This is a genomic window from Streptomyces sp. NPDC025793, assembly GCF_055558375.1.
This window is the reverse complement of record NZ_JBVHMR010000010.1, coordinates 80,253-136,911: the sequence shown is the minus strand read 5'-3', so window position 1 is coordinate 136,911 and position 56,659 is coordinate 80,253. Positions and strand designations below refer to the sequence as shown.

Annotated in this window: 49 protein-coding genes and 5 tRNA genes (1 of these 54 running past the window's edge); 15 read left to right on the top strand and 39 right to left on the bottom strand. The window is 71.6% G+C overall.

Going from position 1 to position 56,659, the window contains the following annotated elements; all coding sequences use genetic code 11:
- Positions 1–39 precede the first annotated feature (39 nt).
- Positions 40–960 carry an SAM-dependent methyltransferase gene (locus tag ACZ4MF_RS20810; RefSeq protein WP_467493425.1) on the top strand — a complete coding sequence of 307 codons (921 nt, stop codon included), beginning with the start codon at positions 40–42 and terminating at the stop codon, positions 958–960.
- A gap of 7 nt (positions 961–967) precedes the next feature.
- Here the strand turns inward: ACZ4MF_RS20810 and ftsH are convergent, their stop codons facing one another.
- The 6 genes from ftsH to nsdA form a co-directional block, all read right to left on the bottom strand.
- Positions 968–2,902, bottom strand: coding sequence for an ATP-dependent zinc metalloprotease FtsH (gene ftsH, locus ACZ4MF_RS20805; protein ID WP_467493424.1), 1,935 nt, complete (start codon positions 2,900–2,902; stop codon positions 968–970).
- A 60-nt stretch (positions 2,903–2,962) separates the two neighbouring features.
- On the bottom strand, positions 2,963–4,513 hold the full coding sequence (ffh, locus tag ACZ4MF_RS20800; RefSeq protein WP_467493423.1) for a signal recognition particle protein: 1,551 nt from the start codon (positions 4,511–4,513) through the stop codon (positions 2,963–2,965).
- Positions 4,514–4,609: 96 nt separating this feature from the next.
- Complete coding sequence (locus ACZ4MF_RS20795) at positions 4,610–7,057, bottom strand: [protein-PII] uridylyltransferase (protein ID WP_467493422.1); 2,448 nt, start codon at positions 7,055–7,057, stop codon at positions 4,610–4,612.
- Between the two features lie 29 nt (positions 7,058–7,086).
- Entirely contained in the window at positions 7,087–7,425 is a 339-nt protein-coding gene (locus ACZ4MF_RS20790) for a P-II family nitrogen regulator (RefSeq protein ID WP_467493421.1), read from the bottom strand.
- The gene (locus tag ACZ4MF_RS20785) at positions 7,422–8,768 is read right to left on the bottom strand and encodes an ammonium transporter (RefSeq protein WP_467493420.1); all 1,347 of its coding nucleotides are present in this window, start codon (positions 8,766–8,768) and stop codon (positions 7,422–7,424) included. Before ACZ4MF_RS20785 ends, ACZ4MF_RS20790 begins: the two co-directional genes overlap by 4 nt.
- 301 nt (positions 8,769–9,069) lie before the next feature.
- On the bottom strand, positions 9,070–10,548 hold the full coding sequence (nsdA, locus tag ACZ4MF_RS20780; protein WP_467493419.1) for a transcriptional repressor NsdA: 1,479 nt from the start codon (positions 10,546–10,548) through the stop codon (positions 9,070–9,072).
- 469 nt (positions 10,549–11,017) lie between these two features.
- Here nsdA and ACZ4MF_RS20775 point away from each other — a divergent pair, with 469 nt between their 5' ends.
- Entirely contained in the window at positions 11,018–11,680 is a 663-nt protein-coding gene (locus ACZ4MF_RS20775; RefSeq protein WP_356024570.1) for a bifunctional DNA primase/polymerase, read from the top strand.
- Between the two features lie 171 nt (positions 11,681–11,851).
- Here the strand turns inward: ACZ4MF_RS20775 and ftsY are convergent, their stop codons facing one another.
- A complete protein-coding gene (ftsY, locus tag ACZ4MF_RS20770) occupies positions 11,852–13,069 on the bottom strand; it encodes a signal recognition particle-docking protein FtsY (RefSeq protein WP_356024572.1) in 1,218 nt (405 codons plus the stop codon).
- Positions 13,070–13,238: 169 nt separating this feature from the next.
- Between ftsY and ACZ4MF_RS20765 the strand changes: the two genes are divergently transcribed.
- Together ACZ4MF_RS20765 and ACZ4MF_RS20760 are read left to right on the top strand one after the other, a co-directional pair.
- Positions 13,239–14,690, top strand: a complete 1,452-nt coding sequence (locus ACZ4MF_RS20765; RefSeq protein WP_467493418.1) for a cytosine permease — start codon at positions 13,239–13,241, stop codon at positions 14,688–14,690.
- A 299-nt stretch (positions 14,691–14,989) separates the two neighbouring features.
- Positions 14,990–15,961 carry an LLM class flavin-dependent oxidoreductase gene (locus tag ACZ4MF_RS20760; RefSeq protein ID WP_467493417.1) on the top strand — a complete coding sequence of 324 codons (972 nt, stop codon included), beginning with the start codon at positions 14,990–14,992 and terminating at the stop codon, positions 15,959–15,961.
- 337 nt (positions 15,962–16,298) lie between these two features.
- On the opposite strand, the gene ACZ4MF_RS20755 is transcribed toward ACZ4MF_RS20760, so the two are convergent.
- The 4 genes from ACZ4MF_RS20755 to ACZ4MF_RS20740 form a co-directional block, all read right to left on the bottom strand.
- Entirely contained in the window at positions 16,299–17,717 is a 1,419-nt protein-coding gene (locus tag ACZ4MF_RS20755) for a sugar porter family MFS transporter (protein WP_467493416.1), read from the bottom strand.
- Between the two features lie 203 nt (positions 17,718–17,920).
- Entirely contained in the window at positions 17,921–21,544 is a 3,624-nt protein-coding gene (smc, locus tag ACZ4MF_RS20750; RefSeq protein ID WP_467493415.1) for a chromosome segregation protein SMC, read from the bottom strand.
- A gap of 249 nt (positions 21,545–21,793) precedes the next feature.
- Entirely contained in the window at positions 21,794–21,997 is a 204-nt protein-coding gene (locus tag ACZ4MF_RS20745; protein WP_023546484.1) for a hypothetical protein, read from the bottom strand.
- Between the two features lie 382 nt (positions 21,998–22,379).
- Entirely contained in the window at positions 22,380–22,661 is a 282-nt protein-coding gene (locus tag ACZ4MF_RS20740; protein WP_356024586.1) for an acylphosphatase, read from the bottom strand.
- Between the two features lie 181 nt (positions 22,662–22,842).
- On the opposite strand from ACZ4MF_RS20740, the gene ACZ4MF_RS20735 reads away from it, so the two are divergent.
- A complete protein-coding gene (locus ACZ4MF_RS20735; protein ID WP_467493414.1) occupies positions 22,843–24,024 on the top strand; it encodes a CAP domain-containing protein in 1,182 nt (393 codons plus the stop codon).
- A 19-nt stretch (positions 24,025–24,043) separates the two neighbouring features.
- On the opposite strand, the gene ACZ4MF_RS20730 is transcribed toward ACZ4MF_RS20735, so the two are convergent.
- Both ACZ4MF_RS20730 and ACZ4MF_RS20725 read right to left on the bottom strand, forming a co-directional pair.
- A complete protein-coding gene (locus ACZ4MF_RS20730) occupies positions 24,044–24,529 on the bottom strand; it encodes a GNAT family N-acetyltransferase (RefSeq protein WP_467493413.1) in 486 nt (161 codons plus the stop codon).
- 65 nt (positions 24,530–24,594) lie between these two features.
- Positions 24,595–25,179, bottom strand: a complete 585-nt coding sequence (locus tag ACZ4MF_RS20725; RefSeq protein ID WP_467493412.1) for a flavodoxin family protein — start codon at positions 25,177–25,179, stop codon at positions 24,595–24,597.
- A 126-nt stretch (positions 25,180–25,305) separates the two neighbouring features.
- Between ACZ4MF_RS20725 and ACZ4MF_RS20720 the strand changes: the two genes are divergently transcribed.
- Positions 25,306–25,713 (top strand): winged helix-turn-helix transcriptional regulator, encoded by a 408-nt coding sequence (locus tag ACZ4MF_RS20720; RefSeq protein ID WP_356024596.1) that lies wholly within the window; start codon positions 25,306–25,308, stop codon positions 25,711–25,713.
- Here ACZ4MF_RS20720 and mutM read toward each other — a convergent pair.
- The 8 genes from mutM to ACZ4MF_RS20680 form a co-directional block, all read right to left on the bottom strand.
- On the bottom strand, positions 25,686–26,546 hold the full coding sequence (mutM, locus tag ACZ4MF_RS20715) for a bifunctional DNA-formamidopyrimidine glycosylase/DNA-(apurinic or apyrimidinic site) lyase (protein WP_376289283.1): 861 nt from the start codon (positions 26,544–26,546) through the stop codon (positions 25,686–25,688). The two genes, ACZ4MF_RS20720 and mutM, sit on opposite strands and share 28 nt — an antisense overlap.
- Before the next feature lie 94 nt (positions 26,547–26,640).
- On the bottom strand, positions 26,641–27,477 hold the full coding sequence (gene rnc, locus ACZ4MF_RS20710; RefSeq protein WP_376289285.1) for a ribonuclease III: 837 nt from the start codon (positions 27,475–27,477) through the stop codon (positions 26,641–26,643).
- An 8-nt stretch (positions 27,478–27,485) separates the two neighbouring features.
- Entirely contained in the window at positions 27,486–27,659 is a 174-nt protein-coding gene (gene rpmF, locus ACZ4MF_RS20705; RefSeq protein ID WP_003951102.1) for a 50S ribosomal protein L32, read from the bottom strand.
- 2 nt (positions 27,660–27,661) lie between these two features.
- The gene (locus tag ACZ4MF_RS20700) at positions 27,662–28,312 is read right to left on the bottom strand and encodes a YceD family protein (RefSeq protein WP_467493411.1); all 651 of its coding nucleotides are present in this window, start codon (positions 28,310–28,312) and stop codon (positions 27,662–27,664) included.
- Positions 28,313–28,442: 130 nt separating this feature from the next.
- Complete coding sequence (locus ACZ4MF_RS20695; protein ID WP_467493410.1) at positions 28,443–29,510, bottom strand: ATP synthase F0 subunit B; 1,068 nt, start codon at positions 29,508–29,510, stop codon at positions 28,443–28,445.
- A 66-nt stretch (positions 29,511–29,576) separates the two neighbouring features.
- Complete coding sequence (gene coaD, locus ACZ4MF_RS20690; protein WP_467493529.1) at positions 29,577–30,056, bottom strand: pantetheine-phosphate adenylyltransferase; 480 nt, start codon at positions 30,054–30,056, stop codon at positions 29,577–29,579.
- Between the two features lie 26 nt (positions 30,057–30,082).
- A complete protein-coding gene (rsmD, locus tag ACZ4MF_RS20685) occupies positions 30,083–30,670 on the bottom strand; it encodes a 16S rRNA (guanine(966)-N(2))-methyltransferase RsmD (protein ID WP_356024606.1) in 588 nt (195 codons plus the stop codon).
- Positions 30,671–30,719: 49 nt separating this feature from the next.
- The gene (locus tag ACZ4MF_RS20680; RefSeq protein ID WP_467493409.1) at positions 30,720–33,956 is read right to left on the bottom strand and encodes a helicase-related protein; all 3,237 of its coding nucleotides are present in this window, start codon (positions 33,954–33,956) and stop codon (positions 30,720–30,722) included.
- A gap of 224 nt (positions 33,957–34,180) precedes the next feature.
- On the opposite strand from ACZ4MF_RS20680, the gene ACZ4MF_RS20675 reads away from it, so the two are divergent.
- Together ACZ4MF_RS20675 and ACZ4MF_RS20670 are read left to right on the top strand one after the other, a co-directional pair.
- Positions 34,181–36,052, top strand: a complete 1,872-nt coding sequence (locus tag ACZ4MF_RS20675) for an HSP90 family protein (RefSeq protein WP_467493408.1) — start codon at positions 34,181–34,183, stop codon at positions 36,050–36,052.
- Positions 36,049–39,453, top strand: coding sequence for a tetratricopeptide repeat protein (locus tag ACZ4MF_RS20670; protein ID WP_467493407.1), 3,405 nt, complete (start codon positions 36,049–36,051; stop codon positions 39,451–39,453). Before ACZ4MF_RS20675 ends, ACZ4MF_RS20670 begins: the two co-directional genes overlap by 4 nt.
- Positions 39,454–39,457: 4 nt before the next feature.
- Here the strand turns inward: ACZ4MF_RS20670 and ACZ4MF_RS20665 are convergent, their stop codons facing one another.
- Complete coding sequence (locus ACZ4MF_RS20665; RefSeq protein ID WP_467493528.1) at positions 39,458–41,155, bottom strand: DAK2 domain-containing protein; 1,698 nt, start codon at positions 41,153–41,155, stop codon at positions 39,458–39,460.
- 257 nt (positions 41,156–41,412) lie between these two features.
- On the opposite strand from ACZ4MF_RS20665, the gene rpmB reads away from it, so the two are divergent.
- Positions 41,413–41,598 (top strand): 50S ribosomal protein L28, encoded by a 186-nt coding sequence (gene rpmB, locus ACZ4MF_RS20660; protein ID WP_361630678.1) that lies wholly within the window; start codon positions 41,413–41,415, stop codon positions 41,596–41,598.
- A gap of 103 nt (positions 41,599–41,701) precedes the next feature.
- Here the strand turns inward: rpmB and thiD are convergent, their stop codons facing one another.
- Positions 41,702–42,493 (bottom strand): bifunctional hydroxymethylpyrimidine kinase/phosphomethylpyrimidine kinase, encoded by a 792-nt coding sequence (gene thiD / locus ACZ4MF_RS20655; protein ID WP_467493406.1) that lies wholly within the window; start codon positions 42,491–42,493, stop codon positions 41,702–41,704.
- On the bottom strand, positions 42,490–43,455 hold the full coding sequence (locus ACZ4MF_RS20650; RefSeq protein WP_071370695.1) for a thiamine-phosphate kinase: 966 nt from the start codon (positions 43,453–43,455) through the stop codon (positions 42,490–42,492). Before ACZ4MF_RS20650 ends, thiD begins: the two co-directional genes overlap by 4 nt.
- A 233-nt stretch (positions 43,456–43,688) precedes the next feature.
- On the opposite strand from ACZ4MF_RS20650, the gene ACZ4MF_RS20645 reads away from it, so the two are divergent.
- Both ACZ4MF_RS20645 and ACZ4MF_RS20640 read left to right on the top strand, forming a co-directional pair.
- Positions 43,689–43,922: an Lrp/AsnC family transcriptional regulator gene (locus ACZ4MF_RS20645; protein WP_053137604.1), complete on the top strand. Its 234-nt coding sequence runs from the start codon at positions 43,689–43,691 to the stop codon at positions 43,920–43,922.
- Between the two features lie 20 nt (positions 43,923–43,942).
- Positions 43,943–44,464 (top strand): DUF3515 domain-containing protein, encoded by a 522-nt coding sequence (locus tag ACZ4MF_RS20640; protein ID WP_467493405.1) that lies wholly within the window; start codon positions 43,943–43,945, stop codon positions 44,462–44,464.
- A gap of 12 nt (positions 44,465–44,476) precedes the next feature.
- Here the strand turns inward: ACZ4MF_RS20640 and ACZ4MF_RS20635 are convergent, their stop codons facing one another.
- The 3 genes from ACZ4MF_RS20635 to ACZ4MF_RS20625 form a co-directional block, all read right to left on the bottom strand.
- On the bottom strand, positions 44,477–45,634 hold the full coding sequence (locus ACZ4MF_RS20635; RefSeq protein ID WP_362823229.1) for a D-alanine--D-alanine ligase family protein: 1,158 nt from the start codon (positions 45,632–45,634) through the stop codon (positions 44,477–44,479).
- A gap of 81 nt (positions 45,635–45,715) precedes the next feature.
- Entirely contained in the window at positions 45,716–46,726 is a 1,011-nt protein-coding gene (locus tag ACZ4MF_RS20630; protein ID WP_467493404.1) for an NAD(P)H-dependent glycerol-3-phosphate dehydrogenase, read from the bottom strand.
- On the bottom strand, positions 46,723–47,511 hold the full coding sequence (locus ACZ4MF_RS20625; RefSeq protein WP_467493403.1) for a lysophospholipid acyltransferase family protein: 789 nt from the start codon (positions 47,509–47,511) through the stop codon (positions 46,723–46,725). The genes ACZ4MF_RS20630 and ACZ4MF_RS20625 overlap by 4 nt, the downstream gene beginning before the upstream one ends.
- A gap of 153 nt (positions 47,512–47,664) precedes the next feature.
- Between ACZ4MF_RS20625 and cofC the strand changes: the two genes are divergently transcribed.
- Both cofC and ACZ4MF_RS20615 read left to right on the top strand, forming a co-directional pair.
- Positions 47,665–48,300: a 2-phospho-L-lactate guanylyltransferase gene (cofC, locus tag ACZ4MF_RS20620; protein ID WP_467493402.1), complete on the top strand. Its 636-nt coding sequence runs from the start codon at positions 47,665–47,667 to the stop codon at positions 48,298–48,300.
- 10 nt (positions 48,301–48,310) lie between these two features.
- On the top strand, positions 48,311–48,514 hold the full coding sequence (locus ACZ4MF_RS20615; protein ID WP_071379653.1) for a hypothetical protein: 204 nt from the start codon (positions 48,311–48,313) through the stop codon (positions 48,512–48,514).
- A 71-nt stretch (positions 48,515–48,585) separates the two neighbouring features.
- Here the strand turns inward: ACZ4MF_RS20615 and ACZ4MF_RS20610 are convergent, their stop codons facing one another.
- From ACZ4MF_RS20610 to leuC, 4 genes are all read right to left on the bottom strand, one after another.
- Positions 48,586–49,236, bottom strand: a complete 651-nt coding sequence (locus ACZ4MF_RS20610; protein ID WP_467493401.1) for an HU family DNA-binding protein — start codon at positions 49,234–49,236, stop codon at positions 48,586–48,588.
- A 136-nt stretch (positions 49,237–49,372) separates the two neighbouring features.
- A complete protein-coding gene (locus ACZ4MF_RS20605; protein ID WP_356024637.1) occupies positions 49,373–49,603 on the bottom strand; it encodes an SCO5555 family protein in 231 nt (76 codons plus the stop codon).
- Positions 49,604–49,870: 267 nt separating this feature from the next.
- Complete coding sequence (leuD, locus tag ACZ4MF_RS20600; RefSeq protein WP_467493400.1) at positions 49,871–50,464, bottom strand: 3-isopropylmalate dehydratase small subunit; 594 nt, start codon at positions 50,462–50,464, stop codon at positions 49,871–49,873.
- A 5-nt stretch (positions 50,465–50,469) separates the two neighbouring features.
- The gene (gene leuC / locus ACZ4MF_RS20595) at positions 50,470–51,897 is read right to left on the bottom strand and encodes a 3-isopropylmalate dehydratase large subunit (RefSeq protein ID WP_467493399.1); all 1,428 of its coding nucleotides are present in this window, start codon (positions 51,895–51,897) and stop codon (positions 50,470–50,472) included.
- Positions 51,898–52,106: 209 nt separating this feature from the next.
- On the opposite strand from leuC, the gene ndgR reads away from it, so the two are divergent.
- Positions 52,107–52,823, top strand: coding sequence for an IclR family transcriptional regulator NdgR (gene ndgR / locus ACZ4MF_RS20590; protein ID WP_009320373.1), 717 nt, complete (start codon positions 52,107–52,109; stop codon positions 52,821–52,823).
- Between the two features lie 91 nt (positions 52,824–52,914).
- Here ndgR and ACZ4MF_RS20585 read toward each other — a convergent pair whose 3' ends face one another.
- Positions 52,915–53,421 (bottom strand): DUF4188 domain-containing protein, encoded by a 507-nt coding sequence (locus tag ACZ4MF_RS20585; RefSeq protein WP_467493398.1) that lies wholly within the window; start codon positions 53,419–53,421, stop codon positions 52,915–52,917.
- Positions 53,422–53,507: 86 nt separating this feature from the next.
- Here ACZ4MF_RS20585 and ACZ4MF_RS20580 point away from each other — a divergent pair, with 86 nt between their 5' ends.
- The gene (locus ACZ4MF_RS20580) at positions 53,508–54,152 is read left to right on the top strand and encodes a MerR family transcriptional regulator (protein WP_467493397.1); all 645 of its coding nucleotides are present in this window, start codon (positions 53,508–53,510) and stop codon (positions 54,150–54,152) included.
- 52 nt (positions 54,153–54,204) lie between these two features.
- Here ACZ4MF_RS20580 and ACZ4MF_RS20575 read toward each other — a convergent pair.
- From ACZ4MF_RS20575 to gltX, 7 genes are all read right to left on the bottom strand, one after another.
- Positions 54,205–54,277 (bottom strand) — tRNA-Glu (locus ACZ4MF_RS20575).
- A 28-nt stretch (positions 54,278–54,305) separates the two neighbouring features.
- A tRNA-Gln gene (locus tag ACZ4MF_RS20570) sits at positions 54,306–54,377 on the bottom strand.
- A 21-nt stretch (positions 54,378–54,398) separates the two neighbouring features.
- Positions 54,399–54,471, bottom strand: a tRNA-Glu gene (locus ACZ4MF_RS20565).
- A gap of 29 nt (positions 54,472–54,500) precedes the next feature.
- Positions 54,501–54,573: transfer RNA gene (locus tag ACZ4MF_RS20560), tRNA-Glu, on the bottom strand.
- Positions 54,574–54,594: 21 nt separating this feature from the next.
- Positions 54,595–54,666 (bottom strand) — tRNA-Gln (locus ACZ4MF_RS20555).
- A gap of 90 nt (positions 54,667–54,756) precedes the next feature.
- The gene (locus ACZ4MF_RS20550) at positions 54,757–55,500 is read right to left on the bottom strand and encodes an HAD family hydrolase (RefSeq protein WP_467493396.1); all 744 of its coding nucleotides are present in this window, start codon (positions 55,498–55,500) and stop codon (positions 54,757–54,759) included.
- An 88-nt stretch (positions 55,501–55,588) separates the two neighbouring features.
- On the bottom strand, positions 55,589–56,659 hold the 3' portion of the coding sequence (gltX, locus tag ACZ4MF_RS20545; protein WP_467493395.1) for a glutamate--tRNA ligase. Its footprint extends 414 nt past the window's final position; 1,071 of the gene's 1,485 nt are visible here — the last part of the coding sequence; its start codon lies off the right edge, out of view; it ends in the stop codon at positions 55,589–55,591.

The following is a 56,659-nucleotide window of genomic DNA, read 5'->3' as shown; positions in this document are numbered from 1 at the left end:
GCGCAGCGGCGGACTGTCGGCGGATTGGGGCGCTTACCTATGACACCTGTGCTCGTGCCGCAGCACCTGGCTCACGCGGACTCCGAACCCCGCGTGGACCTGTGCGCACGCGCGCGTGACTGGTCCGAGATCCAGGAGCGGATGCTGGTGCCGCTCTACGAGGCCGTTCACGAACGGCTGGAAGTGGGCCCCGCCACCCGGCTGCTGGGCCTGCGCTGCGGCTCGGGACTCGCCCTGTTGCTGGCCGCCGGCAGAGGGGCCGAGGTCACCGGCTGCGAGGCCGCCTCCCCCGAACGCCTCGCCCTCGCCCGCGAACGCCTGCTGCCGCACGCCCCGCGCGGCGCGGACAGGGGCCTGCCGGGCGTCCTGGGCCACCGGGCGGGGTGGGGCGAAAGCGGCCGTACGCGTGCGCGTGCCGGTGTGCGGCTCATCGCCGGACCGCCCGCCGACGGGGACGACGCCGAGGCGGAGCCGTACAACCTGGTGACCGCCTTCGAGCCGGTCGGATGTCTCGCCGGGGACACCGATGGGCTCGGGGAATCGCTGGCGCAGGCGCTGCCGTTCGCCGCACGGGGGGCCGCCGTGGTGCTGACCGGGTGGGGGCCGCCCGAGCGGTGTGCCGCCTCCTCGGTGCTGCGGGTGGCGGCGAAGCTGGCCGATCCGCTGCGCGGCGCGGGCAGTTGGCGGCCCGCCGGGCGGGACGACCTGGAAGAGGTCGCGCAGCGCGCCGGACTCAGGCCGGACGGCTCCGGACGGGTCGCCTGCCCCTTCGGGTACGCCGGCCTCGACAGTGCCGTACGCGGCCTGCTGTCGACGGCGCTGTTCGACGCGGCGATCGCGGCGACGGACGCCAAGCAGGTCGACAAGGAGCTGACCGAGGCCCTGCATCCGTACCGGCGCCCGGACGGCACCGTGTGGATGCCGAACGTGTTCCGCTATCTCGTCGCGCGCGTGCCCTGAACGTCCGTCACGAGTCGACGTCCTTGGTCAGGCGGGTGATCCCGGCGACGCGGTACGCGTCCGCCTCCTCCAGTGTCTCGTTGACCAGCAGCGCCTGCGCGAGGGCGTCCAACTGGCCGCGGTGGTCGCGGAGTTTGCGGCAGGCCTCCTCGTAGCACTCGTCCACGATCCGGCGCATCTCGGCGTCGATGACGTCCAGCGTCTGCGGTGCGGCGGCGAGCCCGTAGGCCTGCTGGGCGTCGTTCGGGAGCGCGGAGAGCCGGCCGACCTCCTCGCTCATGCCCCAGCGGGACACCATTCCGCGCGCGATGTTGGTGACCTGCTCCAGGTCGCTCTCGGAGCCGGTGGTGACCACGTCGTAGACGACGTGCTCGGCCGCCATGCCGCCGAGCGCGCCGATGATCCGGCCGCGCAGGTACTCCTCGGTGTACGCGTACTTGTCGGCGTCCGGCGTGGAGAGCGTGACGCCGAGGGCGCGGCCGCGCGGCACGATGGTGATCTTGCGGACCGGGTCGGCGCCGGGCTGGAGCATGCCGAGCAGGGCGTGCCCGCTCTCGTGGTAGGCGGTGCGCCGGCGCTCCTCCTCGGGCATCACCAGCGGGCGTTCCGCGCCGAGCTGGACCTTCTCCAGCGCGTCGGACAGGTCGGACTGGGTCACGGCCTGCTGCTGGCGCTTCACCGCGAGCAGGGCGGCCTCGTTGGCGAGGTTGGCCAGATCGGCGCCGGTCATGCCCGGGGTCGTACGGGCCACCTGGGCGAGGTCGACGTTCTCGGCGAGCGGGATGTCGCGGGTGTGGATCTCCAGGATGGCCTCGCGGCCGCCGCGGTCCGGGGGCGAGACCTGGACGACCCGGTCGAAGCGGCCGGGGCGGGTCAGCGCCGGGTCGAGGATGTCGGCGCGGTTGGTGGCCGCGATGACGATGACCCCCTCCGAACCGGAGAATCCGTCCATCTCGGTGAGGATCTGGTTCAGCGTCTGCTCGCGCTCGTCGTGCCCGCCCATGGACGCGCCGCCGCCGCGGGCCCGGCCGATGGTGTCGATCTCGTCGATGAAGATGATCGACGGCGCGACCTTGCGGGCCTCCGCGAACAGCTCCCGCACGCGCGAGGCGCCGACGCCCACGATCATCTCGATGAACTCGGACGCGGACGCGGAGAAGAAGGGCACACCCGCCTCGCCGGCGACCGCGCGCGCGAGCAGTGTCTTTCCGGTGCCGGGCGGGCCCGCGAGCAGCACACCGCGGGGCATCTTGGCGCCCATGCGCCGGTAGGCGTCGGGGTTCTTCAGGAAGTCGACGACGTCGTTCAGCTCGCCCTCCACCTCGTCGATCCCGGCCACGTCGGCGAAGGTCGTGCGCTTCTCCCCCGGCACCAGCTCGACCGGCTTGGGCGGCGCCTTGCGGCCCAGCATGCCGCCCGCTCCGCCGAGGCCCGCGCTCATCCGCCGCGCGACGAAGATCCACAGAGCGACGATGACGATCATCGGCGCCAGGGAGATCAGCAGATTGGCGAGAAAGCTGCGGTGCTGGACGACGGGCTGGGCCGTGACGGTGACGTTGTGCTTGGTCAGATTCGACCAGAGGTTGTCGTTCGCGAAGGACGGCCGCTCGGTGTTGAACTTGGTGTACGTGCCGCCGCCGGGGTTCTTCTGCTCCTTCTTGAGCTGCCCCTGGATCGAGTCGCCCTTGGCGTAGATCTTGGCGACATTGCCGTCGTTGACCTGCTTGCTGAACTCGGTGTAGGAGATCGTCGGCTCGTTGGCCTGGTCGAAGTAGGACAGCACCAGGTTGGCGATCAGGTACACGACCAGCGCGGTGAGGATCAGCCGCCACCAGCCGCCGCGCATCCGGGGCCCGCCCGGCTGCTTCGGCGGCTCCTCCGGGGCACCTTCGGTACGCCAGGGCTGGTCGGGCGACTTGCGCGGCGGGGCGGGGTTGGTCATATCCGGACGGTACGACAATGACCAACCCCCGGCATGCCCAGTGAGGGCTCAGGGGCGAACTCAGCCCATGAACTTCTTGAACTCGTCCGGCAGCTCGAACTCCTGGCCGCCCTGCTGCGGCACCCCGAAGGCGCCGCCGCCCTGGGCCGCGGCCTCGCGGCGCTGGGCCTCCTCCAGCTCCTGCTGCTTGCGCTTCATCGGGTTGCCGGAGCGCTGCTTGCCCTTGGCCTTCTTCTGCTGCTTCTTCTGCCGGCCGGGGCCGCCGCCCATGCCCGGGATCCCCGGCATGCCCGGCATCCCGCCGCCCTGGGCCATGCGGGACATCATCTTGCGGGCCTCGAAGAACCGCTCGACCAGGTTCTTCACCGCGCTGACCTCGACACCGGAACCCTTGGCGATACGGGCGCGGCGCGAGCCGTTGATGATCGTCGGCTCCTGGCGCTCGGCCGGGGTCATCGACTTGATGATCGCGGCGGTGCGGTCGACGTCCCGCTCGTCGATGTTCTGGATCTGGTCCTTGATCTGGCCCATGCCCGGGAGCATGCCGAGCAGCTTGGAGATGGAGCCCATCTTCCTGACCTGCTCCATCTGGGCCAGGAAGTCGTCCAGGGTGAAGTCCTGGCCCTTCTTGGACGCCAGCTTCGAGGCCATCTTGGCGGCCTCTTCCTGGCTGAAGGTCTTCTCCGCCTGCTCGATCAGGGTGAGCAGGTCACCCATGTCGAGGATGCGGGAGGCCATCCGGTCCGGGTGGAACGCGTCGAAGTCGTCCAGCTTCTCGCCGTTCGACGCGAACATGATCGGCTTGCCGGTGATCTGCCGGATCGACAGGGCGGCACCACCGCGGGCGTCACCGTCGAGCTTGGAGAGCACCACGCCGTCGAAGCCGACGCCGTCGCGGAAGGCCTCGGCGGTGTTGACCGCGTCCTGGCCGATCATCGCGTCGACGACGAAGAGGATCTCGTCCGGGGAGACGGCGTCGCGGATGTCCGCGGCCTGCTGCATCATCTCCTGGTCGATGCCGAGGCGGCCGGCGGTGTCCACGATCACGATGTCGTGGACCTTGGACTTCGCGAACTCGATGGAGTCCTTCGCGACCCGAACCGGGTCGCCGACGCCGTTGCCCGGCTCGGGCGCGAAGACCGCCACGCCGGCGCGCTCGGCGACGACGCTCAGCTGGTTGACGGCGTTCGGGCGCTGGAGGTCGGCGGCGACCAGCAGCGGGGAGTGGCCCTGCTCCTTCAGCCAGCGGCCGAGCTTGCCCGCGAGGGTGGTCTTACCGGCGCCCTGGAGACCGGCCAGCATGATCACGGTGGGCGGCTGCTTGGCGAAGCGCAGCCGGCGGGTCTCGCCGCCGAGGATCGTGACCAGCTCGTCGTTGACGATCTTCAGGACCTGCTGGGCGGGGTTCAGCGCCTTGGAGACCTCGGCGCCGAGGGCCCGCTCCTTGACGTTCTTGATGAACGTCCGGACGACCGGCAGCGCCACGTCCGCTTCGAGGAGCGCGATGCGGATCTCGCGCGCGGTGGCGTCGATGTCCGCCTCGGAGAGCCGTCCCTTGCCGCGCAGGTTCTTGAAAGTCGCTGACAGGCGATCGGAGAGAGTGTCGAACACGGCGCTCGCGGTCCTCGGGGTCGGTGACGGTCTTGATGGGAATCGCCCTCCAGGGTATCCCGGCGTCGAAAGTACCGGGGCAGGTCGTCCCCCGGCTCATCCGCGCAGCGTCTCCTCCAGCACCCGCGCCAGCGATGCCGCGTCCTGCGCCGGGAGCTGTGCGCCCGTGCCCGTCGTGACGTAGAAGGCGTCGACGGCGTTGGAGCCCAGCGTGCTGACGTGCATGCTGCGTACCCGTACGGCCGCCTTCTCCAGGGCCATGCCGATGCGGTGCAGCAGGCCGGGGGCGTCCTGGGCGCGGACCTCGATCACCGTGGCGTGGTGCGAGGCGGCCGGAGCCACCGTGACGCGGGGCGGCGGGGCGGTCCAGCCGCGCCTGCGGGGGTAGGCCGCGTCCCGCTCGGCGAGGCGGCCGACGATGTCCAGCGAGCCGTCGAGGGCGCGCACGAGATCGGCGCGCAGCCGGGCGGCCTGGGGCAGGGAGCCGTACTCGGCGGCGACCCGCCAGTTGAGCAGCAGGACCGAGCCGTCGTCGACGTCGTCGGGCAGGCTCAGGGCGCGCAGCTCGGCGGTGCGGACGGTCAGCCGGTGCACGGCGAGGACCCCGGCGACGGCGGGGAGCACGGCGGGCTGGTCGGGTACGGCGATGAGCAGCTCGACGCCGAGGGGTTCCTGGACGGACTCCTCCCCGGTAGCCGGTTCCGTCTGGGCGCGCAGGGCGAGGACCGGGCCGCCCGTGCGGAACGCCTCGATCGCCAGCCGCTCCTGTTCGGCGGTGGGCGCGGCGGTCGGCTCGGGCTCGTCCGGGGTGTCCCCGGCGAGGACGGCGCAGACGCGACGGACGAGGTCGGCGACGAGGGAGCCGCGCCAGGAGGACCAGGCGGCCGGGCCGGTGGCGAGGGCGTCGGCCTCCGTCAGCGCGTGCAGCAGCTCCAGGGTGCTCTGGGTGCCGACCGCCTCGGCGACCGAGCGGACCGTGGCCGGGTCGTCCAGGTCGCGGCGCGTGGCCGTCTCGATCAGCAGGAGGTGGTGGCGGACCAGCGAGGACAGCACCGCCACGTCCGCGCGGTCGAAGCCGATCCGGACGGCCACGTCCTTGGCGATGATCTCGCCGGCCACCGAGTGGTCGCCGGGCCAGCCCTTGCCGATGTCGTGCAGCAGGGCGGCGACCAGGAGCAGGTCGGGGCGGCTGACGCGGCGGGTGAGCGCGGAGGCGCGGACGGCCGTCTCGATGAGGTGCCGGTCGACGGTCCAGAGGTGGACGGCATTGCGCTGAGGGCGGCAGCGGACCCGCTCCCAGTCCGGCAGCAGGCGGCTGACCAGGCCCTCCGCCTCCAGCGCCTCCCAGACCTCGACAGTCGGGCGGCCGGAGCCGAGCAGCGTGACCAGCTGCTCCCGGGCCTCGGCGGGCCACGGTGTGGGCAGGGGGCGCGTGGTCGCCGCCATCCGCCGGACGGCGTGCAGGGAGAGCGGGAGGCCGGCCTGCGCGGCGGCGGCCGCGGCGCGCAGCGGCAGCACGGGGTCGCGCTCGGGGCGCGCGGCGCGGGCGAGCACCACCTCGCCGTCCTGCTCCACCACGCCCTCGGCGAGCGGGGAACGCTCGGTGACCGGCTTGTTGCCGCCCAGCATGGCGCGCAGGCGCGGCCGCACGGCGCGCGAACGCAGCACGCGCCCCACCTCACGCCAGGTGACGTCACTGGCGTACGCGATCACGCGCGCGGCCTCGTACACCTGCCGCAGCAGGGTGTCCGCGTCCAGCAGGCCCAGCTCGGCCGCCACCTGGTCCTGCTCCTGGAGGGACAGCCGGTCGGTGGCGCGGCCCGTCGCCAGGTGCAGGGCGTCACGGACGTCGAGGAGGCGCCGGCATGCGTCGGCGAGGCCCTCGCGCGGGGCGTCGGCGAGCCAGGAGGCGGCGACGGCGCGCAGGGCGGTGGCGTCGCGCAGGCCGCCGCGCGCCTCCTTGAGGTCGGGTTCCAGCAGGTACTGCAGCTCGCCCTGCCGCTCGGCGCGCTCGGTGCACAGTTCCTGGAGTTCGGGCAGCCGCTTGGGGGCCTGGTTGCGCCAGTCGGTGAGGACGGCCGTGCGCAGGCCGGCGGTGAGGCCGGCGTCGCCGGCCAGGTGGCGGGCGTCCAGGAGACCGAGGTGGACCTTCAGGTCGTCCCCGGCGGTCCTGCGGGCCTCCGCCGGGGTGCGCACCGAGTGGTCGAGGGCGAGGCCGAGGTCCCAGATCGGGTACCAGAGGCGGTCGGCCAGCGCGGCGACCTCCTTGGTGTCACCGCCGTCGTGCAGCAGGAGCAGGTCCAGGTCGCTGCGCGGGGACAGCTCGCCGCGGCCGTAACCGCCGACGGCGACCAGCGAGATCCCTGTGAGCCCCTTGGCCGCCGCGCCGAACAGTCCGCCGAGCCAGTCGTCGGTCAGCTCCGCGAGGGCGGCACGGCGCGGCGGCCCGGACCGCGCCCCCTCGGTGAGGAGGCGCAGCCGGGCCGCCGCGTAGCCGCCGGGTCCCGAGTCCTCTGCTGCCATGCGCTCGTCCGTTCCCGTCACCCGGCGACTCCCGTTCTCAGAGATGCTGGTCAGAGCGCGTCGGGGCCGCGCTCGCCGGTGCGGACCCGTACGGCCGTGTCGACCGGCACGGCCCAGACCTTGCCGTCACCGATCTTTCCGGTGCGGGCCGCCTTCACGATGACCTCGATCAGCTGCTCGGCGTCGTCGTCCTCGGCCAGCACCTCGACGCGGATCTTCGGGACCAGGTCGACGGTGTACTCGGCACCCCGGTAGACCTCGGTGTGGCCCCGCTGCCGACCGTAACCGCTGGCCTCGGTGACCGTCAGTCCGTGGACGCCGAACGCCTGAAGGGCCTCCTTGATCTCGTCCAGCCGGTGCGGCTTGACGACGGCGGTGATGAGCTTCATGCGTCCACCTTCTTGGTCTGCGTCGCGGCGGCCAGGGCCGAGGAGTGCGCGGCGGAGCCGATGACACCGCCGCCGGTGCCGCTGAAGTCGTAGGCGCTCTCGGCGTGCTCGGCCTGGTCGATGCCGGAGATCTCCTCATCCTCGGTGACCCGCATGCCGATGGTCTTGTCGAGGAGGAAGGCGAGGACCGCGGAGACGACCAGGGAGTAGGCGAGGACCGCGCCGACACCGGCGCACTGCTTCCACAGCTGGGTGAAGGAGTGGTCGCCGTAGAAGACGCCGGTCGCGGTGGACTGGCCCTTTCCGGTGGCGAAGAAGCCGATCAGCAGGGAGCCGAGGATGCCGCCGACCATGTGGACGCCGACGACGTCGAGGGAGTCGTCGTAGCCGAACTTGAACTTCAGGCCGACGGCCGCGGCGCAGGCGACACCGGCGATGGCGCCGACGGCGATCGCGCCGAGCGGGGAGACCGCGCCGCCGGACGGGGTGATCGCGACCAGACCGGCGACCGCGCCGGAGGCGGCACCGAGGGTGGTGAACGCGCCGTGGCGGATCTTCTCGTAGGCGAGCCAGGCCAGCATGGCGGCACCGGTGGCGACCTGCGTGTTGACGAACATCAGCGCGCCGACGCCGTCGTCGTTGCCGAGCCAGGAGCCCGCGTTGAAGCCGAACCAGCCGAACCACAGCAGACCCGCGCCGAGCATGACCAGCGGGAGGCTGTGCGGGCGCATCGGGTCCTTCTTGAAGCCGACGCGCTTGCCGATGACGAGGATGACACCGAGCGCCGCCGCACCCGCGTTGATGTGGACCGCCGTACCGCCCGCGAAGTCGATCACGCCGAGCTTGAAGGCCCAGCCGTCGGCGCCCCAGACCCAGTGGGCGACCGGAACGTAGACGATCGTGGCCCACAGGGTGATGAACAGGCACCAGGCCGAGAACTTCACGCGGTCGGCGAGGGCGCCGCTGATCAGGGCCGGGGTGATGATGGCGAACATCATCTGGAAGACCATGAAGACGAAGACCGGGATGGTGTACCCGGGCCAGAGCTCCGTCAGGCCGATGTGGCTGAGCCCGAACCAGTTCGCGTTCCAGCCGATGAAGCCGTTGTGCGTGCCGAAGGCGAGGGAGAAGCCGTAGAGCGTCCAGAGGATGGTGATGATCCCCATGGCGATGAAGCTCATCATCAGCATGTTGAGGGTGCTCTTGACCCGGACCATGCCTCCGTAGAAGAAGGCCAGGCCCGGGGTCATGATCAGCACCAGGGCGGAAGCAATGAGCATGAAGCCTGTGTTCGCGGACGACAGCTTGGGTGCCTCCGCGGCAAGCGTGATGGCTGGGGCCATCGGCGTCTCCTCGTCGGTTTCAACGGCCCCGTGCGGGCGGTACCGGGCCTGGGCGGTCCGGTCGGGTGAGGGGTGGGCCGGTTATGCGCCATGAGATTGACGCAGCGCGGTTTCGGTGGAGGCCCCTCGTTGTTTCGCCGGGGTGACGAAGACGCCGTGCGTGTTACGCGTGGATGAACGGCCGGATCTCCGGGAGGGAGACGGGCCGGCCGCGGCGGGCCTCTCGATGACCTGGCATGGGGGAGCCGAGTCGAGCGGTTCGGGAGGCCCGGCCGCGGCCGGGGCTTGGCGCCGGGGTCGGTCAGACGGCCTCGGCGGTCTCGGGAAGGTCCACGGCGAGCTGGTCGGTGAGGCCGACGACGACGGCGAGGTCGCCGTAGTCCCGCGCGGCGGTGTCGACCGTCTTTCGGATACGAGTGTTCACGCGCTCGGAGCGGACCTTCTTGGCGATCTCCATGGCCCGGGAGGCGTATTCCGTGCCCCGCTCGGGCTCGCGCTGGAGCAGGTGCACGGTGGCCTTGCCGATCAGGTTCAGCGCATACGACCGCTGGTGCTCCGGGTCCTTGGCGAACAGCTCCACCGCCCGCCGCATGAGCGGCTCGGCGAGGGAGGCGTAGGTGGGGCTGCGGCCGGCGACGTAGGCGAGGTCGCGGTAGGAGTGGGAGTTCTCGCCGTACAGCTCGGCCTCGGAGAAGAAGCGGATCCAGTCGGGGTCCGGCTCGTCCCACTCGTCGGCCTCGGCGAAGGTGTCCTCGGCCATGCGGACCGCCCGCTTGGTCTTGCCGGGCTGGCCCATGTTCGCGTACGCGCGGGCCTCCATCGCATACAGCATCGACTGGGTGCGCGGGCTCGCGCAGTCGCGGCTGCCGTACTGAGCGAGGTGGATCAGCTCCAGGGCGTCGTCGGGCCGGCCCAGGTGGATCATCTGGCGGCTCATGCTGGAGAGGATGTAGGAGCCGAGCGGCTTGTCACCGGCTTCCTTGGCGGCGTGCAGGGCGAGCACGAAGTACTTCTGCGCGGTGGGCTGGAGGCCGACGTCGTACGACATCCAGCCCGCCAGCTCGGCCAGTTCGGCGGCGACCTTGAACAGGGTGCGGGTGGTGGCCTCGGGCTGGGGTTCCTGGAGCAGGTCGGTGACCTCGTGCAGCTGTCCGACGACCGCCTTGCGGCGCAGGCCGCCGCCGCACTGGGCGTCCCACTGGCGGAACATCCTGGTGGTGGACTCCAGCAGGTCCAGCTCGGGCCGGGACAGACGGCCGGGGCGGCGCGGGTCGAGGGCGGGCCGGGGCTCGGGGCGGCCCGGGGAGGCCGGGCTCGGCACGAGCCAGCGCTGCATCGGCTCGATGAGGGAGGGACCGGCGGACAGGGCGAGGGAGGTGCCGAGGAAGCCGCGCCGGGCGAGCATCAGGTCGCTGCGCGAGAACTCGCTGAGCAGGGCGACGGTCTGCGGTCCGGTCCAGGGCAGGTCGACGCCGGTCGCGGAGGGTGACTGGCGGGCGGCGCGCAGGCCGAGGTCCTCGATGGAGACCACGCAGCCGAAGCGCTCCGAGAACAGCTCCGAGAGGATGCGCGGGATCGGTTCGCGGGGGTTCTCACCGTCCAGCCAGCGCCGTACGCGCGAGGTGTCGGTGGAGATGTGGTTGGCGCCCAACTGGCGTGCCCGGCGGTTCACTTGGCGGGCCAGCTCGCCCTTGGACCAGCCGCTGCGCACGAACCACGAGCCGAGCAGCTCATTGGGGCGCTTGTCAGCGTTCGTCCCGCTACCGCCGTTGCCGCTCACTGGAACGCCCCCATTCCTGAGACCACTTGTCGCCGCGTACGCCAAGCCCTATCAGAATGCCGGTAAATACGGCCTCCTGTCCGCCGGTTCTCACCCTTCGAACGGGATGACGACTCGCCTCCGGCATACCCACGGATGCATATACCCCGAGGACTCGCACACTCACAGTAATCCTACGATCACCCGTCCAGCCATGGCGATCCGGGAAACGCCACCATTCGCCACCCCTTCGAATGAACTCACGTTCCCCGGGACGCGATTCACTTGACATAGGACGGCCGGAACTGGGCGGAGTGATGCACCCGGGGGCGCGTGCCACCCGGTGCGCCACCTCAAGCGCTTCCAGGCGCTGCCTTGACCCCGCGCTTGATCGACGGCCGGTGCGGGAAGGCGGAGCCGTAGCGTTACGTTCCGCTTTCGTCCCGTTCCGTGTCGTAACCACCGGCGCGCTGGACCCGTTGGAGGGGGCATGGGCTTCACGATCGGCGGCATCCGCGAGATCCGCTCCGGCGCGCGTCGGCGCGGCCGGTCCTCGGAGTGCACGGCCGTCGCCGAGTTCACCGGACTGTGGGGCTGGGACGTGGTGCCGGGCGCGCGGGCCGCGGCGGGCGCCTGTTCCTGCGGGCGCGCCGACTGCCCGGCGCCGGGGGCCCATCCGCTGGACTTCGCGCCCCAGGTGCCGGCCGGGGCGACGCTGGACGAGGTGAGCAAGGCCTGGTCGGAGTTCCCTGGCGCCGCGGTGATGCTGCCGGTGGGCCAGGCGTTCGACGTCGTCGAGGTCTCCGAGGCGGCCGGCCGGCGCGCCCTGGTCCGACTGGAGCGGATGGGGCTCCCCCTCGGTCCGGTGGCCGCGACCCCGGACGGCCGCGCGCACTTCTTCGTCGCGCCCGGCTCCGCCGCCGAACTGCCCCGGCTGCTCTACCGCCTGGGCTGGGACGACCCCTCCGCCCTGGACCTGAGCGGCCTCGGCCCCGGCGCGTACGTCACGGCGCCGCCCTCCGACCGGGGCGGTCTGGGCCCGGTGCGCTGGCTGCGCCCGCCGGCGCTGGACTCGGCGACGGCACCTCCGGCGGCCCGGCTGGTGCTGGGCACGCTGGCCTATGTGGCGCACCGGTCGCGGGCGCGGGCCTGACGGCTCCCCCGCGCGCAAAGGCGAAGTGCCCGTCCCCAACTGCACCTTGGGGCCGGGCACTTCCTTATCTTTGCGCCTGAACCGGCGCCGCTCTCGCGGACGTGGTTGATCGCCGTCGTGGTTCCTCAATCATTGGCTGCGGTCCATGGGTGAAGGCTGATCCACAGGGAGTTACTCGCCGATCAGCGCGTCCACGAACGCCTCCGGCTCGAACGGGGCCAGGTCGTCCGCGCCCTCGCCGAGGCCGACGAGCTTGACCGGCACGCCCAGCTCGCGCTGGACCGCGACGACGATGCCGCCCTTGGCGGTGCCGTCGAGCTTGGTCAGCACGATGCCGGTGATGTCCACGACCTCGGCGAACACGCGGGCCTGGACCAGGCCGTTCTGGCCGGTGGTGGCGTCGAGTACGAGCAGCACCTCGTCCAGCGGCGCGTGCTTCTCCACGACCCGCTTGACCTTGCCCAGCTCGTCCATGAGGCCGGTCTTGGTGTGCAGGCGGCCGGCGGTGTCGATGAGGACGACGTCGACCCCCATCTCCTTGCCCTCCTTGACCGCGTCGAAGGCCACGGACGCCGGGTCGCCGGCCTCGGGGCCGCGCACGGTGTGGGCGCCGACCCGCTCGCCCCAGGTCTGGAGCTGGTCGGCGGCGGCGGCGCGGAAGGTGTCGGCGGCGCCGAGCACGACGGTGCGGCCGTCGGCGACGAGCACGCGCGCGAGCTTGCCGGTGGTGGTGGTCTTGCCGGTGCCGTTGACGCCGACGACCATCACGATGCCGGGCTTGCGGTCCTCGGGCTCGGTCCTCACCGTGCGGTCGACGTCGGTGCCGACCAGCTTGAGCAGCTCCTCGCGCAGCAGGCCGCGCAGCTCCTCGGGGGTGCGGGTGCCGAGCACCTTGACGCGCTCGCGCAGGCCCTCGACCAGCTCCTGGGTGGGCTGCACGCCGACGTCGGCGGTGAGCAGCGTGTCCTCGATCTCCTCCCAGGTGTCGTCGTCGAGGTGCTCGCGCGACAGGAGCGTGAGCAGCCCCTTGCCGAGGGCGTTCTGGGAGCGCGACAGGCGGGCGCGCAGGCGGACCAGCCGGCCTGCGGTGGGCTCCGGGATCTCGATCTCCGGAGCCTCTTCGAGAGTGGGCTCGGCGGCGGGAGGCTCTTCCACGGCGACCGGTGCGGGGCCGCCGGGGAGATCCACCTCCTCGATCGTCCGGCGCGGTTCGTCGCGCGGTGTCTCGGCCTCGTCGCCGACGTGCGGCTCGGCCGGGGGTGCGGTGATGTCGGGCGTCTTCGGGGGTGGCGGGGGCAGCGGCTTCCGGCGCCGGGTGCCCACGATCAGCCCGCCGAGCGCGCCGATCACGACCACGGCGATGACTACAGCAAGGATGACGGTTTCCATAACCCGTCCAGTATCAGTCATGGGTGACCACGGGAGCCGGTTTGTGGCTTCCTCTGAGAGACAAAGGCCACGTACGGCGAGGAGTCGGAGCAAAGTACGATGGTGGCGACTCTGTCGACGCGCGTAGAGTCCGAGCGTCCCCCGTCCCCCCACGGCAGGCCCGTTTTTCATGAGCAAAACCGTCGAGACCGAAGGCGCTCTCGAGACCCGAGGGATCGAGCAGGTCCCGGATCACGAGCGCACCGCGAAGACCCGCGAGCTGTTCCCGACCTGGGTCGGCGCCAACATCAGCGTGCTGCTGCTGACGATGGGCGCGAGCCTCGTCGTGGCGTACCACCTGAACATCTGGCAGGCGCTCGTGGTCGCGGCGGCCGCGCCGGTCGTGTCGTACGGCCTCGTCGGGCTGATCGGCATCGCGGGCAAGCGGGGCGGCGCGCCAGGCATGGCGCTGTCGCGGGCGGTCTTCGGCCAGCGCGGCAATCTGCTGCCCGGGTCGCTGATCTGGGTCGCGCGCTGGGGCTGGGAGACGATCAACGCGGTCACCGGCGCCTACGCGATGCTCACCATCCTGGACATCGTGTGCGGCCTGAAGGCGAACAGCGTGCTGGACATGGTGACGCTGCTGGCGTTCGTCGTGGCGACGTTCGCGATCTCCGGGCTCGGCATCAACGCCGTGCAGAAGTGCAACAAGTACGCGACGTACCTCTTCGGCGTCTTCTCGGTGCTCGTCCTCGCCTACCTGGTGGCGAACACCGACTGGTCGAAGGTCATGCACCACGGCGGTGGTTCGACGGCCGCGGTGATCACCGGTGTCGGCATGATCGCGGCCGGCGGTGTCAGCTGGATCCCGACCGCGCCGGACTTCACCCGCTACCTGCCGCGCACGGCGTCCTCCAAGGCGATCGTCGGCACGGCGGTGGGCGGCGCCGGTGTCGTGGTGCTCCCCATGGTCCTGATGGGCGCGGTGATGGCGGTCTCCACGCCGGACCTGGCCTCGGCGACCGATCCGGTGTCCTTCCTCGGCGAGATCCTGCCGACCTGGATCGCGGTGCCGTACCTGTGCATCTCGCTGATCGGCATGCTGCTGATCAACTCGATGTCGATGTACTCGGCGGGCTTCACCGCGCAGACCCTCGGCTTCAAGGTGCCGCGTCACTGGGCGGTCTCCGTCAACGCCGTGATCTCGCTGGTCTTCGGCGGCGTGCTGATGCTGGTGGCGACGAGCTTCATGGGCTCGTTCATCGCCTTCCTCTCCCTGCTGGCGGTCGCCTTCTCCGCGTGGGTCGGCGTGTTCGGGGCGGACATGCTGCGCCGCACCGAGTACGACGGCGCGGCGATGGCCGACACCACCCGCACCAGCGCCTACTGGTACAAGGGCGGCTTCTCCCCCGCGGCCGTGGCCGCCTGGGCGATCGGCCTGGTCTCGGGCCTGATGTTCACGACGTCGGACTGGTTCACCGGCCCGCTCGCGAAGAACAACGTCATCGGCGAGTACGGCCTCGGCTGGGTCGCCACGATCGTGATCTCCGGCCTGCTGTACCTGGTCCTGCCGAAGCCGGCGGCGACGCGGCCGGCCCCGGCCGCCGAGCCGGCCGAGGAGCCCGCGACCGTCGGCGCCTGAAGCACCTGAGTGCGGCCGGCCGCTCCTGTGGAGGGCCGCACTCGCCCGGAATCGCAGGCGTGGGCAACGGTCCTTCGCCCCCTGGCCGGCGTCGTCCGGACAGCAGCAGTGGCGGGCGGGCCACCGCAGATCGTCCGGTGCGCGCCAGAGGGCGACGCGGTCCCGCTCGGCCCCCGCCCGCGGGTCCGTGGGTACGGCGTCGGTCATCCCGCGAGCCTGCCTCCCGCCCCACCATGGCCATCTGACGCTGCGTCAGCTAACGTCCCCCTCCACCGAGCCGTACCGGAGGGGGACCTGCCATGCCCGTCACGGTCGTCCGTTTCAACCTCGTCGCCCCGGGGGCCACGCCCGCCGCCCTCTCCGCCCGCTACCGGGCCGCCCTGGAGATGGCCGCGTACGCCGACGGGCACGGGATCAGCACCGTGCAGACCGAGGAGCACCACGGCGCCGAGAACAACTGGCTGCCGTCGCCGTTCGCCTTCGCCGGCGCGGTGTTCGGGGCGACCCGGAACATCGCCGTGACGGTGTCGGCGGTGATCGGCCCGCTGCACGATCCGCTGCGGCTGGCCGAGGAGATCGCCGTACTGGACCTGCTCAGCGGCGGGCGGCTCGTGACGGTGGCCGGCATCGGCTACCGCCCCGAGGAGTACGCCCTGTTCGACGTGGACTGGAAGCGCCGGGGCCGGATCCAGGACGAGCTGCTGGAGACGCTGCTGGCGGCGTGGTCCGGCGAGGAGTTCACCTACCGGGGCCGCACCGTACGCCTCACCCCGCGCCCGTTCACCGCGCCGCACCCGCTGCTGCTGGTCGGCGGCTCCTCGAAGGCCGCCGCCCGCCGGGCCGCCCGGCTCGGCCTGCCGTTCTTCCCGAGCGCGCATCTGCCCGAGCTGGAGGCGTACTACAAGGAGCGGCTCACCGAGTACGGCACCGAGGGCTGGGTCATGATGCCCGCGCCGCAGACACCGCTGCTGCACGTCGCCGAGGACCCGGACCGGGCCTGGACCGTGTACGGCGAGCACTTCCTGCACGAGGCGCGCACGTACGCCTCCTGGCAGTCGGGGCAGATCCGCTCGGCGGTGAAGTCGGCGGCCACGACGGTGGCGGAGCTGCGCGCGGAGGGCGTGTACCGGATCCTCACGCCGGAGCAGTGCGTGGCGCAGGGGCTGGACAACCTGGTCCTGCATCCGCTGGCGGGCGGGATGCCGGTGGAGGAGGGGTGGCGCAGCCTCACCCTGTTCGCGGAACGGGTGCTGCCCGCGCTCGGAGCCTAGGGCCTGTCGGTCGTCACATTCCCGTCGTCCGCCCGAAGGGCGGGCCGCGCGGCGTCCGGTGCGTGCGGCTGCACGGCGGAGGAGGGAGCCGACGCGATGGAGGCCCCTCCCGCCCGAGCGAAGCCGAGCGCGGGGAAGTCGGCGACCGACGACAACGCCGCTGGGGGTACCCCCTCTGGGGAAGCGCGTGCCAGACCCCGCGACGCCGGGGTGATCCAAACGACACCGCCGCCCCCGCTCCAGGCAGTGGCCGGAGCGGGGGCGGCGGATGGTACGAGGAGAGGGGCAGCGGGGACTTGGCCCCTACTCCTCGGTCTCGGGAGGCGATCCGGGAGGATCAGCCCATCTCCTCCAGCGACTTGCCCTTCGTCTCCTTGACGAACTTCAGGACGAACGGGATGGAGAGCGCCGCGAAGACCGCGTAGATCACATAGGTGCCGGCCAGGTTCCAGTCGGCCAGCGACGGGAAGCTCGCGGTGATGGCCCAGTTGGCGATCCACTGCGCGGAGGCGGCGACGCCCAGGGCGGCGGCGCGGATCTTGTTCGGGAACATCTCGCCGAGCATGACCCAGACGACCACGCCCCAGGACAGCGCGAAGAAGAGGACGAACAGGTGGGCGGCGATCAGGGCGACCCAGCCCTGGGTGGCGGGAAGCTTGCCGTCGACCAGGTGGGCGGAGAACGCCCAGGCCTCCAGCGCGAGACCGACGGCCATGCCGACCGAGCCGATGAGCGCGAGCGGCCGGCGGCCGACGCGGTCCACGAAGATCATCGCGATCACGGTGCCGACGATGTTGATGATCGACGTCGTGAAGGAGTAGAAGAACGAGTCCGCCGGGTCGATGCCGACCGACTGCCACAGCGTCGAGGAGTAGTAGAACGCGACGTTGATGCCGACGAACTGCTGGAAGACCGACAGGCCGATGCCGATCCAGACGATCGGCTTGAAGAAGAAGCCGCCGCCGAGCAGGTCCTTGAAGGTGGACTTGTGCTCGCTCTTCATCGCGTGCTCGATCTCGGCGACACGGGCGTCCAGGTCGGTGCCCTCGCCCTCGACCTCGGCGAGGATCTCCTTGGCGCGCTCACGCTTGCCGACGGAGAGCAGGAAGCGCGGGGACTCGGGGATCGCGAAGGAGAGCAGGCCGTACAGGACGGCCGGGACGACCATGACGCCGAGCATGACCTGCCAGGCCTCCAGGCCCATCAGGCGGCCGCGCTGGTTGCCGCCGGCGGCGTTCAGCAGGCCCCAGTTGACCAGCTGCGAGATGGCGATGCCGATGACGATCGCCGCCTGCTGGAAGGAGCCGAGCCGGCCGCGGTAGGCGGGCGGGGCGACCTCGGCGATGTAGGCGGGGCCGATGACGGAGGCCATGCCGATGGCGAAGCCGCCGACGACGCGCCAGAGGGCGAAGTCCCACAGTGCGAAGGGCAGCGCCGAACCGACGGCGCTCACCGTGAACAGTACGGCGGCGATCTGCATGACCCGGATACGGCCGATCCGGTCGGCTATGCGGCCGGCGTACGCGGCGCCGATGGCACAGCCGATCAGGGCGATCGCGATGACCTGGGCGAGCGCGGCGGAGCCGATGTCGTAGCGGCTGCGGATGGCCTCGACGGCGCCGTTGATCACGGAGCTGTCGTATCCGAAGAGGAAACCACCCATGGCGGCAGCCGCCGCGATGAAGATGACGTGCCCGAGATGTTCGGGTTGAGCCGTTCTGGCTCCTGACTGAGGTGCCTGCGCTGTGCTGGTCACGTGTATCTCCTCGGGCCACGGCAACGCTGCCGGGGTGGGGGGGCGAGCCCTCTCAGGTGGCGACACCTGAAGGTAAAAGCAACGTTGCAGAGACTATGCCTTCAAGTTTCGAAGTCAATAGTTCAACGGCTGTGAGTTTTGAGATATGCCCGATCATCTCGCGTTCATTTATTGAACACAGAGTTAGTTGATCTTGAAGAGGGTCAACGAAGCCGCTGAGAGATGACCTTGGACACTCCGTCGCCCTGCATGGAGACGCCGTACAGCGCGTCGGCGACCTCCATCGTGCGCTTCTGATGCGTGATCACGATCAGCTGCGAGGCCTCCTGCAGCTCCTGCATGATCCGGATCAGCCGCTGGAGGTTGGTGTCGTCGAGCGCGGCCTCGACCTCGTCCATGACGTAGAAGGGGCTCGGCCGGGCCTTGAAGATCGACACCAGCAGCGCGACGGCCGTCAGCGACCGCTCGCCGCCCGACAGCAGGGAGAGCCGCTTGACCTTCTTGCCCGGCGGGCGGGCCTCGACGTCCACACCGGTGGTGAGCATGTTGTCGGGGTCGGTCAGGATCAGCCGCCCCTCGCCCCCCGGGAAGAGCCGGCTGAAGACGCCCTCGAACTCGCGGGCGGTGTCCCGGTACGCCTCGGTGAAGACCTGCTCGACGCGCTCGTCGACCTCCTTCACCACCTGAAGCAGGTCGGCCCGGGTCTTCTTCAGGTCCTCCAGCTGCTCGCTGAGGAACTTGTGCCGCTCCTCCAACGCCGCGAACTCCTCCAGCGCCAGCGGATTGACCTTGCCCAGCTGCTGGTACGCCCGCTCCGCGGCCTTGAGCCGACGCTCCTGCTCGGCCCGGTGGAAGGGCCGGGGCTGGTTGCGCGGGTGCTCGGGGTCCTCGGGCAGCACCTCGCCGTCGGCGGGCGGCGAGGGCGGCACCGGCAGGTGCGGCCCGTACTCCGACACCAGTCCCGCCGGCTCGACGCCCAGCTCCTCCAGCGCCTTGGTCTCCAACTGCTCGATCCGCAGCCGCTTCTCGGCGCCGAGCACCTCGCCCCGGTGCACCGAGTCCGTCAGCTTGTCCAGCTCCGACTTTAGTTCGCGGCCGGCGGTGCGCGCGGCGGTCAGCTCCTGCTCGCGCCGCGCCTTCGCGGCCTCGGCGGCGGTGCGCTCCCGCTCGGCGCGGGCGAGGGAGACCTCGATGTGCGCGAGCAGCTGCCGGGTGCCGGCGGCGACGGCGTCGGCGACGGCCGCCTCGTGCCGCAGCCGGGCCCGGCGCTGCTCGGCACGCGCGCGTGCCTCGCGTTCGGCCCGGGCGGCCCGGTCGAGCGAGTCGGCCCGCCCGGCGAGCCCCTTGACCCGCTCCTCGTGGGTACGGACCTGGAGCCGGGCCTCCATCTCGGTCTGCCGGGCGTTGGCCCCGTCGGCGGCGAGCCGATCGCGGACGGAGGTGTCCGGCTCCTCCTCGACCGGCATCTCCTCGGCGACCGCCAGCCGCTCGGCCAGCTCCTCGGCCTCCTGTACGGCCCTGTCCAGCGCCTCCTGCGCGCGGGCGGCGGCAGCGGCGGACCGCTCGGCCTCCCCGGCGGCGCCGCGCGCCTGCCCGGCGAGCCGGCCGAGCTGCTGGGCGACGGCCGACTTCTCCCGGTCGGCGGCCCTGCGCCGCTCCCCCAGTTCTTCCACGAGGGCGGCGGCCTGCCCGCGGTGCTCGGCCGCCGCGTGCTGTGCCTCGGCGAGGCCCTCGCAGCGGACCGCCAGCTCGGCCAGCTCGGCCGCTGCCTCGTCCACGGAGGCCTGTACCTCCAGCAGGCTCGGCGCGCCGGCGGAGCCGCCGTGGGCGAAGTGGCCGCCGAGCAGGTCGCCCTCGGTGGTGACGGCGGTCAGCTCGGGGTGCGCGTAGACCAGGTCCTCGGCGTCCTCCAGGGTGCCGACGACCACGATTCCCTGCAGCAGGCGGTGGACGGCGGGCATCAGGTCGGCATCTCCGCGCACGAGCTCGGCCGCGAAACGCCCACCGGGGGGTGCCGCGGTCGGCAGTTCGGCGGGTGCGGGTTCATCGTGGCTCGTCGCGCAGTTACCCGCGCCCCTGCGGGGCGCGTCCCCTCGGGTCGGCTCCGCCGGCCCCGCCAGCAACAGTGCCGCCCGGCCGCCGTCCTGCTTGCGCAGGAGGCGGATCGCGTCCGCCGCCGCTGCCGGGGTCGACACGGCGACGGCGTCCGCCGCCGCGCCGAACGCCGCCGCCAGGGGGATCTCGTAGCCGGGGGTGACCGTCAACAGCTCGGCCGCCGGGCCGAGTACGCCCGTCAGGCGGTCCCGGGCACCCAGCAGTATCCCGGTGCCGTCCTTCCGCCGCAGGCCGAGGGCCAGGGCCTCCTGGCGGGCCTGGGTCGCGGCGCGGCTGCGCTCGGCGGCGGTGAGGGCCTCGCGGGCCGCGCCCAGGGCGGACTCCGCCTCGGCGAGCTGCCGTCTGGCAGCCTCATACCGCTCGGCCAGGTCCGCGTCGTCGGCGTCGAGGCCGTCCACCTCGGCCTTGAGCGCCTCGTACTCCTCCTGGGCGGTGACCGCCCGTTCCTGTGCCTCGTCGCGGGCCGCGGCCAGCCGGTCGATCTCGGCCTGCGCCGAGGCCGCGCGCGAACGGGCCGCGTTGACCTGGCCGTTGAGGCGGGCCAGACCCTCGCGGCGGTCGGCGATGGCGCGGGCCACGTCCTTCAGCCGGCGCTCCTCGACGGCCAGTTCCCGCTCCAGCTCGGCCCGGTGGGCGACCGTGTCGTCCAGGGCGTGCTGGGCCGCGTCCAGGGCGGCCTCCAGCTCGGCCTCCTGTTCACGGATGCGGGCGGCCTCGCGCTCCAGGTCCTCCGGGTCGCGCCCGCGCCGCTCCTCGGGGGGCGCGGACGTCGCGCTCTTCACGCGCGCGTCGGCCAGCGAGATCGTGCCCCGTACGCGTTCGGCCAGCTGGGACAGCTCGTACCAGGTCTGCTGGGCGCGCTGGAGGCGCGGCGTGAGCTGCCGTACCTCGTCCTCCAGCAGGGCCTCGCGCTGCAGGGCCTTCCTCAGCTCCTGCTCGGCCGACTCCTTGCGCTCCTTCAGGGCGGCCTCGTCGGCGATCTCGGTCTTCAGCGCCTCGCGCAGCCGGACGAGGTCGTCGGCGAGCAGCCGCAGGCGGGCGTCGCGGAGGTCGGCCTGGATGACGGCCGCCCTTCTCGCCACCGCGGCCTGCCGGCCGAGGGGCTTGAGCTGGCGGCGCAGCTCGTCGGTCAGGTCCTGCACGCGCGCGAGGTTGGCCTGCATCGCGTCCAGCTTGCGCAGGGCCTTCTCCTTGCGCTTGCGGTGCTTGAGGACGCCGGCCGCCTCCTCGATGAAGGCGCGGCGGCCCATGGGGTCGGCGTGCAGGACGGAGTCGAGCTGGCCCTGGCCGACGATGACGTGCATCTCGCGGCCGATGCCGGAGTCGGAGAGGAGGTCCTGGATGTCGAGGAGCCGGCAGGTGTCGCCGTTGATCTGGTACTCGCTGCCGCCGTTGCGGAACATGATCCGCGTGATGGTGACCTCGGCGTACTCGATGGGCAGCGCACCGTCGGAGTTGTCGATGGTCAGGGACACCTCGGCGCGGCCCAGCGGGGGGCGGCCGGTGGTGCCGGCGAAGATGACGTCCTCCATCTTGCCGCCGCGCAGCGACTTGGCGCCCTGTTCGCCCATGACCCAGCTGAGCGCGTCCACGACATTGGACTTGCCCGAGCCGTTCGGTCCGACGACACACGTGATACCCGGTTCGAACCGGAGTGTGGTCGCCGAGGCGAACGACTTGAACCCGCGGAGGGTCAGGGCCTTGAGGTGCACGCCGTCGGACTCTACCGGGCGCCGCTATCTCACTCCACGAACCCTCCGGGCCACGCGGTTTCACCAGTGAACATGCAGGGCACACCGTACGTTAAAGAGGGTGAAAGCATGCGGGGGCAAGAAGAAAGAAGGAAGGGACGCCGGAGCGTCCCTTGCAACTCTGACGACTGGGTTGCAGCCGTCCGGTCGACTGAGCGGTTGAATCGGCAGCCCGATGACTGCGACTGCTGTCGTGGAGCGATGCAGTAATCAGGTGAGCGCAGGCTCCGCCTGGTGTGCGTCGATGCTCTCCATGATCCTGTCCTGAGAGGCGGCAGCCGTCAGCGCGTCGTTCTCCGCCTGGATCCGTACGAGCTCGGACTCCAGGTCCTGGACGCGCTGCTGCAACCGTCGCATCTCGGCGAGGAGTCGAGGGTCGGAGCCGCCGACGTAACCGAGAAGCGCCTTTGCCATGATGGATGGTCCTCCACACTGAGTGACCGACCGATGCGGTGTGGGTCGTGAGGGATTCGCACCCGCGGTGCTTGGCACATCCGGGTGTTGCTCTGCTGTTGCTTCATGCCAAACAGCTAAGGTGCGCGGGGCTTTCAGCGTCTCACCAAAAAGTTTGACGGTCAACACGATCACACCCCGTATTGGCGGGCGAACCGGGGGCACGCGGCCGGGAAATCGGCGGCGCGGCGACTCTTCCGGTGCCTCGGGGCGTGTCGATCAGTCGTAGCAGGGGAGCCTGCCATGCCGGGCTCTTCTTGGCAACCACCAGGCCATTTCCACCCTCCGCACACGCGCCCGGCAGCTCTTCGCGCGCCCGCCGGTGCGGCGTCGCGGACCCCGGTCAGCGAATGGCGAAGCCGTCGTAGCCGCCGCGAGGTGTGTCCCAGATCTCGGTGACGCCTTCCACGCGCCCGGGCGTGTCGGTGCCCTGGAGCCAGTCGAGCAGCCCCTCGCAGTCCTCGCGCGGCCCTTCCGCGACCACCTGGACCCGGCCGTCGGCCAAATTGAGAGCAAAACCACTCAGGCCGCCGATCTCCAGCGCCTTCGCACGCGTGAACCAACGAAAACCCACACCTTGGACGCGTCCACGCACCCAGGCGACCAGCCGTACATCCTCGCTCATGGGTGCAACCTAACCGGCCGATGTCGCTCGGGACACGTCGCCTCCCGACGCCATGGGGTACCGTCCCCACCCAATGCATCTCATATGAAACTCACTCGATCGAGTGAGTCGGGTGGGCCAGGGGGAGTCAGGCGCCACCAGGCACCGGGGAGCCCACGAGGACGAGGAAGAGGGCAAGGGGATGGGACGGCACCGACGCTCCGCCGCCGGCCGCGCCGCCGAGGGACGCGCCGCGGGGGTCACGCACACGGACATCTCCGCCACCGGGAGCGACGGCCCACCGGACCCGTACACGCGGGACGCGTACGCGACGGACTCGTACGCACGGGACCCGTACACGACGGACATGTACACGCAGGACCCGTACGCCCTGGAGCTGTACCGGCGGGACGGGATACCCAAGGGCATCGCGCCGTACCTGAACCCGGAGGCCTATGCGAAGGCGAACCCCCGGGCCGCCTATCCGTTCGCCGACGGCGGTGGTGCGGGCTCCGTGGCGGGCGGCGGGTTCACGCCGGACGGCGACTCCTCCCGCCGCAGGCGCCGCAAGAGGGCCGGCGGGCCGGTGCGCGTGGGCCTGCTCGGCACGGCCGCCGCCGCCCTGCTCGGCACGGCCGCGGTGGCCACGGGCGTGGTGCCGGGGCTGGAGCACTACAGACTCGGCGGCAGCACGGACACCGGCAGCGACTCGGTGCAGGCGGCCGGCTCGCCGGGCAACACGGCGACCGAGCAGGGCGGCACGTCGGGCGGCGCCGACCACCGCGAGGGTGACGTCGGCGTCGGCAGGACCGCGACGCGCCCGGCGTCCCCGAGCCCGTCCGCCTCCGCATCCGCCTCGACGTCGGCCTCCCCCTCGGCCACCCCGTCCAGGACGGCGGGCGGGATCCCGGCCCCCCGGGCCACCGCGTCCCGGCCGGCGAGCAGCCCGTCGCGTACGGCGAGCAAGGCGCCCGCGGCGAGCGCCGCGCCGGCGTCGGTGTCGGCGCGGAGCGCCGCCGAGGCGGAGGTGCTGAGGCTCGTCAACCAGGAGCGGTCGAAGGTCGGGTGCAGCCCGCTCGCGGCGAACTCCTCACTGACCAGGCTGGCCGAGGCGTTCAGCGACGACATGGCCGCGCGGGGCTTCTTCGACCACACCGACCCGGACGGCAAGTCGCCGTGGGACCGGGCCTCGGCGGCCGGGATCAGCAATCTCGGCGGCGAGAACATAGCCCGCGGCCAGGCGGACGCCCAGGCCGTGATGACGGCCTGGATGAACAGCCCCGGTCACAAGGCCAACATCCTGAACTGCGACTTCAAGACCCTCGGCGTCGGTGTCCACCTCGGTACGGGCGGCCCTTGGTGGACGCAGGACTTCGGTTACTGAGGCTCACGGTCACCGAGGCTCACAGAGCGCGGCGGTAGGTCAGCCCTGGGCGGCCGCTGTGCGGGAGCCGGGTCTCGCCGGTGACGGTGAAGCCGGTGCGGGTCAGAACCGTGCGCGAGGCCGGGTTGTCGAGGGCGGCTGCGGCGCGCAGGACGCTCAGGCCGTACCGCTCGGCGGCGAGCACGCACACCTCGCGGACAGCCCAGGTGGCCAGCCCCTGTCCGGCCGCGTGCTCGGCGACGCGATAGCCGAGTTCGGCGCCGCCGTCGGCCACGTCCACGAGGTTGACCCGCCCCAGTACTTCACCGTCGGCGCCGGCCACCACGTGGAAGTAGCACTCTCCCGCTTCCTGCTCCACCAGCAGGGCGCGCAGCCGCTCGTCGAACCGGGCGAAGAAGTCGTCACCCCGGTCCGGGACGGACGCGGCGAAGTACGCCCGGTTCTCCCGTTCGAAGGCGAGGAGCGCGGGGGCATGGTCCGGGCGGAGCAGGCACAGCTCGGGCATGCCGGGACCGTATGCGACCCGGCCCGCCCCCGTCTCCCGTATTTCCCCCCGAATCTCCGGCGGCCTCAGGCGGCGCTGCGACCGCGCGTGAACACCAGCGCCGTCTCCGTCACCCGGCGGCCCAGGTGCTCGGCGGTGGCGATGTCCGCCTTGTGGACGCCCTCGGGACCCTGGTCGTTGTTGCTCTGCGCGGCGGCGCCGGCGAAGAAGCCGAGGCGGTTGAGGTCGTTCTCGGAGGCGGTGCTGGCGTTCCAGCCGGGGAGCAGACCGAGGTTGACCCAGTGCATGCCGTGCTGGGCGGCGAGGGTCTGGAAGAACTGGAGGGTGTGCAGCTTGTCGCCGCTCTTGGAGGCCGAGTTGGTGAAGCCGGCGGCCAGCTTGTCCTGCCAGGCGCGGGTGAACCAGCGGCCCGAGGTGCCCTCGGCGAAGACGTGGAAGGCACCGGAGGCGGTGCCCATGTAGGTGGGCGAGCCGAAGACGATCGCGTCGGAGCGGTCCAGCGTCTCCCACTGCTCGTCGGTGATCTCGTCGACCTTGATCAGGTGCACCTCGGCACCCGCTTCGGCGGCGCCGGCGCGCACGGCCTCGGCGAGGACGGCGGTGTGGCCGAAGCCGGAGTGGTAGGCGATGGAAACGACAGGGGTGGTCACGACAGACTCCTCGATCGGACAGCCCGGAGGGCGAGTTGGCAGCTCAAAAGCAGTGACCCCAGGAAAGCACTAACTTCCAGTTAGTGCAACCTGGTGGTTAGCGCTGCGTGTGCGTATCCTTCTGTCATGAGCGCCACGCCCCAGGAACAGGACCACCTCGCGGACACCCTCGCGTACGACGTCTTCGCCAAGGCCTGCCCGTCGCGCGCGACGCTGGAGCACGTCACGGGCCGCTGGGGCGGGCTGACGCTCGGCGCGCTGTACGAGGGGTCGCTGCGCTTCAACGAGCTGCGCCGCCGGGTCGACGGGGTGAGCGAGAAGATGCTGTCCCAGACGCTGCACGCGCTGGAGCGCGACGGACTGGTGCACCGCGAGGCACAGCCGACGAACCCGCCGCGCGTGGACTACGAACTGACCGCGCTGGGCCGCGAGGTCGCCGGGCGGCTGCTCGCCCTCATCCACTGCGTGGAGGGCGCGATGGACGACGTGCTCACGGCACGCGCGCGTTACGACGAGACGCGCGGCGCCCTCTGACACTTCGGGCAGAAGTAGCTCGACCGGTTCATCCACGGGCGGCGGCGGATCGGCGTACCGCACCGCCCGCAGGGCTCGCCCTCGCGGCCGTACGCGTCCAGGGACCGGTCGAAGTAGCCCGACTCGCCGTTGACGTTGACGTACAGGCTGTCGAAGCTGGTGCCGCCGACGGCGAGCGCCGCGTTCATGACGTCCCGGACGTGGCCGAGGAGTTCCTGGGTGACCGGGCGGGTGAAGTTCGCCGTCGGGCGCTCGTAGTGGACGCGGGCGCGCCACAGCGCCTCGTCCGCGTAGATGTTGCCGACGCCGCTGATCAGCGACTGGTCGAGCAGGGCCCGCTTGATGGTGGTGCGCTTGCGGCGCAGCGCCCGGTGGAAGGCCTCGTCGTCGAACAGGGGGTCGAGGGGGTCGCGGGCGATGTGCGCGATGACGTCGGGCAGGCCGTCGGGGGTGTTGTCGTGCAACGACAGCCCGCCGAAGGTGCGTTGGTCGACGAAGCGCAGCTCCGTGCCGAGGGAGTCCGCGAACCGGACGCGGATGCGCAGGTGCTTCTCGTCCGGCGCCTCGTGCGGCTGCACCAGCAGCTGGCCGCTCATGCCGAGGTGGGCGAGGACGGACTGGTTCGTCTCCTCCAGCGGCAGCCACAGGTACTTGCCGCGGCGGCTGGGGGTGCCGATGTGCCGGCCCTTGAGGCGGTGCGCGAAGTCGTCGGCGCCCGCGATGTGCCGCCGTACGGCGCGCGGGTGCAGCACCTCGACCTCGGCGACGGTGCGCTGGGCCACCCAGCGCGCGAGACCGCGCCGTACGACCTCGACCTCGGGCAACTCGGGCATCGGGACCCCCGTACAGAGCGCTCGCACGGAGCGGTGGATGAGCCGAGCGCCCGCCCGCCGGGAACGGCGGTGCGGGCGCTCGTACTGCTGTGGGTCAGGCCGGAGCGGACGAGGACTCGCCGTCCTCGGCGTCGGCCCCGGAGGCTTCGTCGGCCGCCTCGGCGGCCCTGGCGCGCTCGTCCGCGGCGGCCTTGATGGCCCGCCAGGCGGACTCGGCGGCCTGCTGCTCCGCCTCCTTCTTGCTGCGGCCGGTGCCGGTGCCGTACGAGACGCCTCCGACGCGGGCGGCAGCAGTGAAGGTCTTCTCGTGGTCGGGGCCGGTCTCCGTGACCAGGTACTCGGGCACGCCGAGCCCCTCGATCGCGGTCAGCTCCTGGAGACTGGTCTTCCAGTCCAGGCCGGCACCGAGGTTGGAGGACTTCTCGATCAGCGGGTCGAAGAGCCGGTGCACCAGCTCGGACGCCGCGTCGAGGCCCTGGTCGAGATAGACCGCGCCGATCACCGCTTCCAGGGTGTCGGCGAGGATGGACGCCTTGTCCCGGCCTCCTGTGCCCTCTTCACCGCGGCCGAGCCGGATGAAGGCGCCCAGATCGAGGCCACGGCCGACCTCCGCCAGCGCACGCGAGTTGACCACCGCGGCCCGCAACTTGGCCAGCTGGCCTTCGGGCAGGTCGGGGTGGGTGCGGTACAGCGTGTCCGTGACGACGAGGCCGAGCACGGAGTCCCCGAGGAACTCCAGCCGCTCGTTCGTCGGCAGACCGCCGTTCTCGTACGCGTACGAGCGGTGGGTCAGCGCGCGCACCAGAAGGGCGGACTCAAGCTGATAGCCGAGCCGCCCTTCCAGAAGCGTGTGGGACGAGGCCTGGTTGTCCGCCGGGCTCCCGCTCGCACGGGAAGAGTTCTTCTTGGGCGTGGACACAGTGCCTCTCACCTGGCCGCTCAGACTTCGAGGACCTGGCGCTTGTTGTAGGTGCCGCAAGACGGGCACGCGATGTGCTGCTGCTTGGGCTCGTGGCAGCGCTCGCACGCAACCAGGGTGGGGACCGCAGCCTTCCACTGCGACCGGCGGTGGCGCGTGTTGCTGCGCGACATCTTCCGCTTCGGAACAGCCACGGCTACTTCTCCTGCTTCTCGTCGACGCCCGCTTCCGCGTCAGCGCCGCTCATCTCGTCCTTCTCGCCGTCTTCGAGTGAACCGGCGAGTCCCTGCAAAGCCGCCCAACGGATGTCGACGGCGTCGTGATGGTGGTCCGGGTCGTCCGTGAGCCGCGCTCCGCACTCGGAGCACAGGCCCTGGCAGTCTTCCTGGCACACCGGCTGCATCGGCAGTGCGAGCACCACCGCGTCGCGCAGCAGAGGTTCGAGGTCGAAGAGTCCGTCCTCGAGGAAGAACCTGTCCTCGTCGTCCTCGGCGTCGTCGCCCGGTTCCGCGATCACGCGGCCCCGGTCGTCGGCGTCAGGGTACGAGAACAGTTCCTGGAAGTCCGCTTCGAGCTGCTGCTCGACCGGCTCCAGACACCTTACGCACTCCCCCTCGGCCAGTGCACGGGCGGTGCCTGTGACGAGCACCCCTTCCATGACCGACTCAAGGCGGAGTTCGAGCTCCAGCGGGGCGCCCTCGGGCACTCCGATGACTCCCTGGATCCCGAGATCCGCGGGAGAGTCGATCGTGCGGGTCAGGCGCTGGAGCGCGCCAGGACGCCGCCCCAGCTCGTGTGTGTCGAACACGAGAGGGTTGCGGTGGTCGAGGCGGGCGTTGGGAGCCATTCCTGCTTTCGATCTTCGAACTCGGAGGGACGCCGCCCTTCGGTGTTCCGGGCAGCGCTGATCGCGGACATACGCGCGACCGAAGAGCCAGGATACTGGACCTTTCGCTCTCGGCCCAATCCGGCCCTGTCTACAGGCCCCGGCCCTGCTCGTACGCCCGCAGCTGCTCCGCGCTGATCATGCCGGTGTCGAAGAGGCTGGTCTCGTCGAGGGCGTAGCCCTGCTGTCCCTGGTGCTGGTGGGACTGCTGGGACTGCTGGGACTGCTGGGGGTCGTAGGCGGCCTGCTGGGGATCGTAGGAGCCCTGGTAGGCGTAGGGGTCGGCCTGCTGGTAGCCGTAGCCGGCCTGGGTCTGCTGCGGGAAGGCCGCGTACGGGTCCGGCTGCTGCTGGTAGCCGTACGCCGGCTGCGGCTCGTAGGACGGCTGCTGGGGCTGCTGCTGCGCCGGCCGGTCCTGGCGCTCGGCCGGGGCGTCCTGCTCGGCGAGGGCCGCGAGGTCGGCGAGGTAGTCGGCGTCGCTGGAGTGCTGGAAGGTCGTGGTGTCGTCGGCGAGGGCGCCGAGGTCGTCCGTGGCGATCCGGCCGTGCAGCTTCTGCCGGCCGCGGCCGACGGCCTCCAGGGTCTTGGCGAGGACCGCCTCGAAGGCGCCCAGCTTGGCGTCGACGTACTGGTCGGCGGTGTGGCGCAGGGTCTCCGGGTCGTGGCTGCGCTCGGGGGCGTCCTCGTCCTCGTAGCCGTTCTCGTCCAGGCCGGGGCCGGTGCCGAGCAGCTTCTCGCGGCCGCGGCCGACCGAGCCGAGGGTCTTGGTGAGGACGACCTCGAAGTTGGCGAGCTTGGAGTCGACGTAGTCGTCGGCCTCGGCGCGGACCTCCTCGGCCTCCTGGCGGGCCTCGGCGAGGATCCGGTCGGCCTCCGACTGGGAACGGCGGGCGATCTCGGTGTCGGAGATCAGCGAGCCGCGCTCGGCGTGCGCGCCCTCGATGATCCGCTCGGCCTCCTGGCGGGCCTGCTCGACCATCTGCTCACGGCCGCCGATCAGCTCCTGCGCCTGCGCGAGGGAGCCGGGCAGGGCTTGGCGCACCTCTTCCAGCAGCGCGAGCAGCTCGGCGCGGTTGATCACGCACGAGGCCGACATGGGCATGGCCCGGGCGCCGGCGACCGCGGAGACGATCTCGTCGAGCTTCTTCTGCACGTCCACCTGTGCTCGCCACTCTCTACAGCCGGGTTGGAGACGGACGGGACGACTGTAGTCCCATCGGTCCCATCAGTCCTTGTGCAGGCGCTTGTTGAGGGCCTGCAGCACCGGGGCGGGCACCAGGTGCGAGACGTCGCCGCCCCAGGCCGCGACCTCCTTCACCAGGGAGGAGGACAGGAAGCTGTATGTGGGGTTGGTGGGCACGAACAGCGTCTCGACGCCCGTGAGCCCGATGTTCATCTGAGCCATCTGCAGTTCGTAGTCGAAGTCACTGACGGCGCGCAGGCCCTTGACGATGGCCGGGATCTCGCGCTGCTTGCAGAAGTCGACCAGGAGGCCGTGGAAGGCCTCGACGCGCACGTTGTCGTACTCGGCGGTGACCTCGCGGATCAGCTCGATCCGCTCCTCGATCTCGAACAGGCCCTTCTTGGACTTGTTGATCATCACCGCGACGTAGACCTCGTCGTAGAGGCGCGAGGCGCGGGCGATGATGTCGAGGTGTCCGTTGGTGATGGGGTCGAACGACCCGGGACAGACGGCGCGGCGCACTTGTGATCCCTCGCTCTCCGGTCCGGTCATCGTGCGTCTTCGCACGTAGAGGCGGCGCGACCGTACCAAAACGTTCCCTCGCCGTAGCGACGGGACCTCAGTGGTGCGAATCCGTCGGGCCAGCGGAATTCTCCGCCTCTGGTGCTGCGCTCCACGGTGACGAGGGCTTCTTCGGTGAGCCAGCGTTCGGAGCGGAGTGTGAGCAGAATCTCGCGAAGATCGTCGTCCGTGACGGCGTACGGAGGGTCGAGGAAGACGAGGTCGTACGGCTCGGCGGGGGGTGCGGTTCTGATGACTTGTTCCGCTTTGCCCGCGCGCACTTCGGCGCCGGGCAGGCCGAGGTTCCTGACGTTGTCGCGGACGGTCCTCGCCGCGCGGGCGTCGGCTTCCACGAGGAGCGTGTGGCTCGCGCCGCGGGAGAGCGCCTCCAGGCCCACGGCGCCCGAGCCGGCGTAGAGGTCGAGGACCCGTTCGCCGTCGAGGGGGCCGCCGAGGAGGGACTGCCAGGTGGAGAAGAGACCTTCGCGGGCGCGGTCGGAGGTGGGCCGGGTTCCGGTGCCGGGCGGTACGGCCAGGCGACGTCCGCCGGCGGTGCCGGCGATCACGCGGGTCATCTTCGGTCCTTGGTCGGGGGTGGTGACGGATTCAGTGTGGCAGGCCGCTTCATCCCTTTTCCAAGTACTGCTCCCTCTCGTCGTCCAGCAGGGCGGCCAGCGCCGTCCGCAGGCCCGGCAGGTGCTCCAGCTCCGGGTCCGCGCTCACCACCGCCGTCGCCTCCTGTCTCGCCTCCGCGATGACCTCCTCGTCCTCGATGACGGCGAGGACGCGCAGGCTGCTGCGGGCGCCGGACTGGGCCTGGCCGAGGACGTCGCCCTCGCGGCGCTGTTCGAGGTCGATGCGGGAGAGCTCGAAGCCGTCGAGTGTGGCGGCGACCGCGTTCAGCCGCTGGCGGGCCGCGCTCGCCTCGGGCATCTCGGTGACCAGCAGGCACAGGCCGGGGGCCGAGCCGCGGCCGACGCGGCCGCGGAGCTGGTGGAGCTGGGAGACGCCGAAGCGGTCGGCGTCCATGATGACCATGGCCGTGGCGTTGGGGACGTTGACGCCGACCTCGATGACCGTGGTGGCCACCAGGACGTCGGTGTCGCCGGCCGCGAAGCGGCGCATGACCGCGTCCTTGTCGTCGGGGTGCATACGGCCGTGCAGCACCTCGACCGTGAGCCCCTGGAGGGGGCCCCTGGCCAGTTGGTCGGCCACGTCGAGGACCGCGAGCGGCGGGCGCTTCTCCGCCTCGTCCTCGGGGGACGGTTTCTTGGTCTTCTTGGCGTCGGCCTCGTCGATGTCGTCGCCGATGCGGGGGCAGACGACGTACGCCTGGTGGCCGTTCGCCACCTCCTCGCGCACCCGCTCCCAGGCGCGGGCGAGGAAGTGGGGCTTGTCGGCGGCCGGGACGACATGGCTGGCGATGGGTGAGCGGCCGGCCGGGAGCTGGTCGAGGACCGAGGTCTCCAGGTCGCCGAAGACGGTCATGGCGACCGTGCGCGGGATGGGGGTGGCCGTCATGACGAGGAGGTGGGGCGGCTGCTTGCCCTTGCCGCGCAGGGCGTCGCGCTGTTCGACGCCGAAGCGGTGCTGTTCGTCGACCACGACCAGGCCCAGGTCGTGGAACTGGACCTTGTCCTCGATGAGCGCGTGCGTGCCGATGACGATGCCGGCCTCGGCGGTGACCAGGTCGAGCAGCGCCTGGCGGCGGGCGGCGGCGCCCATGGAGCCGGTGAGCAGGACGACCTTGGTGGCCTGCTCGGCGCCGCCCAGCATGCCGCCCTCGGCCAGCTCGCCCATCATCTCCGTGATCGACCGGTGGTGCTGCTGGGCGAGCACCTCGGTGGGCGCCAGCATGGCCGCCTGCCCGCCCGCGTCGACGACGGCGAGCATGGCGCGCAGGGCGACCATGGTGTTGTGGGTCACCGAGAAGTGGTCGGTGACGTACGCGTGACTGGAGTGCGCGACGCTGATGCACTGGACCGGTTTCCGGCCCACATACTCCACCGCCCGGATGCCGCGCCTGAAGGTGTTGCACTTCGGACGTGGCCGCACGCGCTCCGCCTTGCGTGTGAGCCGGAAGGGGGCGAACTCGTCGGGCAGCGCGACCGAGACGTTGAAGGCGGATCCCTGCGGCAGCACCCGCGCCCGGCCGCCCAAAGACCGCACGATCCAGGCGACGTCGTCCGCGAGCCTGCGCGAGGCCGAACACAGGGAGATGCTCATCCCGTCCCGGTGAATCGTGCCGTCCGTGTCCAGTAGCCCTTGCAGGAGAGCAAGCCGATTCTTGATCGACGCGTTCTTGAAGTCGTCGGGGATGAACTTGTCGTGGGACGTCAGGCCCCGGAGACCGAGGTCACGCAGGACCTGGATCACCGGGTTCCGGACGCCGCCCGCGCGCTGCGCCGGCTGGATCGTGTAGTCGCACCGGGAGCCCTGGACCGCCACGAGGCGGCAGTCCGGAGCCACGGAAGCCGCGACGGCGTCGTGGATCTCCGCGTCCTCGGTGGACAGGCGCAGGTCGTGCCGGAACGAACCGTCGCCCAGGAGGAGTCCGAACAGATACGGGTCCAGCGGGAGTCCCGAGTCGTCGCCGAGGTCCACCGGCGTGGCCACCGGGATGTACCACTTCGGCGAGCCGTCGGCTTCGAACAGGTCGTGCCGGATTTCCCTCGCGGTCATCACCTTCGGCGGCTGACCGCGCTGCCACCCGCAACTCGTGCCGACGATCCAGAGGTGCTCGTCATCGCATTCCACGGAGCTCCCGTCGGACAACACCATGCGCCACACTTCGCGCTCTCCCTGTGGGAAGACTCCGTTGACCAGGGCGACATCTCCGTCGGGCACGATGACCTCGTCGCCCTCCCTCACGTCTCCCATCCGCCTGAACCCCATGGGCGTCAGGACGAGCGAGTCCAGTGGCTGCGCCTTCCCCGATCCCACCTCGCCCTGGAGCAGGCGGTGCATCGGGTGTTCCGTGGCGAGGTCGTCGAAGATCTCGCGGGAGACCTTCTGCTGGCCCTCGGTGAGGGTGAAGGGGAGGCGGTCGTCGAAGGCCGTGAGGAGGCCGTCGGGCCGGGGCCTGCGGGGGACGGCCGGGAGCTGGGCGTCCGCGTGGCGGCGGCGGGCCAGGGCCACCTGGAGGACGAAGGCCTCGTCCCACTTCAGCCGGGCGCGGGCGTCGGCGATGTCCGCCTTGGTGTGCGGGCGGTGGATCTTGAGCAGTGCCTCGGGGAGCGGGAGCAGGCCGCGGCCTTCGAGGAGCGGGCCCGGCAGCGGGTCGACGGCCTCCTGGGCGGCGGGCAGCACCGTCTGGACCGCCTTGCCGATCTTCCAGGACTCCAGCTTGGCGGTGGCCGGGTAGATCGGGATCAGGGCGCCGGCCCAGCTCTCGACCGTTTCCTCGCTGTCGCCGCGCAGCAGTTCGTAGGCGGGATGGGCCAGTTGGAGGCGGCGGTTGAAGACGGAGACCTTGCCGGCGAACATCGCGCGCGTGCCCGGCAGCAGCTCCTTGTGCGGCTTGTGCACGCCGTTGCCGAAGAAGACCAGCTGGAGCCGGCCGCTGCCGTCGGTGATCGTGACCTCCAGGCGCTGGCCCTTGCCGCGCGACGCCCTGGCGGAGGCGAACGTGTGCAGCCGGGCGTCGGCGACCTGGGCGACCACCGTGACGTGCTCGTCCATGGGGAGGTCGGCGAGGTGGGTGAGCTGGCCGCGCTCCTCGTATCTGCGCGGGTAGTGGTGCAGGAGGTCGCCGACGGTGTCCAGGCCGAGGTGCTCGGCCATCACCTTCGCGGTGGCGGGGCCGAGCACTGACTTCAGGGGCTGCTTCAGGGGTTCTTCCAGTGCGGGCACGAGATCCATTGCACACCACGGCACTGACAATGCCGTAGCACCGCCTTGCCCGGCCGCCGTGCGCGCTGCCCTGCGCATTCGTCCCGCCATGCCGTCAAAATCAGGGAAAGACCTGGTCAGGCGCGCTGATCCGGCCCTAGGATGGCGCGCTCCGGCCCCCTTTCCGCGGTCACCGCCCCATCCGGGACCGCCCGACCCCGCGCCGCACGCGTCCCCCCTCCGGCGCAGTGACGATGGAATCCCAGACCTCACAGTCATCCCAGGCATCCCGGTCACCCCACCAACCTCACCCGCCTCACACGTTCCAGGTCGACCTGCGCGGTCTGGTGGACCTGCTCTCCCATCACCTCTACTCCAGCCCCAAGGTCTATCTGCGCGAGCTGCTGCAGAACGCGGTCGACGCGGTCACCGCGCGGCGGGCCGAGCAGCCGGACGCCCCGGCGCTGGTCCGGCTGCACCCGGTGGACGGCGGGCTGCGCGTCGAGGACAGCGGCATCGGGCTCACCGAGGCGGACGTGCACGAGCTGCTGGCCACCATCGGGCGCAGTTCCAAGCGGGCCGAGGGCCTGCGGGAGGCGCGCTCCGGCTTCCTCGGCCAGTTCGGCATCGGGCTGCTCGCCTGCTTCGTGGTCGCCGAGCGGATCCGCGTCGTCAGCCGCAGCGCCCGTACGCCCGACGCGCCGCCGGTCGAGTGGACGGCGCGCGACGACGGGTCGTACACCGTGCGCACGCTGGACGGCCCGGCGCGGCCCGAGCCGGGCACCACCGTGTACCTGACCGCGCGTCCGGGCGCCGCCGAGTGGCTCGCGCCCGAGCGGGTCCTGACCCTGGCCCGGGACTTCGGCTCGCTGCTGCCGTACGACGTCCGGGTCGGCGAGGAGCCGGTCACCGAGCTGCCCGCGCCCTGGGACCGGCCGTATCCGAGCCCGGCGGGCCGAAGGGTGGCGCTGGCCCGGCACTGCCGGGAGCTGTTCGGGTTCGCGCCGCTGGACTCGATCGACCTGGACGTGCCGCTGGCCGGGATCCGCGGGGTGGCGTACGTGCTTCCGGCCTCGGTCGGACCGGCCCAGCGGGCGCGGCACCGGGTGCATCTCAAGGGCATGCTGCTGACCGAGCGGGCCGAACAGGTGCTGCCGGACTGGGCGTTCTTCGTGCGCTGCGTGCTGGACACCGACAGCCTGCGGCCCACGGCCTCGCGCGAGTCGCTGTACGAGGACGAGACGCTGGCCGCGGTCCGCGACGCGCTCGGCGACCGGATCCGCTCCTGGCTCACGGGGCTCGCCGCCGGTGATCCGGAGCGGCTGCGGGCCTTCCTCGCCGTGCACCACCTGGGGGTCAAGTCCCTGGCCCGGCACGATGCCGGGATGCTGCGCACGATGCTGCCGTGGCTGCCGTTCGAGACGACCGACGGGCACCTGTCCCTGGAGGAGTTCGCGCAGCGCCACCCGGTGGTGCACTTCACGCGGACCGTCGAGGAGTACCGGCAGGTCGCGCCGATCGCGTCCGCGCAGGGCGTGGGCGTCGTCAACGGCGGCTACACGTACGACAGCGAGCTGGTCGAGGCGCTGCCGTCGGTGCGGCCGGGGACGGTGGTCGCCGAGCTGGACGCGGACACCGTGACCGCGCACCTGGACTCCGTGGACCCGGCCGAGGAGCTGGCGCTGTCGGGCTTCCTGGCGGCCGCGCGGGCCAAGCTCGACCCGCTGGGCTGCGACGTCGTGCTGCGGGCCTTCCACCCGCTGTCCGTGCCCGCGCTGCACCTGGACGACCGGGGCGCCCGGCACGAGCAGGCGCGCGCGGACGCCGAGGAGCGGGCCGACGACCTGTGGGCGGGCATCCTGGGCTCGCTGCGCGGCAGCGCCCCGCGCGCGCGTCTGGTGCTCAACCATCTCAACCCGCTGGTGCGGCGCATCGGTTCGCTGGCGGACCCGGAACTGATCGGCACCGCCACCGAGTCGCTGTACGGGCAGGCCCTGCTGATGGCGCAGCGCCCGCTGCGGCCGGCCGACTCGGCGCTGCTCAACCGGGCGTTCCTCGGCCTCCTGGAATGGGCCACGCACGGAGAGTCCGCTCAGGGGGCTCGGGGAGAGGACGATCACCGATGAGCGGAATCGACGGCACGGACGGGACCGGCGGGAGCGACGGGGTCACGGACCTCGACGCGCTGCGCCGGGCGATGGCGGAGAACTCCGAGCAGCCGGAAGGGCCCGCCCGCAACGCGCGCGCGGAGCGGCTGCTGGCCGACGCCGAGCGGCTGGACGTCCCGCTCGCCGTGATCGAGGCGCTCGGACACCAGCTGAAGGTCTACAACTACAGCTCCGAGAAGGACAAGATGTTCGTCCCGTTCGCGCGGCTGCTGCGCATGTGGGACGAACGGCCGGAGGACTTCGACGCATACGAGGCGCACTCGCTGCACTGGGTCTTCAAGTGGATGTCGGCGGGCATGCTCGACCAGCCGCACGTGCCGCTCGCCTCGGTCGAGAAGTGGCTCGGCGAGATGGCGCACCGCTACCGGCTCGCCGGACACTCCGAACGGGCCGTGCGCAGCGCGGAGTTCAGCGTGGCCGCGCACGTCGGGGACCACGCGCGCGCGGAGCGGGCGTACGCCGCGTGGCTGGCCGCCGACCGGGACGAGATGGCCGACTGCCACGCGTGCGAGCTGCACGGGCAGGGTGAATGGCAGGTGACGCTCGGCCGGGACGAGGAGGCCCTGGAGCTGTGGCGGCCGGTGCTGGCGGGCGAGTTCGCGTGCGCGCACGAACCGCACACCGTGCTGGCGTCCTCCCTGGCCCCGCTGCTGCGCCTGGGCCGCCTGGACGAGGCCCGGGCGCATCACCTGCGGGGCTTTCGCCTCGTACGCCCGATGGAGTCGATGCGGGGTGCGTACGCCGACCATGTGGAGTTCTGTGCGCTGAGCGGCAACGAGGCGCGCGGTCTGGAGCTGCTCGCCGAGCGGCCGGCGTACTTCACCGACACCGGGCATCCGCGCAGCCTGCTGGACTTCATGGCCGTGGTGACGCTGCTCATGGACCGGCTGACCGAGCGGGGCCTCGGCGACCGGCGGGTGCCGGGGCCGGCCGGGCGGACCTGGACGGCGGGCGAACTCGCGGTCCACGCGCGCGCGGAGGCGCTGGCGCTGGCCGAGCGGTTCGACCGGCGCAACGGCACGGCGTACGTCGGCGACCGGGCACGCGCGCGTATGGCCCAGCGGCCGCTGGCCGACCGGCTCCCGCTGGGCATCCGTACGCCCCGCACCGCAGCGGCGCCGGTGGCACCTCCCGCGCCCTCCGGGACCGCGGCGGCACCCGGCCTGCCCGCTCTGCTCGCCGAGGCCCGGCGCCTGTCGGAGACGCTGCGCCCGCACGCCCTGGAGGCCTGGGCGGCGGTCGCGGAGGCGGCGCGGGGCGCGGAGCTGGAGCCGCGGGCCCGCGCGGAGATCACCGACCACGAGGCGATGGCCCGCGGCCCCGAGGGCGTCGCGCTGTTCGCACGGGCGGCGGAGCTGTACGCGGAGGCCGGCGACCCCGGCGAGGCACTGGGCGCACGCGCGCGTGGCGCCTACGTCCGCGCCCTGACGGGCGAGGTGACGGCCGCCCTGACCTGCGTCACGGCCCTGTACGACGAGATCCTCGCCCTGTACGCCGATGAGGGCACCGGTCTGCGGCAGACGGCCTCGGTGGCGATGAGCCGGGCACGGATCCTGATGCGGGGCGTACACGAGGCAGCGGTGTTCGAGGAGCCCGCAGGCGAGAAGCCCGCACGCGAGGAGACCGAAGCCGCGTCGGACGGACCGGCGTCCGAAGGGGCCGATCCGGGCGTACCGGCGTCCGAAGAGACCGGATCGAGCGGGCCCGCGGCCGAGCGGCAGGCACCCGATGGGTCGGCGCCCGAGGGATCGGCATCGGACAGACCTGCGTCCGAAGCGACCGGATCGAGCCGACCCGCGGCCGAGCGGCAGGCACCCGGCCAGCCGGGGCCCGAGGAAACGGCACCCGGAAAACCCGCGTCGGACGGACCGGCGTCCGAAGGGGCCGATCCGGGCGTACCGGCGTCCGAAGCGACCGGATCGAGCCGGCCCGCGGCCGAGCGGCAGGCACCCGGCGGGCTGGCACCCGGGGGATCGGCATCGGACGGTCCGGCGTCCGAGGAGGCCGGTTCGAGTGGGCCCGGTGCAGCGGCGCGGGGTGATGCCGTGGCACGGGCCGAGCGGGCTGTGCGGGAGGTGCTCGCGCTCGTGGACGGGCGGGGGGCGGACGATGTGCGGCTGGCCGCGCGGGCCGCGGAGGCGCGGGCGATGCTGGCCGAGCTGGCGGGGGCGCGCGGGGACGCCGGGCAAGCGGCGGCGCTGTTCCGCGAGGCGGCCGCCGCCTATGTCGACGCCGGACTGCCGTGGTTCGCCGTGGAGTACGAGGTACAGGTCGCCGCCCTCGCCCATCAGGCCGGTGACGCGGACGCGGCCGAGCGCGCGCTGCGGTCCGCGCTGGAGCACGGCGGGGCGTACGTGGAGCCGGTCGGGCGGGCCCAGCTGCATCTCCAGCTCGCCGAGGTCGTCGGCGGGCGCGGCGATGTCGTCGAGGCCGCCGAACAGGCCCTCCAGGCCGCGCACTGGGCCGACGAGGCGGGCGAGAGCGGCACGCTGGGCTCCTGGGCGCGCCAGCAGCTGGGCGGCCTCCTGCTGCGCCGGGGCCGCTGCGCGGAGGCCGCCGAGGTACTGGAGTCGGCCCTGGCGGACCTGTCCGCCGAGACGCACGGCGACGGGCCCGTCGTCCAGGCGTTGTGGTGGCTCGGCGACTGTCTGAGCGAGCTGGGCGATCACCAGGGGGCCGCCGAACGCCGGCTGCGGGCCGCCGAGTTCGCCCGGCACTGGCCCGAGCAGCAGGACCACGCCACGCTCGCCCATCTCGCCGCCGAGTCCCTGGGCAACGCCGGGCTGCTGGACGAGGCGGAGCAGGCGTACACGCGCGCGGGCGAGCTGTGGCGGGCGCTGGGCAACCCGCACTTCCTCGTGCGTTCGCTGCGCGCCCGCGCGTGGCTGGCGCTGCGCGCGGAGTCCGGCGCGCGGGGTGCGCGGGAGCTGATGGCGCAGGCGGTGCGCACCTGCGAGGGCGCGCTGGAGGCCGCGGCGGATCCGGTGGTACGGGAGCAGCTCACCGCCGAACTGGGCGCCACGCACCGCCAGTTCGGCGATCTGCTGGCCCGCTCGGCGACCGAGGAGGCCGAGGAGGTCGAAGACAGTGTGATCCAGGGGGTGTTCGAGGCCGCGCTGGCGCAGATGGACCGGGCGGCGGCGCTGTTCGGCGTGCTCGGCGCGGACGGGCTGGACAGCCGTACCGGTGCCGAACTCGCCGCGGGCTGGCTGGAGGCCGACCTCGGCCGGCCCGCCGAGGCGGCCGCACGCGCGCGTGCGGTACTCGAAGCCTACGAGAACGCCGACGCGGACGCCGGGGACGAGACGGTGCGGGAGCGGCGGGCGGAGGCCGCGCAGCTGCTGGAGCTGGAACGGTAAACCCTCACTCCACACCGATGAGCAGCAGCGCGCCCTGCCGGCCGCCCCGGTACACCACGGTGTCGACGGCGAGGTAGGACTCCCGGACGCGGGCCTGGAGGTGCTCGGCGACGGTCTCGGGGGCCTCGTCGCCGACGACGAGGGTGACCAGCTCGCCGCCCGCCTGGAGCATGCGGTCGAGGACGGTGACGGCGGTGGCGGTGACGTCGGCGCCGATCACCGCCACGTCGCCGTCGATGAGTCCGAGGACGTCCCCGGCCTGGCAGATGCCGGCCGTCGTCCAGGACTCGTGCTCGGCGACGGCCACCTCGGCGTAGCGGGTGGCGCCCGCCGCCGAGGTCATCTGGACGACGTCCTCGTCGAAGCGGCGCCCCTGCTCGTGCACGGCGAGCGCGGCGATGCCCTGGACCGCCGAGCGGGTCGGGATCAGGGCCACGCGGATGCCCTCGGTGCGGGCCTGCTCGGCGGCCGCGGCGGCCGTGTGGCGCAGCTCGGCGTCGTTGGGCAGCAGGACGACCTCGCGCGCGTGGGCCCGCCGAAGGGCCTGCACCAGCTCCCCGCTGGCGGGCGGCTCCCCTGGGCGCGCGAGGACGGTGGTCGCGCCGGCCTCGGCGTACAGCCCGGCCAGACCCTCGCCGGGCACGACGGCGACGACGGCCCGCTGCACGCGCTCGCGTGGCGGTCGGCCGCGCCCGGTGTGCGCGTCCCCGAGCCCGAAGTGCGTGATCCGGATCCGGTACGGCCGTCCGGCCTCCACGCCCGCCTCCACGGCGGCACCGGCGTCGTCGACGTGCACGTGGACGTTCCACAGCCCGTCGCCGCCGACCACGACCAGGGAGTCGCCGAGCGCGTCGAGCCGTTCCCGGAGCCGGGCCACGGCGCCGTTCTCGGCCTCCAGCAGGTAGATCACCTCGTAGGCGGGCCCGTCCTCGCCGGGCCCGTCGTCACACGGCCCCGCCTCGCAAACGGCCGTTACGCGCGCGTGCCCCTGAGAAGCGGCAAGAGCCACCGGCACGTCCGGCACCGCCTCCCCCGTGAACGCCTCCACGAGCGCGCCGAGGACCGCCACGAGGCCGCGTCCGCCCGCGTCGACCACCCCGGCCCGGCCCAGCACCGCCAGCTGGCCCGGAGTGGCCGCCAGGGCCGCCCGCGCGCCCTCGTAGGCGGACCACGCGACCGCCCCGCAGTCGCCCTCGGCCCCCTCGGCGGCGTCGGCGGCGGCCGAGGCGACCGTCAGCACGGTGCCCTCGACCGGGTGGGCGACGGCCTGCCGGGCGGAGTCGGCGGCCTGCCGCAGCGCCCGCCCCAGCCCGGCGCCGTCGACGCGAGCGGCCTCGTCGTCCCGCGCGAGCACCTGGGCCATCCCCCGCAGCAGCTGCGCGAGGATCGTCCCGGAGTTGCCCTGGGCCCCGATGAGCGCGCCGTGGGCCATCGCGTGCACGGCGTCCGCGAGGGTCGGCTCCCCGGCGCCCGGACCGGGTCCGGACCCGGAGCCCGTCTCGTACCCGGCGAAGACGGCCTCCACGGTCGCGGCCGCCGATTCCAGGGTGAGGTAGAGGTTCGTGCCGGTGTCCCCGTCGGCCACGGGGTAGACGTTGATCGCGTCGATCTCCTCGCGTGCCCGGCCGAGTGCGCCGAGCGCCAGACCGCACCAGGTGCGCACCGCGAGAGCATCGAAGAATGTCTGCGGCACCTGCGCCACCTGCGCCTCCTTGAGCCGGCCGTACGTGGGACGCAGCGTAGACCCCGGGCCGGTGTCCGGCGGAAGAGGGCCGGGGGCGGGGGCCTGAGCTGCCATGGTAGTTTCGTTGTACGGACGCAGTCGTTGTATGCTGCTCCGGTTGCCCGATCCACATCGGGCCGTTCCCCTGGCAACGCCACTCAGATTCAGGTCGTACGATCTCGATCCCGGCATGCCGGGATTATCCGTAAGTGCATCTGAAGTCTTTGGAGTGACCCGTGGCTGCCAACTGCGACGTCTGCGGCAAGGGGCCGGGCTTCGGCAACAACATCTCGCACTCGCACCGCCGTACGCCCCGCCGCTGGAACCCGAACATCCAGCGTGTGCGTACCGTGGTCGGCGGGACGCCGAAGCGCGTGAACGCTTGCACCTCGTGCATCAAGGCCGGCAAGATCTCGCGCTGACGCACAGCTAAGCGCGCGGCCACTGCTGGTTCGCTGCACTGAGCCGGTCCACCTCACGGTGGGCCGGCTTTTTGCCGTAGTCGCGCTTGCCGCTCTCGCGAGATCACTCGGGCGACCTGAACCGCCAGCCGTGGTCCACCGGCCCGATCCCCGCTCCCAGCGCGAACCCGGCCGCGATCGCACCCGTGACGTACTCCTTGGCCGCCGTGACGGCCTCCGGCACGCTCCGCCCCTTCGCCAGGCCCGACGCGATGGCGGAGGCCAGCGTGCAGCCCGTGCCGTGCGTGTGCCGGTTGTCGTGGCGGGGCGCCCGCAGCCAGTGCTCCGCCGAGCCGTCCGTGAGCAGGTCGACGGCGTCTCCGGCCAGATGCCCGCCCTTGATCAGCACCCAGCGCGGCCCGTACTCCAGCACCGCCACCGCGGCCCGGCGCAGATCGTCCTCCGACTCGACGCGCACGCCTGTGAGTTGGGCCACCTCGTCGAGGTTCGGGGTCGCCACGGTGGCCGCCGGGAGCAGCTTCGTGCGCACGGAGTCCAGCGCGGAGGCGGCCAGCAGCGGGTCGCCATGCTTGGAGACGCCGACCGGGTCGACCACGGCCGGGGCGTCCGTGCCCAAGATCAATTCGGCGACCGTCTCGACCAGTTCCGCCGAGGACAGCATGCCGGTCTTCACGGCCTGGACGCCGATGTCGTCCACGACGCTGCGGTACTGGGCCCGCACCGCCGCCACCGGCAGCTCCCAGGCGCCCTGCACGCCCAGCGAGTTCTGCGCGGTCACGGCCGTGATCACGCTCATGCCGTGCACGCCGAGCGCCAGCATCGTCTTCAGGTCGGCCTGGATGCCGGCGCCGCCGCCGGAGTCGGAACCGGCCACCGTCAGTACGCGCGGGATCACGACTCGATGTCCCCGAAGTGGTCCCAGCCGCCCTTGCTGGTCCAGGGCGCCCCGTCGACGGTCACCTGGGGCAGCGCGGAGGGGTTGAGGACCTCTCCGATGACCTTCCAGCGGGCCGGCAGCTTGGTGTCCGGCGGGAAGGTCGCGACGATCGCGTGGTCCTCTCCCCCGCTCAGCACCCACTGGAGCGGGTCGACGCCGACGGCCTGACCGATGTCGTTCATCTGGGTCGGGATGTCGATCGCGCCGGAGCGGATGTCGATACGGACCTTGCTGGCCTCGGCGATGTGCCCGAGGTCGGCGATCAGCCCGTCGCTCACGTCGCACATCGCGGTCGCGCCGAGCCCGGCGGCCGCCGGGCCCGCGTGGTACGGCGGCTCGGGGCGGCGGTGGGCCTCGACGAAGGCGCGGGGGGAGCGGAAGCCGCGCGAGAGGACCGCGTAACCGGCCGCGGACCAGCCCAGCCAGCCCGTGACGGCCACCAGGTCGCCGGGCTGGGCTCCCGCGCGCGTGACGGGCTCCTGGTTGCGCAGATCGCCGAGCGCGGTGATCGACACCATGATCGTGTCGCCGCGTACGACGTCCCCGCCGACCACCGAGGCGCCGGCGACCTGGCACTCGTCGCGCAGGCCGTCCATCAGCTCGCTCGGCCAGGTCACCGGGAGTTCGGCGGGCACGACCAGGCCGAGCAGCAGCGCGGTCGGCACGGCGCCCATGGCGGCGATGTCGGCGAGGTTCTGGGCAGCCGCCTTGCGTCCCACGTCGTAGGCCGTGGACCAGTCGCGGCGGAAGTGCCGCCCCTCCAGCAGGATGTCGGTGCTCGCCACCACGCGCCGGTCGGGCGCGGCGACCACCGCGGCGTCGTCGCCGGGGCCGATCCGGACCGCCGGGGTGGTGGTGAGACGGGAGGTGAGCTCCCTGATGAGCCCGAACTCCCCGAGCTCACCAACAGTGCCCTTCATTTCCCTTGCTCCCCTTCTGTCCCTGGTCGCTGGTCGTGCCCAGTCGCGCGACATCAGTGTCCCCGATACGGTCGAGATGACCGTCGCCCGGTCGAGGTCGACCGTCAACCTCCGTCGCGCCTGCACCCTGGCGCGCAAGCCCGGTTCCCGCAGGTCTCCCCTCGGGGAGCGGCGACGCGATACCGTGGCGTTCCTTTTCCCCACATGATCCTCGTGGCCGCCCTGGAGGTTCCGTGGTACAGGCGTACATCCTGATCCAGACGGAGGTCGGCAAGGCGTCGACCGTCGCCGAGACGATCAGCAAGATCCCTGGAGTGATCCAGGCCGAGGACGTGACGGGTCCGTACGATGTCATCGTGCGCGCACAGTCCGACACGGTCGACGACCTCGGTCGGATGGTGGTCGCGAAAGTCCAGCAAGTGGACGGCATCACGCGCACCCTGACCTGTCCGGTCGTGCATCTGTAGCCCCCGTCTACGCTTGGCCGGTGAACATCTTCCGTCACCGGCCCCTCGGCCTGCTCGCGCCCGCGCTGCTGATCGCGGTCGCGGGCTGTTCCTCGGCAGACGACAGCGCCTCGGTGGCGGTTCCCACCCCCGACGCGAAGACGGCCCCGGTGTGCCGGGACCTGCACAAGGTGCTGCCGCAGAAGCTCGACGGACGGAGCCGTGACGACCCCGCACCCCGGTCCGCCTACACGGCGGGCTGGGGAGGCCCGGCGATCATACTGCGCTGCGGTGTCGTACGGCCGCCGAAGATGGTCGATCCGAAGGTGGCGGAAGGGGGGGACCCGGACGCGATCGCGGGCGGGGTGAACGGCGTCGACTGGCTGATGGAGAAGCAGGGCGACGGGACCTGGCGGTTCACGACGGCCAGCCGCGTGGCCTACGTGCAGATCAGCCTGCCCAAGGGGATGTCCGCGCAGGACGAGGGCACGGCGGTGCTCACGGACATCGCGCCGGCCGTGAAGAAGGCGATCCCGAGCGGGATCGCCTCCATGCGCGGGTGAACTGCGGGCTGCTCAGCGCAGCCCGGTCGGGCGGCGCAGCGCGGCCTGCACCAGGCGGTCGATCAGCTCGGGGTAGCCGACGCCCGTGGCCTGCCACATCTGCGGGTACATCGAGATCGGCGTGAAGCCGGGCAGGGTGTTGATCTCGTTGATCACGAACTCGCCGTCCTCGGTGAGGAAGAAGTCCGCGCGGACCAGCCCCTCGCAGGAGGCGGCCTCGAACGCCTCGACCGCGAGCCGCCGCACCTCGGCGGTCTCCGCGTCGGTGAGCGGCGCCGGGACGATGCCGGGCGTGGAGTCGATGTACTTGGCCTCGAAGTCGTAGTACGCGTGCGTGTCCGGCGGCGGGATCTCGGCCGGTACGGAGGCGCGCGGGCCGTCCTCGAACTCCAGGACGCCGCACTCGATCTCGCGGCCCCGCAGGGCGGCCTCGACGAGGATCTTCGGGTCGTGCTGCTGGGCGGTGGCGATCGCCTCGTCCAGGCCGGACAGGTCGTCGACCTTGGTGATGCCGATCGAGGAACCCGCGCGCGCGGGCTTCACGAACAGCGGCCAGCCGTGCTCGCCCGCGAAGTCGACGATCTTCTTGCGGGCGGCGGACTCGTCCTGCGCCCACTCACGGGGGCGGATCACCACGTAGGGGCCGACCTTGAGCCCGAAGGAGGTGAAGATCCGCTTCATGTACTCCTTGTCCTGGCCGACGGCCGAGGCGAGCACGCCGGCGCCCACGTACGGGACGCCGGACAGCTCCAGGAGGCCCTGAAGGGTGCCGTCCTCACCGTAGGGGCCGTGCAGCACCGGGAAGACCACGTCGACCTCGCCGAGCGCCTTGGGCACGGAGCCGGGCTCGCTGTAGACGACTTCGCGGTTCGCGGGGTCGACGGGGAGCACCACGCCGCCCTCGTGCGACTCCGCCAGCTCCTCGACGTCGGGGGTGCGGCGGTCGGTGATGGCCATCCGCTCCGGCTCGTCGGCGGTGAGGGCCCACCGGCCGTCCCGGGTGATGCCGATCGGCAGGACGTCGTACTTGGTCCGGTCGATGGCCTTGAGGACGGCGCCGGCGGTGACCACGGAGATCCCGTGTTCGGAGCTGCGCCCGCCGAACACGACGGCCACGCGCGGCTTGCGCGACGGCTGCTCAGGGCTCTGGGGAAGGTTCTCGGTGCTCATATCGGGTTGAGAGTACCCGGTGGTAGAGCCCGGATACAGCGTCGACTCCGCCCGGGAACGAACAGAGACGGGCGCGTTCGCTCAGCGTCGTTCGGGCTTCGCGCTGCGCGACATCAGCTCCTTGACGGCGACCACGGGCGACTTGCCCTCGTGCACGATGGCGACGACCGTCTCGGTGATCGGCATGTCGACACCGTGCCGGCGGGCCAGATCCAGCACGGACTCGCAGGACTTGACGCCCTCGGCGGTCTGCTTGGTGACCGCGATGGTCTCCTGGAGGGTCATGCCCTTGCCGAGGTTGGTGCCGAAGGTGTGGTTGCGGGACAGCGGCGAGGAGCAGGTGGCCACCAGGTCGCCGAGGCCCGCGAGGCCGGCGAAGGTCAGCGGGTCGGCGCCGAGCGCGACCCCGAGCCGCGCGGTCTCGGCGAGGCCGCGCGTGATCAGCGAGCCCTTGGCGTTGTCGCCGAGCCCCATGCCGTCCGCGATGCCGACGGCGAGCCCGATGACGTTCTTCACGGCACCGCCGAGCTCGCAGCCCACCACGTCGGTCTCGGTGTACGGCCGGAAGTACGGCGTGTGGCAGGCGGCCTGGAGGCGCCGGGCGACGGCCTCGTCGGCGCAGGCGACCACGGCGGCGGCCGGCATGCGGGCGGCGATCTCCCGGGCCAGGTTGGGCCCGGTGACGACGGCGATGCGCTCGGCACCGACCTTGGCGACGTCCTCGACGACCTCGCTCATCCGCATGGCGGAGCCGAGTTCGACGCCCTTCATGAGGGACACGAGCACGGTGCCCGGGGCGAGCAGCGGGGCCCATTCGGCCAGGTTCTCGCGCATCGTCTGGGAGGGGATCGCGAGGACCGTGAAGTCCGCGTCCCGCAGGGCCTCGGCCGCGTCGGCGGTGGCGCGCAGGTTCTCCGGGAGTTCGACTCCGGGCAGGTAGTCGGGGTTCGTCCGGGTCGAGTTGACCGCCTCGGCCAGCGCCGGGCGGCGGGCCCACAGGGTCACCTCGCAGCCCGCGTCGGCGAGGACCATGCCGAAGGCGGTGCCCCATGAGCCGGTGCCCATGACCGCCGCCTTTACCGCCTTGCTCACTTGCCCTGCCCCTCCGGTTCCTTGTCCTGCGTGTGTGCTTCGGTCTGTGCCTGCGCCTGTGTGCGGCGCCGCTGTTCGATCCTCTCGTGGCGCGGGTCGTAGGGCGTCTCGGGCGCCTTCTCGCCGCGGATCTCCTCCAGCTGGCGGGTGACGGCCGCCATGATGACCTCGGTGGCCTCCTTCAGCAGGTCCGGGGTCATCTCCTTGTCGTAGAAGCGCGAGAGGTCCACGGGCGGGCCCGCGAGCACGTGATGGGTCTTGCGCGGAAGGAGGTTCGGCTTCTTGGCGTACGGCGGCAGCAGTTCGTTGACGCCCCACTGGGCGACCGGGATGACCGGGCACTTGGTCTGCAGGGCCACGCGCGCGGCGCCCGTCTTGCCGGTCATGGGCCAGCCGTTCGGGTCGCGGGTGAGGGTGCCCTCGGGGTAGAAGGCGACGCACTCGCCGCGCTCCACGGCGTCGATCGCGGCCCGGAAGGCGCTGAGCGCGTCGGTGGACTCGCGATAGACGGGGATCTGCCCGGTACCGCGCATGGCGGCGCCGATGAATCCCGTCTTGAAAAGGCCGCTCTTCGCCAGGAATCGCGGAACCCGTCCGGTGTTGTACTGATAGTGCGCGTACGCGAAGGGGTCCACGTGGGAATTGTGGTTCACCGCGGTGATAAATCCGCCCTCGGCCGGAATGTGCTCCATTCCGCGCCAGTCACGCTTGATCAGAACCACCAGCGGCGGTTTGCAGATCACCGCGGCGAAGCGGTACCAGAAGCCGATTCTGCGGCGGGGCACAAGGACACCTTCCTCTAGGCATGCCACCTCGGCGGGGGCCGCACAAGTGTCGCCCCGGGCCGCCGGTCTGTCGAGAACACCGTACGCCCCGCCCTGCGTGTCCTCGGATACAGCGGGTGACAATGAGCGCGACAAGAGAGGGACGGTACGCCGGTGCAGTGGACCTTGGTCATCCCGCTGAAGCCCCTGGTGCGGGCCAAGAGCAGGCTCTCGGACACGGCCGCGGACGGGGTGCGCCCGGGGCTGGCCCTCGCGTTCGCGCAGGACACGGTGGCCGCGGCGCTGGCGTGCGCGGCCGTCGCGGGTGTGGCGGTCGTCACGGACGACGAGCGGGCCGGACGGGAGCTGGCGGCGCTGGGCGCGCGGATCGTCCCGGACACCCCCGCGGACGGCCTGAACGCCGCCCTGGCGCACGGCGCGGCGGCGGTACGCGCAATTCGCCCCGGAGCGGCGGTGGCGGCCCTGAACGCCGATCTGCCGGCGCTGCGCCCGCGGGAACTGGCGCGGGTACTGGACGCCGCCGCGGAATTCCCCCGTGCCTTTCTCGCGGATGCGGCGGCAATCGGCACGACACTGCTGGCGGCGGGGCCGGAACAGGAATTGCAGCCGGCGTTCGGCATCGATTCCCGCAACCGCCACCGGGCCACGGGCGCGCGGGAACTCACGCCGGCCGGGGTGGATTCGGTACGACAGGACGTGGACACCGGGGACGATCTGCGCGCGGCGCTGGCCCTCGGGGTGGGCCCGTACACGGCTGCCGCCGCGGCGGGCCTGCTGAGCGCCCCGTAGGCTGAACTCCATGCAGGCCACCGCATACACCTACGACCCCGAGACCCGCAGCGGACAGGTGCTGCTCGACGACGGCACCCCCGTGCCGTACGACACCGCGGCGTTCGACGCCGGCGGGCTGCGGCTGCTGCGGCCCGGGCAGCGGGTGCGGATCGAGACCGAGGGCCGCGGGGACGCCCTGCGGATCACGCTCGTCACGCTGCAGACGCTGTAACCGTCCCCGCACACGCCGCGGGCCGGGCTCCCCTGGGGAGTCCGGCCCGGCGCGTGAGTGCCCTGGAGACCTTACGACGCCTTGCGCGCGGTGGTCTTCTTCGCCGTGGTCTTGCGAGCCGTCGACTTCTTGGCCGGCGCCTTCTTCGCGGTGACCTTCTTGGCCGGGGCCTTCTTGGCGGCGGTCTTCTTCGCGGCGGCCGTGGTCTTCTTCGCCGCCGCCGTGGTCTTCTTGGCGGTCGTCTTCTTCGCCGTGGTCTTCTTCGCGGCGGCCGTCGTCTTCTTCGCCGCCGCCGTCGTCTTCTTGGCGGTCGTCTTCTTCGCCGTGACCTTCTTCGCGGCCGCCTTGGTGGCCTTCTTCGCCGCGGCCTTCTTGATCGCCGTGCCGCCGGTCAGGCTGCCCTTGGGCGCCTTCTTCACGGCGACCTCGCCGCCGCGCGGGAGCTTCTTCGAGCCGCTCACCAGGTCCTTGAAGCCCTGGCCCGCGCGGAAGCGCGGCACGGAGGTCTTCTTGACCCGAACCCGCTCGCCCGTCTGGGGGTTGCGGGCGTAGCGGGCGGGGCGGTCCACCTTCTCGAAGGACCCGAAGCCGGTGACCGAGACCCGCTCGCCCGCGACGACCGCGCGGACGATGGCGTCCAGGACATGATCGACAGCCTCGGCCGCCTGCTGGCGGCCACCCATCTTGTCGGCAATCGCTTCTACGAGCTGCGCCTTGTTCACGTCTTCCCCTTCGGAGACATCGCCAGAACGAAAGTGTTCAAGCTTTTTCGCACGTTAGGCAGATATATACCGCAAATCAAACACGAAACGGGCTTATCACCCTTGTGCCGCAACGGATTCGGCGCTCCCAAGCTGCTCAGTGGTCCTCTTCGGGGATCCGCCCCGCGTCGAGGTCCGCGTTGAACCGCTCGAGCCGCCTTGCCGCAGCGGCGAGATCGTGCTTGGCCGCGGCCGTAATGACCAGCAGCTTCCGGGTCAGCGCCATCCGTACGCCCTCCGGGACTTGCAGTGCGCGCACCCTTGCGTGCGCTTCCTTGAGCTGGTTCGCGACCGCCGTATAGAGCTGGAGTTGGCCGTCGTGTCCCATGCACAGATTGTGCCATCTGGGGCGAGTTGTCGCCTGCGCAGGGTGTAACTGCCGCCTCAAATGGCCTTCCAGGCACTTGCGGAGGCCGCGATCATTGCACTCACCTACCCCGGCAACACCCTTCCTAACGTGGCAAGTTGAGGGCAGCGTAAGAGGTGCGCAGGTCCGATCGGGTGCAGACATGGCTGTACCCCCAATCGTGGCGATCGGGGGTACAGGCGGGGTGTTGCGGTGGCCGAAATCAGCCCTGGGGATCAGGGCCGGCGATCAGGCCTGGAGCGTGCGCGGCTTGTAGGTCGGCCGCTTGGCCTCGTAGGCGGCGATGTCGGCGTCGTTCCGGAGCGTGATGGAGATGTCGTCCAGGCCGTTCAGCAGGCGCCAGCGGGAGTTCTCGTCCAGCTCGAAGGAGGCGGTGACGCCCTCGGCGCGCACCTCACGGTTCTCCAGGTCGACGGTGATCTCGGCCTGCGGGTCCGACTCGACGAGCTCCCACAGCGCGTCCACGACCTTCTGGTCCAGAACCACCGTGAGCAGGCCGTTCTTCAGCGAGTTGCCCCGGAAGATGTCCGCGAAACGGGACGAGATCACGGTCTTGAAGCCGTAGTTCTGCAGGGCCCAGACGGCGTGCTCGCGGGAGGAGCCGGTGCCGAAGTCGGGGCCGGCGACCAGGACGGACGCACCCTGCCGCTCGGGACGGTTGAGCACGAACTCGGGATCCTTGCGCCAGGCCTCGAACAGCCCGTCCTCGAACCCGTCCCGGGTCACCTTCTTGAGCCAGTGAGCAGGGATGATCTGGTCGGTGTCGACGTTGCTGCGGCGCAGCGGGACGGCCCGGCCGGTGTGGGTGGTGAAGGCTTCCATGGTTCTCAGACTCCAGCGGGCGCGGGGGTGTCGGCGGACAGGTCGGCGGGCGAGGCGAGGTGCCCCAGGACGGCGGTGGCGGCCGCGACCTGCGGCGACACCAGGTGCGTACGGCCGCCCTTGCCCTGCCGGCCCTCGAAGTTGCGGTTGGAGGTGGACGCGGAGCGCTCACCCGGGGCCAGCTGGTCGGGGTTCATGCCGAGGCACATCGAACAGCCCGCGTGCCGCCATTCGGCGCCGGCCTCCTTGAAGACCACGTCCAGGCCCTCGGAGACGGCCTGCAGACCCACCCGCGCGGAGCCCGGGACGACCAGCATCCGTACACCGTCGGCGACTTTGCGGCCCTTGAGGAGCTCGGCGGCGGCGCGCAGGTCCTCGATGCGGCCGTTGGTGCAGGAGCCTACGAAGACGGTGTCCACCTCGATGGAGCGCAGCGGCTGGCCGGCCGCCAACCCCATGTATTCCAGGGCCTTTTCGGCGGCCAGGCGCTCCGATGCGTCTTCGTACGAAGCCGGGTCGGGGACGGACGCCGAAAGCGGCGCGCCCTGGCCGGGGTTGGTGCCCCAGGTGACGAACGGCGACAGCTCGGCGGCGTCGATGACGACCTCGGCGTCGAAGACCGCGTCGTCGTCGGTGCGCAGGGTCCTCCAGTACGCGAGGGCGGCGTCCCAGTCCGCGCCCTCGGGGGCGTGGGCGCGGCCCTTGAGGTACGCGAAGGTGGTCTCGTCGGGGGCGATCATGCCCGCGCGGGCGCCGGCCTCGATCGACATGTTGCAGATGGTCATCCGGGCTTCCATCGAGAGCTCCTCGATGGCGGAGCCGCGGTACTCCAGGATGTAGCCCTGGCCGCCGCCCGTGCCGATCCTGGCGATGATCGCCAGGATCAGGTCCTTGGCGGTGACGCCCTCGGGCAGTTCGCCCTCGACCGTGATCGCCATGGTCTTCGGGCGGGCCAGCGGCAGCGTCTGGGTGGCCAGCACGTGCTCGACCTGGGAGGTGCCGATGCCGAACGCCAGCGCGCCGAAGGCGCCGTGCGTGGAGGTGTGCGAGTCGCCGCAGACGACCGTCGTACCGGGCTGCGTCAGACCGAGCTGCGGGCCGACGACGTGCACGACGCCCTGCTCGACGTCGCCCAGCGGGTGCAGCCGCACCCCGAACTCGGCGCAGTTCTTGCGCAGCGTCTCCAGCTGGGCACGGGAGACGGGGTCCGCGATGGGCTTGTCGATGTCGAGGGTCGGGGTGTTGTGATCCTCGGTCGCGATGGTGAGGTCGAGACGGCGCACCTGGCGACCGCTCTTGCGCAGTCCGTCGAAGGCCTGCGGGCTGGTCACCTCGTGCAGGAGGTGCAGATCGATGTAGAGGAGGTCGGGCTCGCCCTCGGCGCGCCGGACGACGTGGTCGTCCCAGACCTTCTCCGCGAGTGTCCTACCCATCGCTTTCCCTCCGGCCGGCAGACGTGCGCCGGCCCAACTAGAGATCCTGAGGATGCGGCGGCTGCCCTTGCGAGGGCCCCTGAAAGTCGTGATTCCGGGCGTCCGCCACCGGGCCCGTTGGTCCGCGGGCCGCCTGTGTGTTTCCAGAGTGGCGCGTTCCACGGAAAATTGAACTTGCGTTTCACAGAGTGAGACGTGAGTATCGTTGCATGGACAACAGTAGCGGCGTCGGCGTTCTGGACAAGGCGGCCCTCGTCCTGAGCGCTCTGGAGTCCGGTCCGGCCACCCTCGCGGGTCTGGTCGGGGCCACCGGACTGGCACGACCCACGGCCCACCGCCTGGCCGTGGCCCTGGAACACCACCGCATGGTGGCACGCGACATGCAGGGCCGTTTCATTCTCGGCCCGCGCCTCGCGGAACTGGCGGCGGCGGCCGGCGAGGACCGCCTGCTCGCCACGGCCGGCCCCGTGCTCACCCACCTCCGCGACGTCACGGGCGAGAGCGCGCAGCTCTACCGGCGCCAGGGCGACATGCGCATCTGCGTGGCCGCGGCGGAACGGCTGTCCGGCCTTCGGGACACCGTTCCGGTGGGCTCCACGCTCACGATGAAGGCCGGTTCCTCGGCGCAGATCCTCATGGCCTGGGAGGAGCCCGAGCGGCTGCACCGAGGCCTGCAGGGCGCCCGCTTCACGGCGACGGCCCTGTCGGGCGTACGGCGCCGCGGCTGGGCCCAGTCCATCGGCGAGCGCGAGCCGGGCGTCGCATCCGTCTCCGCGCCCGTGCGCGGCCCCTCCAACCGCGTGGTGGCCGCCGTGTCCGTCTCGGGCCCGATCGAGCGCCTGACGCGCCACCCCGGCCGGATGCACGCACAGGCGGTCATCGACGCCGCCGCCCGCCTCTCCGAGGCCCTGCGCCGCTCGGGCTGAGCGGGCGCCGTCCGGGGACACGTCCGGGGACGCCGGGGAGGGCCTGCCCCAACGCCGCGGCAGGCCCTCCCCGATCCCCCGATCCCCCCGGTCAGCCGGTCTTCTCCGCGACCGGCACCCCCTTCGACCGGTAGGCGAACCGGTCCTTCGCGTACCGGCCCCGCCGCTCCAGCGGGACCTGCCCGTGCGCCGCGGCCAGCCCGAACGCGGGCATGTCGCCGTAGATCGCCTCGTACGACCCCTCGGGCACGACGTACGACTCGTGCCAGATGCCGACCTGCCCGCGCAGCTTCCCGTCCCGCTCCTTGCGGTTGAGGCGCGCCCAGGCCTTGTGATGGAAGGCGTCCGACGCCGTCGCGTAGGCGTACAGCCGGTCCTTGGACTCCCAGTACTGCACGACGTAGTACGTGCGCGGCGAGGCCGTCAGCAGGACGTGGCTGAGCAGACCGCGCTCGGGCTCCTTCCGCAGATCCCGCAGCATGCGGAGCATCGCGAGCATCACCGGCAGCCAGAGGTGCACCGCCCAGAAGCGGTTGATCCGCATGCCGATCAGCAGGACGACGACCTCGCCCTTCGCGTCAGCGGTCGTTCGGTTCATCCTGACCACTCCCCCTTCGTTGGTGAGCGAAGCTATCCAAGTAGCAATGCTTGGATAGTGCCGTTATCCGAGAAGGAGCGCAAGAGATGCGGCTGGCCGAACTGAGCGAACAGAGCGGTGTGTCCACGGCGACGATCAAGTACTACCTGCGCGAAGGGCTGTTGCCGCCGGGCCGCCAGATCAACGCCACGACGGCCGAGTACGACGAGGAGCATCTGCGCCGGCTGCGGCTGGTGCGGGCGATGATCCAGGTGGGCCGGGTGCCGGTGGCGAAGGTGCGCGAGGTGCTCGGGCACGTGGACGACGACTCCCTGCCCCGCACGATCCGCCTGGGCGCGGCACTGTGGGCGCTGCCGCAGGTGCCGGAGCCGGACGCGGAGGACGAGTACGTCCAGGCCGCGCACCGGGAGGTCGGCGCGCTCCTGGAGCAGCTCGGCTGGACGAACGCCAAGCAGCTCACGACCCTCTCGCCCGCGTACCGCTCGCTGGTGGTGGCCGTGGCCGCGTTCCGCCGGATCGGCTACACCTTCGGCACCGAACTGCTCGTTCCGTACGCCGAGTTGATGTACCGGACAGCCGTCCTCGACCTGGACAACATGGAGGCGTATCCGTCGCAGGCGGAGCGGGTCGAGTTCGCGATCCTGGGGGCCGTCCTCAACGAGCCGGTACTGCAGGCACTGCACCGGCTGGCCCAGGAGGAGGAGACGGCACGGCGGTACGGCTTCGAGTAGCCGGCGTCGGACACGACGAAGGCCCTCCGCCGAAGCGAAGGGCCTTCTCCTGTACCCCCGACCGGATTCGAACCGGCGCTACCGCCTTGAGAGGGCGGCGTGCTAGGCCGCTACACAACGGGGGCGTGGACACTGCGTTTCCGCAGGTCCGAGCTGGTCTACCTGGACTCGAACCAAGACTAACTGAACCAGAATCAGTCGTGCTGCCAATTACACCATAGACCAATGATGGTTTAGACCAGTCAGTACCCCCGACCGGATTCGAACCGGCGCTACCGCCTTGAGAGGGCGGCGTGCTAGGCCGCTACACAACGGGGGCCCTAGCGATCCCGACGAGATCGAGATCAGTACCCCCGACCGGATTCGAACCGGCGCTACTGCCTTGAGAGGGCAGCGTGCTAGGCCGCTACACAACGGGGGCTTTGCAGATGAGCTCTGCGAGCTGGCCTACCTGGACTCGAACCAAGACTAACTGAACCAGAATCAGTCGTGCTGCCAATTACACCATAGGCCACTGGAACTCAACCCCCTGTGGGGTTCTCGTTCTAGCTTGCTCCTCGGGGCTCCGGCCTTTCGGCCCGCTCCCCTCGGCGCAGGAAGAACATTACCCGAAGGTGGACGGGGCTCCAAAACGGGTATCCGCGCGGACGAGCGCGGGGAGTTCGGCGAGGGTCGTGATCCGGTGAACGGCGCCGTGCCCGACCGCTTCGCCGGCCGGCTGCTCAGCGGCCCCACCGCGGTCGATCCACACCGACACCAGCCCGGCCTCGGCGGCACCCCGTCCGTCGATCTCCGGGTGGTCGCCGACGTACGCCACCTCGTGCGGGGGCAGCGCGAGGGCCTCGCAGGCCGCGCGGAAGGCCCCGGGCTCCGGCTTGGAGACGCCCAGCTCGGCGGCGCACAGGACGGCCTCGAAGCGGTCGCGGATGCCGAGGGTGCGCAGCTTGTGCTCCTGGACCGTGCTGCTGGAGTTGGACAGCACCGCGTGCCGGTGACTGGCCGAGAGGGCCTCCAGGGCGGGCAGGACGTCCGGGAAGAGGCTCCAGGCGGCCTCGTAGTGCCTTATGTACCGCTGGAACCAGGCGTCGGCCTCGTCGTCGGTCAGGTCCGCGGCGAGGAACACACGCACGCGGTCGCGCCGCTGGTCCTGGAAGCCGCGCTCCCCCGCCGCGAACCGCGCCCACTGCTGGTCGGTGACCTCCCGCCATCGGGCCAGGGCCGCCTCGGCACCGCCGTACCCGTCGAACAGCCCCTCGGCCACCAGATGCGCCCGCATGCCCTGCCGGTCCGCGGTCGTGTAGTCGAAGAGGGTGTCGTCGACGTCCCAGACAACGGCTCTGATCGTCATGATCCGAACCTATCCCGTGAGGAACGCGACAGGGGCGGCATCCGGGAACTTCCGGATGCCGCCCCCGCGGATACGGCGGTGGCGACGGTTACGCGGCGAGCTTGGCCAGTGCCGCGTCGATGCGGGCCAGCGTCTTCTCCTTGCCCAGGACTTCCAGGGACTCGAAGAGCGGCAGGCCGACGGTGCGGCCGGTGACGGCGACGCGGACCGGGGCCTGGGCCTTGCCGAGCTTGAGGCCGTACACCTCGCCGGCGGCCAGGACGGCCTCCTTCAGGGACTCGGCGGAGGTCCAGTCCGCCGACTCCAGCTTCTCGCGGGCCGTGCGCAGCACGGCGTCGGAGCCCTCCTTCATCGCCTTCTGCCAGCTGGCCTCGTCCTCGACCGGCTCGGCGAGGAACAGGAAGTCGACGTTGTCGGTGATCTCGGAGAGCACCTTGAGGCGGGTCTGCGCGTGCGGGGCGATCGCCGCCCACTTCGCCTCGTCGAAGTCCTCGGGCGCCCAGGGGGCGAACGGGGCCTGCAGCCAGGGGGCGCAGCGGCTGGTGAACTCCTTCACATCCAGCATGCGGATGTGGTCGGCGTTGATCGCCTCGCACTTCTTCAGGTCGAAGCGCGCCGGGTTGGGGTTCACGTCGGAGATGTCGAAGGCCGCGACCATCTCCTCGATCGTGAAGATGTCCTTGTCCGCGGAGAGCGACCAGCCCAGCAGGGACAGGTAGTTGAGAAGGCCCTCGGGCAGGAAGCCCCGGTCCCGGTAGAGGTTGAGGGACGACTCCGGGTCGCGCTTGGAGAGCTTCTTGTTGCCCTCGCCCATCACGTACGGCAGGTGGCCGAAGGCCGGGGTCCGCTTCGCGATGCCCAGCTCGATCAGCGCCTTGTACAGCGCGATCTGGCGCGGGGTGGAGGAGAGCAGGTCCTCGCCGCGCAGGACGTGGGTGATCTCCATCAGGGCGTCGTCGACCGGGTTGACCAGGGTGTACAGCGGGGCGCCGTTCGCGCGGACGATGCCGTAGTCCGGCACGTTCTCCGGCGTGAAGGTCAGCTCGCCGCGGACCAGGTCGGTGAAGGTGATCGTCTCGTCCGGCATCCGGAAGCGGACGATCGCGCTGCGGCCCTGGGCCCGGTACTCCTCGACCTGCGCGGGGGTGAGGTCGCGGCA

Excerpts from the sequence above, each read along its gene's own strand:
- ACZ4MF_RS20810 (WP_467493425.1), top strand. The coding sequence starts at position 40 with ATGACACCTGTGCTCGTGCCGCAGCACCTGGCTCACGCGGACTCCGAA.
- ftsH (WP_467493424.1), bottom strand. The coding sequence starts at position 2,902 with ATGACCAACCCCGCCCCGCCGCGCAAGTCGCCCGACCAGCCCTGGCGT.
- ACZ4MF_RS20790 (WP_467493421.1), bottom strand. The coding sequence starts at position 7,425 with ATGAAGCTCATCACCGCCGTCGTCAAGCCGCACCGGCTGGACGAGATC.
- ACZ4MF_RS20785 (WP_467493420.1), bottom strand. The coding sequence starts at position 8,768 with ATGGCCCCAGCCATCACGCTTGCCGCGGAGGCACCCAAGCTGTCGTCC.
- ACZ4MF_RS20775 (WP_356024570.1), top strand. The coding sequence starts at position 11,018 with ATGGGCTTCACGATCGGCGGCATCCGCGAGATCCGCTCCGGCGCGCGT.
- ftsY (WP_356024572.1), bottom strand. The coding sequence starts at position 13,069 with ATGGAAACCGTCATCCTTGCTGTAGTCATCGCCGTGGTCGTGATCGGC.
- ACZ4MF_RS20765 (WP_467493418.1), top strand. The coding sequence starts at position 13,239 with ATGAGCAAAACCGTCGAGACCGAAGGCGCTCTCGAGACCCGAGGGATC.
- ACZ4MF_RS20760 (WP_467493417.1), top strand. The coding sequence starts at position 14,990 with ATGCCCGTCACGGTCGTCCGTTTCAACCTCGTCGCCCCGGGGGCCACG.
- ACZ4MF_RS20745 (WP_023546484.1), bottom strand. The coding sequence starts at position 21,997 with ATGGCAAAGGCGCTTCTCGGTTACGTCGGCGGCTCCGACCCTCGACTC.
- ACZ4MF_RS20740 (WP_356024586.1), bottom strand. The coding sequence starts at position 22,661 with ATGAGCGAGGATGTACGGCTGGTCGCCTGGGTGCGTGGACGCGTCCAA.
- ACZ4MF_RS20735 (WP_467493414.1), top strand. The coding sequence starts at position 22,843 with ATGGGACGGCACCGACGCTCCGCCGCCGGCCGCGCCGCCGAGGGACGC.
- ACZ4MF_RS20730 (WP_467493413.1), bottom strand. The coding sequence starts at position 24,529 with ATGCCCGAGCTGTGCCTGCTCCGCCCGGACCATGCCCCCGCGCTCCTC.
- ACZ4MF_RS20720 (WP_356024596.1), top strand. The coding sequence starts at position 25,306 with ATGAGCGCCACGCCCCAGGAACAGGACCACCTCGCGGACACCCTCGCG.
- mutM (WP_376289283.1), bottom strand. The coding sequence starts at position 26,546 with ATGCCCGAGTTGCCCGAGGTCGAGGTCGTACGGCGCGGTCTCGCGCGC.
- ACZ4MF_RS20700 (WP_467493411.1), bottom strand. The coding sequence starts at position 28,312 with ATGGCTCCCAACGCCCGCCTCGACCACCGCAACCCTCTCGTGTTCGAC.
- rsmD (WP_356024606.1), bottom strand. The coding sequence starts at position 30,670 with ATGACCCGCGTGATCGCCGGCACCGCCGGCGGACGTCGCCTGGCCGTA.
- ACZ4MF_RS20680 (WP_467493409.1), bottom strand. The coding sequence starts at position 33,956 with ATGGATCTCGTGCCCGCACTGGAAGAACCCCTGAAGCAGCCCCTGAAG.
- ACZ4MF_RS20675 (WP_467493408.1), top strand. The coding sequence starts at position 34,181 with ATGGAATCCCAGACCTCACAGTCATCCCAGGCATCCCGGTCACCCCAC.
- ACZ4MF_RS20670 (WP_467493407.1), top strand. The coding sequence starts at position 36,049 with ATGAGCGGAATCGACGGCACGGACGGGACCGGCGGGAGCGACGGGGTC.
- ACZ4MF_RS20650 (WP_071370695.1), bottom strand. The coding sequence starts at position 43,455 with ATGAAGGGCACTGTTGGTGAGCTCGGGGAGTTCGGGCTCATCAGGGAG.
- ACZ4MF_RS20635 (WP_362823229.1), bottom strand. The coding sequence starts at position 45,634 with ATGAGCACCGAGAACCTTCCCCAGAGCCCTGAGCAGCCGTCGCGCAAG.
- ACZ4MF_RS20615 (WP_071379653.1), top strand. The coding sequence starts at position 48,311 with ATGCAGGCCACCGCATACACCTACGACCCCGAGACCCGCAGCGGACAG.
- ACZ4MF_RS20605 (WP_356024637.1), bottom strand. The coding sequence starts at position 49,603 with ATGGGACACGACGGCCAACTCCAGCTCTATACGGCGGTCGCGAACCAG.
- leuD (WP_467493400.1), bottom strand. The coding sequence starts at position 50,464 with ATGGAAGCCTTCACCACCCACACCGGCCGGGCCGTCCCGCTGCGCCGC.
- leuC (WP_467493399.1), bottom strand. The coding sequence starts at position 51,897 with ATGGGTAGGACACTCGCGGAGAAGGTCTGGGACGACCACGTCGTCCGG.
- ndgR (WP_009320373.1), top strand. The coding sequence starts at position 52,107 with ATGGACAACAGTAGCGGCGTCGGCGTTCTGGACAAGGCGGCCCTCGTC.
- ACZ4MF_RS20585 (WP_467493398.1), bottom strand. The coding sequence starts at position 53,421 with ATGAACCGAACGACCGCTGACGCGAAGGGCGAGGTCGTCGTCCTGCTG.
- ACZ4MF_RS20580 (WP_467493397.1), top strand. The coding sequence starts at position 53,508 with ATGCGGCTGGCCGAACTGAGCGAACAGAGCGGTGTGTCCACGGCGACG.
- ACZ4MF_RS20550 (WP_467493396.1), bottom strand. The coding sequence starts at position 55,500 with ATGACGATCAGAGCCGTTGTCTGGGACGTCGACGACACCCTCTTCGAC.